This is a genomic window from Streptomyces sp. NPDC031064 (genome assembly GCF_055570965.1).
This window is the reverse complement of the sequence record NZ_JBVIGF010000009.1, coordinates 221737-277572: the sequence shown is the minus strand read 5'-3', so window position 1 is coordinate 277572 and position 55836 is coordinate 221737. Positions and strand designations below refer to the sequence as shown.

Here is a 55836-nt window from a genome sequence, read left to right as displayed (position 1 = left end):
CGCGCCAGGCGGTGCGGCCCGCGGCGAGCAGCGGGTTCAGGCTCGGCCGGGCCAGCAGCGCCGCGTACGGCGAGCCCAGCGCGTGCGCCGCCGCCCCGGCGTCCAGGACGTGGTCGCCGATGCGGACGCCGAGCCGGCGGCGGCCGGGCTCGTCGGCGGTGCTGAAGACGCCGTACGGAAGGTTGTGCGGGCCGAAGGGGTCGCCCTCGGTCAGGTCGAGCGGGCTCTGCTCGGGCATCGGTGCTTGCCTCGCTTTCCACGTGTGTGGGGGACACGTTAGATCAGCCTGCCGTACGGGGGATGCGCCTCTCCCAGGTGTGATGGAAGACCGGTTCCGTGCCGTCCTTGCAGATCACCTCGTCGGACGTCAGGAAGTGGGTGGCGGTGCAGGTGATCTCGGAGCGGGTCTCGACGGTGACGTTCCAGGGCAGGTCGGGGCGATGCAGGCGGATCGTCCAGTCGGAGCGGGCGCGGGCCGAGAGCGGGTCCCCTTCGTTGATCGCGTAGGTCTCCAGCGCCTCCTCGGTGACCTCCAGACCGTCCGGGTGGACGCGGGCGCCGCCGTGGCGGGGGTCCACTTCCAGGCGCCATTCGCCCCGGGCGACATCGCGGACGACCAGCCGCTCGGGGCGGCGGGTCTCGGTGTCGTCGAGGGTGGTGGGGACGGTGACGCCCAGCGGCTCGGCCTGCTCGGGCTCCTCGAAGGCGAGGGCGAGGGCGTCGGTGGTCGGAGCGCGCACGGGAAGCAGGAGGGAGCAGGCGTCGGGGTCGAGCGTGAAGCCGGCGGCCCCGTCCGGGCGGGGCCAGATCCAGGGCCAGTACGCGGAGGAGACCGCGAGCCGGACACGGTGACCGGGCGGGAAGGTGTGCCCGGCGCCGTTCAGCTCGAAGACGTGGACCCCGGCGTCCTCGGTGTTCCCGGCCGCCGCCGCGAGGTTGAGGGCGCCACGCGTGACGAGCGTCGACGAACCGTCCGGAGCCACGTCGCAGAGGCGGGCGACGACCTGTCCGGCGGCCGTGCCGGGGTGGGGCGGGCCGGGGTGGGGCGGGATGGGGTCGGGTGGGCCTGGGTGGGGCGGGGTCGGGGGCGCCGTTTCGGGGCGTGGTGCGTCGGTACCGGGGGGCGGGGGGTGTGGTGGGCCGGCACCGGGGGGCCGGGGGTGTGGTGCGTCGGTGGCCGGGGTATCGGCGGTCGGCGCCGCGGCGCGCAGGGCGAGGGAGACGCGGGGGCGCCCGAGGATCTCGATGGGCGCGCCGTCCGGCGGGACGGGGAAGTCGAAGCAGGCCGAGTGGGCGTCCTCGGCGCGCTGGTCGGGCGGCAGGTCGGCGTCGTTGCCGGAGGGCAGGGGGTGGCCGGCGTCCAGGCCCGTGTGCTGAGGGGAGCGGACGAGGACGGGCGGGCCCTGGAGGGCGTACGTGACCGGTGTGACGTTCGGGGACGGCCAGGCGGCGTCGCCGGCCCAGCGGCCGGGGAGCTCCCGGTGGACGGTGGCGGGCCGGTACGAGGCGGTGATCCAGGAGCGGAGGAGGGGCTCGGACATGACACCGGTGGGCCGGCCCTTGAGGTGGTGGTCCCACCAGCGGAGCGTCTCCTGGAGGAAGCCGATCGCGGGGCCGGGCGGCAGCTCCCGGTCCGGGTACTGGTGCGGCCAGGGCCCGATGACGCCCCTGACCCGGTCGCCGGGCAGGTGCTCGACCAGCCGGAGCACGGTGTCGCGGTACGGGTCGTGCCAGCCACCCACCGCGAGGACCGCCGCCCGGACGGCGCCGTACTCCTCGCGGAGGCTGCCGCCCCGCCAGTAGTCGTCGCGGGTCTGGTGGGCGAGCCAGGTGTTCACGAGCGGCTCCAGCGCCTCCAGGCGCGTCAGCCACATGTCGCGCCAGGCATCACCGACGTAGAGGGGGTCGGGCGGGCGCGCGGCCGAGGCGAGCATGGCGGCCGCCCGGGAGTGCGTCCCGGCGGCGAGGACCGAGCCGCCCGCGTAGTGGAGGTCGCCGTCGTACCGGTCGTCGGCGCAGCAGACGGCGACGACCGCCTGGAGCGGCTCGGGGGCGCGGGCGGCGATCCGGAGCGCGGTGGTGCCGCCCCGGCCGATGCCGAACATGCCGACGCCGCCGTCGCACCACGGCCGGCCGGCGAGCCAGTCGATCACGTGCACGCCGTCGGCGAGCTCGGCCTCGCGGTACGCGTCGCCCGGGAGCCCCTCGCTGTTGCCGTACCCGCGCACGTCAACCCGTACCGAGGCGTAGCCGTGACCGGCGTACCAGGGATGGCGTTGCCAGTCGCGGGCGGCGGTCCCGTCGGTCAGCCGGTGCGGCAGGTACTCCAGCAGGGCGGGGACGGGCTCGCCGGTCAAGGGGCGCCAGACGCGGGCGTAGAGCCTCGTTCCGTCCGGAAGGGGGATGCGGACGTCCTCGTGGGCCGTCTCGTACGGGAAGGAGGTGCGGATCTTCATGGGGACCTCGGGCCCGGGCGGAGGGGCTGGGGACAAGCGGAGGGGCGGTGGACAAAAGCGCTGATTTTGGACGTATGAGCTGTTCTTGAACATACCGGGGGAGGGTGGAAGGCGCCCACGGTGATCGAAAGACGACCGGATACGCTGACTTGAGTGAATCCAGCGACACATCGACAATCCGTGTGATCGTCAGCAGACAGGAGACCCCCTCGTGACCGCAGTCGGGCCGTTCGGGCTGAGCGTGCGGGACCAGGCTCTTGAGGCCGATGTCCAGACCGGATTGGCGGCCGTCGAGGCAGGGCTCCTCGATGCCACCAAGAGCGACGTGCCGTTCATCACGGAGGCGGCGCAGCACCTGGTACGGGCCGGGGGCAAGCGCTTCCGCCCGCTGCTGGTGATGCTCGCCGCGCAGTTCGGCGACCCGCATGCCCCGGGTGTGGTGCCCTCGGCCGTGGTCGTCGAGCTCACGCACCTGGCGACGCTCTACCACGACGACGTCATGGACGAGGCCGACGTGCGCCGGGGCGTGGACAGCGCCAACGCCCGCTGGGGCAACTCGGTGGCTGTCCTGACGGGTGACTTTCTCTTCGCGCGCGCCTCGCACATCCTGGCGGACCTCGGCCCCGAGGCGGTACGCATCCAGGCGGAGGCCTTCGAACGCCTGGTCACCGGCCAGATCCTGGAGACGGCCGGCCCGCGCGACGGGCGTGACCCGGTCGAGCACTACCTGGACGTCATCGCCGGCAAGACCGGCTCGCTGATCGCCGTCTCGGGCCGCTTCGGCGCGATGATGTCGGGCGCCGACGAGAGGGTCGTGGACATCCTCACGCAGTACGGCGAGCGGCTCGGCGTCGCCTTCCAGCTCGCCGACGACGTCCTGGACATCGCCTCCGACTCCCACGAGTCGGGCAAGACGCCCGGCACCGACCTGCGCGAGGGCATCCCCACGCTGCCGGTGCTGCACCTGCGCGCGCAGGCCGCGGCCGGCGGGGCGGCGGAGGACCTGGAGCTGGTCGAGCTGCTGGACAGCGACCTCACGGACGACGCCCGCCACGCGGAGGCGCTGCGGCGGCTGCGGGTCCACCCGGCGCTGGAGCGGGCGCGGCGGGACACCGTGCGGTACGCGCAGGACGCCCGCGCGACGCTGGCTCCGCTGCCGGACTGCTACGCGAAGGCGGCGCTGGAGGAGCTGTGCGACCTGGTGGTGCACCGGGCGGGCTGACCTCGCGGGGTCGCTTCGCGGGGTAGCTGCGGCGGGTCGCCTTTGCGGGTCACCCCTGCGGGTAGCTGCGGCGGGTCGTCTCTGCGGGTCGCTGCGGCGGGTCGCCTCTGCGGGTCGTCTGTGCGGGTCGCCTCGCGGCGTAGGGGTCTCGGGGTTCGTGTCATCCCTCAGCAGTACGGAAGTTGAGCCCGCGGGCTGACGCCCCCGGGGGTGTCCCCTTGGTCAGATTGATGCAGATGGCTTGATGCCAGATGGCTCGCTGACCACGGAGGTAGGCACACATGGCACCGATGGCACCGAACGACAGCGCCGGGCGCCGGAGGACGGCGCGGTACGCGGTCCCGGTCGCGGTGGCGGGGGTGGCGGCGGCGACGATCGGGCTCGTCCCGGCGCTCGCGGCATCCGGGGACCCCGATCTGCCGGAGATCACGGCACAGCAACTGGTGGAGAAGATCGCCGCGTCGGACGTCCAGCAGCTCTCCGGCACGGTGAAGGTGACGACCGACCTCGGCCTGCCGTCGCTGGCGGGGCTGGGCGGCGACCTCGGGGGCGGCAAGGGCGGCGCGGGCGGCGCGGGCGACGGCGCGGGCGTAGGCAAGCTGATGGAGCTGGCCTCGGGCACGCACACCTTCCGGGTGGCGGCGGACGGCCCCGACAAGCAGCGGCTGACGGTCGTGGACGACGCCTCGGCCGAGTACAGCCTGGTGCGCAACGGGAAAGACGTGTGGGCCTACGACGGCGCGTCGAAGGAGGCGGTCCACTCCACCGAGGAGCGGGGCGCGGAAGCCCCGGAACCTGAGCTTCCGACGACCCCGAAGGACCTGGCCGACCAAGCCCTGAAGGCCGTGGACGACACCACCTCGGTGACGGTCGACGGTACGGCGCGGATCGCCGGGCGCGACGCGTACCAGCTCGTGATCAAGCCGAAGCAGAGCGGCTCGACGATCGAGTCGATCAAGGTCGCGGTGGACGCGGGCAACGGCGTCCCGCTGAAGTTCACGCTCACACCGCGCGGGGGCGGCAAGGCCGCGATCGACGCGGGGTTCACGAAGGTGGACTTCGCCAAGCCGGCCGCCTCGACGTTCGACTTCACGCCGCCGAAGGGCACGAAGGTGACGGAGGAGCCTGGCCCGGGCGAGGCTCCCGGGCACGAGCGGCCGGCCGGTCCGGAGGAGTTCGAGGGCCTTGAGGGCCTGAACGTCATCGGTGAGGGCTGGACGTCCATCGCGCAGCTCGCGGGTCCGGCGGGCGGCGTTCCGTCCGACCTGCCGTCCGAGGCTCCGGCGGAGGCTCCGGCCGAGGCGCAGAAGTTCCTGGACGCGCTCGGCGACAAGGTGAGCGGCAAGTTCGGCTCGGGCACCGTCTTCAAGACCCGCCTGGTCAACGCCCTGTTGACCGACGACGGCAAGGTCTACGTGGGCGCGGTGACCCCCGAGGCCCTGGTGGACGCGGCCAACGGCAAGAAGTAATCGGCAAAACGTAAGCGGTAAGACGTAAGCGGTCAGACGTAACGGACGAGGTGCGAGGTGCCCCGCCCGGAGAGTCCTCGGACTCTCCGGGCGGGGCACCGGCACGCTCGCTCAGAACGTGAGGCGGAACGCGTTGATGTAGCCGGTGTCCTGGGCGGCCACGTCCTGGACGCGTAGCTTCCAGGCTCCGTTGGCCGCCTCGCTCGACGCGTCGACCGTGTACGTGGTCTGGACGTTGTCGGCGGAATCGTTACTGCTTGAGCTCTTGAGGCGGTACGCCGTCCCGTCGGGCGCGACCAGGTCGACGACCAGGTCGCCGCGCCAGGTGTGGACGATGTCGACGCCCACCTTCAGGGCGGCCGGGGCGTTGCCGGTGCGGCCCGAGACGGTGACCGTGGACGTCACGGCCGTGCCGTTGTCGGGGATGGCGACATCGGCGGTGTTCTCGTACGTGTCGCCGGTCGGCGGCTCGGTCGTACCGGTGGACAGCGTCCAGATGGCGTGCGCGACCGCGTCGCTGTTCCGGTCGAGCGCGGTGTCGTTGATGTTGGACGTCGTGTCGCACGAGGAGTGGTAGCAGCGGTCGAAGGCCTGGCCGGCCGTACCGCCCCACTTCTGCGCCTGGGCGCTGGTCTTCGTACGGCTGGCGCCGGTGAACAGGCCGCCGACCGGGATGCCGACGTTCTTGAACGAGGCGTGGTCGGAGCGGCCGTCGCCCTCGGTCTCGATCTCGGTCGGGACGCCGAGGCCGGCGAAGTAGTCCTTGAAGGTCTTCTCGATCGTCGGGTCGTCGTCGTAGACGAAGTAGCCGGGGTTCGGCGAGCCGATCATGTCGAAGTTGAGGTACCCGGAGACCTTCGCGCGCTCGGTGGCGGGGAGGTTGTTGACGTAGTACTTCGAGCCCACCAGGCCGAGTTCCTCGGCGCCCCACCAGGCGAAGCGGAGGTGCTTGGCGGGCTTGAACTGGGCGCGGGAGACGGCGAGAGCGGTCTCCAGTACGGCGGCGGAGCCGGAGCCGTTGTCGTTGATGCCGGCGCCGGAGGAGACCGAGTCGAGGTGGGCGCCCGCCATGAGGACCTGGTTGGTGTCACCGCCGGGCCAGTCGGCGATCAGGTTGTAGCCGGTGGTGCCGTTGTACGTGAACTGCTGGACGGTGGTGGTGAACCCGGCCGCGTCCAGTTTGGCCTTCACGTAGTCGATCGAGGCCTTGTAGCCGGGGCGGCCGTGGGCGCGGTTGCCGCCGTTGGCGCCGGCTATGGACTGGAGTTGGGTGAGGTGCGCCTTGACGTTGGCGATGGGTATGTCGGGTGCGGCGGCGGCGGTGGTGGCGGTAGTGGTGGTGACGGGCGCGGCCGGGGCTGGTGCGGCGGTGGCGGCTGTGGCGGCCGGGGCGGCCGTGGCCAGGAGGCCGGCGAGGGCGAGTGCGGCGGCTGCGGCCGTGCGTCTGGGTATGCGGTGGTGCGCGGAGTGGTTCATGTGGGGGCTCCGGGTTCCGTACGGGGATGGGAACGGAAACGTGCGAGACGCCCCGTGGCCTTGTGGCCCGGGGCGTTGGAGCTGGTGGCGCTTCTGGTGCGATGTGCGTGCTGAATGTTCAGGGAGAGTTTGACTTAGCGTCAAGGGCGGAATCCGGTCACAGGCGTTCGTATATCGGACCGATTGCTACGCGAAGTGGTCGCGGAATGCCCGCTCGCCCCGCCAGGGGCCGGGGGAGCGGTCGTGAACCTCGACTCGTTCCTCTTCCCCCGGCCGTCCGAGGAGGACGAGGAGGACGAGAGGACGTGGGCCTCAGGGGCTTCCGCTGGGAAAGGGGCGACGAGCCGCACCCGGGAGCGCTGCGACCGCCGCCGTTGGTGCCGCTACTGCACGCAGAACTCGTTGCCCTCCGGGTCCGCCATGACGGTCCACTCGCCGCCCGGCTCCTTGACGTGGCGCAGCACGGTCGCGCCCAGCCCCTCCAGCCGTGCCACCTCCGCGTCCCGCTGACCGGGGGCGGCGTGCAGGTCGAGGTGGAGGCGGTTCTTGACCGTCTTCGGCTCCGGTACGCGCTGGAAGAGCAGCCGCCTGCCGAGCCCGATGCCGGTCTCCTCCTCGTACGGATCGTCCGGATGCCGGACGGCGATGAGATCTCGCCACGCACGGCGGCCGTGCGCTTCCACGGTCTGCTCCTCCGTCACGTGCCCGAGGCCGAGCAGTCGCTCGATCAGGTCGCTGTTGTCCTCGACCAGGTAGCCCAGGACGTCGGCCCAGAAGTCGGCCTGGGAGTGCGGGTCCGCCGCGTCGATCACAAGCTTCCAGTGGAGTGCGGTCATGTAACCACTTATATTGGTTACGTGAGTGAGTCCGCAATAGGTCTGCCCCTGCGCACGCCGGAGGGCCGGACGTTCCGCTTCGATCCGGGTGCGCTGTGCCTGGAGCTGCTGCCCACGGGCGGCCCGGGGCGCCTCGCCCGGTACGAGGTGCTCGACACCCCCGCCGGGCTGCTCGACTGGGTGGCGGCCGCCCGCCTCACGCCGCCCGGCCTCCGGCTGCCGCCCATCGGTGAGCGCGACCTCGCGGCGGTACGGGAACTGCGCGACGCCCTGCACGGGATCGCCGCCGCCCACGCGCACGGCCGCGCGCTCGCGCCCGCCGACCTCACGGTGGTGAACGCGGCGGCGGCCGGACCGCCGCTGGCCGTGCGCATGACGGTGGCCGGGCAGCGGGAGTGGGCGCCCGGCGCGAGCGTGGCCGGGCTGGTGTCGACGATCGCCCGGGACGCGATCGACCTGTTCACCGGCCCCCACGCGGCGGCGGGCCGCATCCGCGAGTGCGGCGCCCACGACTGCTACCTGCTCTTCGTCGACACCTCCCGCCCCGGCCGCCGCCGCTGGTGCGCGATGGAACGGTGCGGCAACCGCCACAAAGTCCGGTCCCACCGGGCCCGTACCCGGACCGAAGGAGAAGCGTCATGCCCACAGGACTGACCCGCGACGCCGGCTGGGAGATCGGCGTGTCGAAGACCCTGCCGCTGCCGGCCGACGCCGTCTGGGACTTCATCACGAGCCCGGAGGGCGTCACGCTCTGGCTCGGCCGTATGAAGGGCGGGCTGCCGAAGGAGAAGGGCGCGGCGTACGAGACGCTCGACGGCGTCACCGGCGAAGTGCGCGGCTACCGGCCGGGCGACAGGGTGCGTCTCACCTACGGCGGTACGACCGTCCAGGTGGCCGTCTCCGCGTCCGGCCCCGGAAAGGCGGTACTCCGCTTCCACCAGGAGCACCTCGCGAGCGCGGACGAACGCGAGCGGCGCCGTACGCACTGGCAGGGAGTCATGACCCGGGTGGCGGAGGCGCTGCGAGCCTGAGGTGTGCGCGCGACGGCGGCTCGCCGCCGTCCCGGGCCCGCCTCCCTGCCCGGGCCCGCCTCCCTGCCCGGGCCCGCCTCCCCGCCCGGGCCCGCCGCCGTCCCGGGCCCGCCGCCGTCCCGGGCCCGCCTCCCCGCCCGGGTGAGTGCTACGCGCTGTGGCCCTGGACCTTCGGGGCGTCGCCCTCGCGGGGGCGGTCCGCCGGCTGGGCCGGGAGGGCGGACGCGGCCGCCGCCAGCCGCAGGGCCGCCGCCTCCGCCCTCGTACGCCGGGACGTCCGCAGCGCGTCCCAGGTCAGGAGCGTCAGGGCCAGCCAGACGAGCGAGAAGCCCGCCCAGCGCTCGGGCGGCATCGCCTCGTGGAAGTAGACGACACCGAGCAGGAACTGGAACACCGGGGCCAGGTACTGCAACAGCCCCAGCGTGGACAGCGGCACCCGGATCGCCGCCGCCCCGAAGCACACCAGAGGCACGGCGGTGACCACCCCGGTCGCGGCGAGCAGCGCCGCGTGGCCCGCGCCCATCGTGCCGAAGTGGCCCGAGCCCTGCGAGCCCAGCCACAACAGGTACGCGAGCGCCGGCAGGAACTGGACGGCGGTCTCCGCCGCCAGCGACTCCACGCCCCCGATGTTGACCTTCTTCTTCACCAGGCCGTAGATGGCGAAGGAGAAGGCGAGGGCCAGGGAGATCCACGGCGGCCTCCCGTACCCCACGGCCAGGACCACCACCGCCGCGAAGCCGGTGCCGACGGCCGCCCACTGTGCGGGCCGCAGCCGTTCCTGGAGCAGCAGCACCCCCATGGCGATGGTGACCAGCGGGTTGATGAAGTAACCGAGGGACGCCTCCACGACCTGGCCGGAGTTGACGGCCCAGATGTACAGACCCCAGTTGACGGTGATCACGGCGGCGGCGACCGCGATCAGGCCGAGCTTGCGAGGCTGCCGCAGCAGCTCGCCCATCCAGCTCCAGCGGCGCAGCACGATGAGCGCGACTCCGACGAAGGCCAGCGACCAGACCATGCGGTGGGCCAGGATCTCGACGGACCCGGCGGGCTTCAGCAACGGCCAGAAGAGGGGCACGAGGCCCCACATGCCATAGGCGCCCACGCCGTACAGGAGTCCCGCCCGCTGCTCTCCGCCGCTCTTCGCCGCCACTGGCCGCCGCCTTTCCGCCCGCCCTGCGCTGTGCCCTGCGGACGAAGGTAGCGCCGGGCGGGCCGGGCTGTCATGCCCGTACCGCAATACGGTCATGACGCATGCGTCACAGCCGGCGTCACCGCTGCCGGAGCGCCTCCGCCACCGTGTCGGCGAGCGGGGTCGTCGGGCGGCCGATCAGCCGGGCCAGGTCGCCGCTCGTGCGGGCCAGCAGGCCGCGCTCGATCGCCTTGTCCACGTCGACGAGGATCGCGGCGAACGCCTCCGGGACGCCCGCGCCGGTCAGGATGGCCAGGTGCGTCTCGGCGGGCACGTTGTTGTACACGACCGGCTTGCCGGACTGCCGGGCGATCTCCGCCGCGTACTCGGCGAACGACCACGCGGTGTCGCCGCTCAGTTCGTAGACCTTGCCGAGGTGGCCGTCCTGCGTGAGTACGGCGGCGGCCGCGGCCGCGTAGTCGGCGCGGGTGGCGGAGGCGACCCGGCCCTCGCCCGCGTTGGCGACGACGGCGCCGTGCTCCAGGACCGGGGCGAGGTGCTCGGTGTAGTTCTCGGTGTACCAGCCGTTGCGCAGCAGCGTGTACGGCAGGCCCGAGTCGAGGATCAGCCGCTCGGTCGCCTTGTGCTCGGCGGCCAGCTCGAAGTCGGCGTCCGGCCCGCCGAGGATGCCGGTGTACGCGAGCTGCGCCACGCCCGCCGCCTTCGCCGCGCTGATCACCGCCGTGTGCTGCGGCACGCGCCGTCCGACCTCGCTGCCCGAGACCAGCAGGACGCGGTCGCCCGGCTCGAACGCCTCCGCCAGGGTCTCGGGGTGGTCGTAGTCGGCGACGCGCAGCTCGACGCCGCGCTCCGCGAGGCCGGCGGCCTTCTGCTTGTCACGGACGACGGCCGCGATGCCGTGCGCCGGAACGCCGTCGGCCAGCAGGGCGTCGATGACGAGGCGGCCGAGGTGGCCGGTGGCTCCGGTGACGACGATGCTCATGGGGTGCCTTTCCGAGGAGGGGGCGGTTCGGCACACCAACCTACGGAGTGCGCTAACTTTCGGAAAGTACCCACTTTGAAGTAAGGTACTGGTGTGAGCGTAAGTAACCCGAGCCCGCCGGTGCCCGACGTCAACGACGCGATGTGCCCCTCCCGTCTCGTCCTCGAACACGTCACCAGCCGCTGGGGCGTGCTCGTCCTCGCCGCCCTGCTGGAGCGCTCGTACCGGTTCAGCGAACTGCGCCGCTCCATCGGTGGCGTCAGCGAGAAGATGCTCGCCCAGACCCTCCAGACCCTGGAACGGGACGGCTTCGTCCACCGCGACGCCAAACCCGTCATCCCGCCCCGGGTCGACTATTCGCTCACCGCGCTCGGGAGGGAGGCCGCCGAACAGGTGTGGGCACTCGCGCGGTGGACCGAGCGGCACGTGGACGCCGTACAGCGGGCGCGGGACGCCTACGACGAGGCCCGGGCCTCCTGACGGAGACCCGGGCCTTCGTACCTACCGTCCGCACCGGCGGCCGGCCGCGCCGCACGTCAGGCGATGACCGTCCAGGTGTCGTTGCCCGCGAGCAGCGCGGCGAGGTCGCCCTTGCCGTTCTGCTCGACGGCCGCGTCGAGCTGGTCGGCCATCTGCGTGTCGTAGACGGGCCGTTCGACGGACCGGAACACACCGATGGGCGTGTTGTGCAGCGTGTCCGGGTCCGCGAGCCGGGACAGGGCGAACGCCGTGGTCGGGCTCGCGCTGTGGGCGTCGTGGACCAGGACCTGGCTCTCGTTCTCCGGGGTCACCGGGACCACCTTCAGATCGCCGGTCGCCGCGTCCCGCACGACACCCTTGCCGCCGCCCGGGCCGAAGCGGATCGGCTGACCGTGCTCCAGGCGGATCACGGCCTCCTCCGCCTGGTCCTTGTCCTTCAGGACGTCGAAGGCCCCGTCGTTGAAGATGTTGCAGTTCTGGTAGATCTCCACCAGCGCCGTGCCGGAGTGGTCGGCCGCCTGGCGCAGCACCTCGGTGAGGTGCTTGCGGTCGGAGTCCACCGTCCGGGCCACGAACGACGCCTCAGCGCCAAGGGCGAGGGACACCGGGTTGAACGGCGCGTCGAGCGAGCCCATCGGCGTCGACTTGGTGATCTTGCCGACCTCGGAGGTCGGGGAGTACTGCCCCTTGGTCAGGCCGTAGATCCGGTTGTTGAACAGCAGGATCTTGAGGTTGACGTTGCGCCGCAGCGCGTGGATGAGGTGGTTGCCGCCGATCGACAGCGCGTCGCCGTCACCGGTGACGACCCACACGGACAGGTCCGTGCGCGACGAGGCCAGGCCGGTCGCGATCGCGGGGGCACGCCCGTGGATCGAGTGCATCCCGTAGGTGTTCATGTAGTACGGGAAGCGGGAGGAGCAGCCGATACCCGAGACGAAGACGATGTTCTCCTTCGCCAGGCCGAGCTCGGGCATGAAGCCCTGCACGGCGGCGAGGATCGCGTAGTCGCCGCAACCGGGGCACCAGCGCACTTCCTGGTCGGACTTGAAGTCCTTCATGGACTGCTTGGCCTCGGCCTTGGGCACCAGCTTCAGCGCCTCAGTCATGGATGGCCTCCTTGAGAGCCGTGGCGAGCTGCTCGGCCTTGAACGGCATGCCGTTCACCTGGTTGTAGCTGTGCGCGTCGACCAGATATTTCGCCCGGATGAGGGTGGCGAGCTGGCCCAGGTTCATCTCCGGCACGACGACCTTGTCGTACCGCTTCAGCACATCGCCGAGGTTCTTCGGGAAGGGGTTGAGGTGGCGCAGGTGCGCCTGGGCGATGGACTCGCCCGCCCCGCGCAGCCGCCGCACGGCGGCCGTGATCGGCCCGTACGTCGAGCCCCAGCCCAGCACCAGGGTGCGGGCGCCGCTCGGGTCGTCGACCTCCAGGTCGGGGACGTCGATGCCGTCGATCTTGGCCTGGCGGGTGCGGACCATGAAGTCGTGGTTGGCCGGGTCGTAGGAGATGTTCCCCGTGCCGTCCTGCTTCTCGATGCCGCCGATACGGTGCTCCAGCCCCGGCGTACCGGGCAGGGCCCACGGCCGGGCCAGGGTCTTCGGGTCGCGCTTGTACGGCCAGAAGACCTCGGTGCCGTCGTCCAGGGTGTGGTTCGGGCCGGTGGCGAAGGTGACGCCCAGGTCGGGCAGCTCGTCCAGGTCCGGGATGCGCCACGGCTCGGAACCGTTGGCCAGGTACCCGTCCGAGAGCAGGAACACCGGGGTGCGGTAGGTCAGCGCGATGCGCGCCGCCTCCAGTGCCGCGTCGAAGCAGTCCGCCGGGGTCCTCGGCGCCACGACGGGCACCGGGGCCTCGCCGTTGCGCCCGTACATCGCCTGGAGCAGGTCGGCCTGCTCGGTCTTGGTCGGCAGGCCCGTCGACGGGCCACCGCGCTGGATGTCGACGATCAGCAGCGGCAGCTCCAGCGACACCGCGAGCCCGATCGTCTCCGACTTCAGCGCCACACCGGGGCCCGAGGTGGTGGTGACCGCCAGCGAACCGCCGAACGCCGCGCCCAGGGCGGCGCCGATACCGGCGATCTCGTCCTCGGCCTGGAAGGTCCGCACACCGAAGTTCTTGTGCTTGGACAGCTCGTGCAGGATGTCGGACGCCGGGGTGATCGGGTACGAACCCAGGTACAGCGGCAGGTCCGCCTGCCGGGAGGCGGCGATCAGACCGTAGGCGAGGGCCAGGTTCCCGGAGATGTTGCGGTACGTGCCGGTCGGGAACGCCTTCGTGGCGGGGGCGACCTCGTAGGAGACGGCGAAGTCCTCCGTGGTCTCGCCGAAGTTCCACCCCGCCCGGAACGCCGCCACATTGGCCTCGGCGATCTCCGGCTTCCTGGCGAACTTCTGCCGCAGGAACTTCTCCGTGCCCTCGGTCGGCCGGTGGTACATCCAGCTCAGCAGCCCGAGCGCGAACATGTTCTTGGAACGCTCGGCCTCCTTGCGGGACAGGCCGAAGTCCTTGAGCGCCTCGATCGTCAGCGTCGTCAGCGGCACCGGGTGGACGCGGTACCCGTCCAGGGAGCCGTCCTCCAGCGGCGAGGTCTCGTAGCCCACCTTCGCCATGGCCCGCTTGGCGAACTCATCGGTGTTGACGATGATCTCGCTGCCACGCGGGACGTCGCCGATGTTCGCCTTCAGAGCGGCGGGATTCATCGCGACCAGCACGTTCGGCGCGTCGCCCGGCGTGAGGATGTCGTGGTCGGCGAAGTGGAGCTGGAACGACGACACACCGGGCAGGGTGCCGGCGGGGGCCCGGATCTCGGCCGGGAAGTTCGGCAGGGTCGACAGGTCGTTGCCGAACGACGCGGTCTCCGACGTGAAACGGTCCCCCGTGAGCTGCATACCGTCGCCCGAGTCACCCGCGAAGCGGATGATCACCCGGTCCAGACGGCGTACTTCCTTCTCCGCGCCACGCTGTCCGGGGCCGCCACGCTGCTCCCCGACGACAGCCTCATTGGCCTGGCGGGTCTCGTCTGACCCGTCGGCCTGATCGGCTGGGCTGCTGACCTGGCTGGTCACTGAACTGGACCTCCCTCGAGACAAGGGGCCTCCCCGCCGTCGGCGGGGGAACGCTCGGGAGACAGCCGGCCCACCGGCCGTCCCAAGGCCCACCCTACGTCCGTAAGGGTCGCCTTCCCTGGACCGCTCGTATGATGGACGCCTTTTTGGAACGTCCGTACGCCCTCGATCATCATGCTGTGTCTCCCCCCACGTCGTTCGGTAACGACGCTCCCGACTCATCCATTGGTTCTAGGCCGTGCGACGGGCACGGCGGCCGGCCGTGCCGGCCCGGCGAGCACCGCACGTCAGCCGTTCAGATAGGTCAGCACGGCGAGTACCCGTCGATGATCCCCATCACTCGGTGACAGCCCGAGCTTCAGGAAGATGTTGCTCACGTGCTTCTCCACCGCGCCCTCGCTCACCATCAACTGCCGGGCGATCGCCGAGTTCGTCCTGCCCTCCGCCATCAGCCCCAGGACCTCGCGCTCGCGGGGCGTCAGCGCCGCCAGCACGTCCTGCTTGCGGCTGCGGCCGAGCAACTGGGCCACCACCTCCGGGTCCAGCGCGGTGCCGCCCCGGGCGACCCGCACCACCGCCTCCACGAATTCCCGGACCTCGGCGACCCGGTCCTTCAGCAGATAGCCCACTCCCCGGCTGTTTCCGGCCAGCAGCTCGGTGGCGTACCGCTCCTCCACGTACTGCGACAGCACCAGCACCCCGATGCCGGGGTACTCCTTGCGGAGCCGCACCGCCGCCCGTACTCCCTCGTCCGTGTGCGTCGGCGGCATCCGTACGTCGGCGACCACCACATCGGGCAGCGCGCCGTCGTCCGCCAGCTCGCCCACCGTCCTGACCAGCGCCTCGCCGTCCCCGACACCGGCGACGACGTCGTGCCCCCGGTCGGTCAGCAGCCGCGTCAGACCCTCCCGGAGCAGGACGGAATCCTCGGCGATGACCACGCGCACCCTGTCCTCCACCACGAACCGCATCCCCCATGAATCGATGTGCACGACGCGATTCCCGCGTCTGCGGTCCAGCATCCCAGCATCCGGACGGCGGTGGACCGGCCTGTGGATAACTCGCCGGCCGAGGCCCGTCGGGCAGGGATCGGGGTGGGATTCCGGGTGGTGCTCCGAGAGGGGACGGGGGAGGGGATGCGGGCGGGGATGCGGCCCGGCCGCTGGGCCGGGGCGCGGGTGGCGGACGGAGGCGCCGGGGGTCAGCCCCGCCAGGGCAGCTCGGCGGTTATCGCCGTCGGGCCGCCCTCCGGCGAATGCACGGCGAGGATGCCGTCCACGGCGTCCAGCCGTTCGGTCAGCCCGGCCAGGCCGCTGCCCCTGGTGATGTCCGCGCCGCCACGGCCGTCGTCCGTCACCTGCAGCATCAGCCTGTCGTCCACTCGCCATACGTCGACCGTCGCACGGGTCGCTCGGGAGTGCCTCGAGACGTTCTGGAGCAGCTCCGAGACGGTGAAGTAGGCGATGCCCTCGATCGCCGGAGCCGGCCGAGCTGGCAGATCCACCTCCACCCTGACGGGCACGGTGCAGCGGGAGGCGACGGCGGACAGGGCGGCGTCCAGGCCCCGGTCGGTGAGGACGGCGGGATGGATGCCGCGCGCCAGGTCCCGCAGCTCTTGGAGGGCGAGTTTCACCTCGCCGTGGGCCTCGTCGACCATGGCGGCGGCCGCCTCCGGGTCCTCCAGCAGCTTCTCCTTCGCCAACCCCAGGTCCATGGCGAGGGCGACCAGGCGGGCCTGGGCTCCGTCGTGCAGGTCGCGTTCGATGCGGCGCAGGTCGGCGGCGGCGGTGTCGACGACCACGCCCCGGTCCGACTCCAGCTCCGAGACGCGGGTCGCCAGCCGGGACGGGCTGAGCAGGCCGGTTATCAGCAGCCGGTCCACCGCCGTCAGCGCCCGGATCACCCACGGGGTGACCAGCACGAAGAACAGGCCGAACAGGCTGGTGACGGCCACCTCCACCGGCGAGTCCAGGTAGAAGTTGTGCGTACCGTCCCCGTACAACTGCAACCCGTCCGCCCCCGCGTACACCGGGAAGACCCACCGCCACAGCGGATACGTCAGCAGTCCCCAGCCGTACGCCCAGAAGACCACCGCGACGGTGAAGGCGAAGATGGCCCACGGCATGTGCACCAACGAGTAGAGCAAGTGCCGCCAGGACTCCCCGCTCTTGAGAACGCCGCCCACCCAGCCCATCAGCCCGCCCCCGGACCGGCTCCGCACCGGCGACGGATCGGCCACGTCCATCCCCAGCAGGCCCCGCGCCCGCACCCGCTCCACCGTGCCGAAACCGCGGCACATGGCGAGGGCGGCGGCGAGGACCGGAATGCCGAGGAAGGTCACGACCAGGCCGGCGCCGAGCGACACCATGGCTATGGACAGGCTGAAGTAGAGGATGCTCAGCGGCAGACCGATCAGCAGGAAGCCGAACTCGCGCCAGGTGCGGGCCTCGAACGGCGCCCGCAGCGCCACGGGAAGGCGGGGGTGCCGGATCTCCGGTCCATGAGCCAGGGCCATCGGGTCATCCGTCCGTTTCTCGTCGTCGCTGCGATGCGGCTGTCGGGTGCGTCATGACGCCGTCCGTAGAGACGCGGTCTGTCGAGACGCGGTCTGTCGAGACGCGGTCTGTCATGACGCGGTCTGTGGAGACGCGGTACGTCACAACGTGGTCTGTCACAACGCGGTACGTCGTGACTTGGTACGTCGCGACGCCGTACATCAAGAGTGCTGGTCCTGGCGGGTGCGCACCATGAGGCTCGTATCCGTCTTGAACGGGGGGTTATCCCCACCCCGGGGCTCTACCGGGAAGGGACCCGGCGGCGCCAGGGCAGCTCTGCGGTGACCGTCGTCGGCCCGCCTGCCGGCGATTCCAGGAGGAACAGGCCGTCCACCGCCCCCAACCGCTCGGCCAGGCCGGCCAAGCCCGTGCCCCCGTCGAGCCGGGCGCCCCCACGCCCGTCGTCGGTGACCTGGATCAGCATCCGGTCGTCCGCCCGCCACACCTCCACCGCCGCGCTGCGGGCCCGGGAGTGCTTCGAGACGTTCTGGAGCAGCTCCGAGACGGTGAAGTAGGCGATGCCCTCGATCGCCTCGGCCGGCCGCTCCGCCAGGTCGACGGTCACCTTGACCGGGACGGTGCATCGGGTGGCGACGGCGGACAGGGCGGCGTCCAGGCCTCGGTCGGTGAGCACGGCGGGGTGGATGCCGCGCGCCAGGTCCCGCAGCTCTTGCAGCGCGAGTTTCACCTCGCCGTGGGCCTCGTCGACCATGGCCGCGGCCGCCTCCGGGTCCTCCAGCAACTTCTCCTTGGCCAGCCCGAGGCCCATGGCGAGGGCGACCAGACGGGCCTGGGCTCCGTCGTGCAGGTCGCGTTCGATGCGGCGCAGGTCGGCGGCGGCGGTGTCGACGACCACGCCCCGGTCCGACTCCAGCTCCGCGATCCGCCGCTCCAGCTCGTCGGAGGGCGACAGCAGACCGCGCACCATCGCCCGGTCGGCGTTGGCCAGCGCCCGCACCAGGTACGGCAGCACCGGCCACAGGACGATCAGGCCCACCAGGGTCACGGTGAACGTCAGCACGCCCCACGGCAGGCGTATGAACCCGTACAGCGCCGTCCGCCAGGCCACCGGGTCCTTCAGTACCGCCCACAGCCACGGGAGGGGACTCTCGCGCGGCCGCTGCGGCAGCGGGCTCGGCTCCTCGACGCGTATGCCGAGCAGCAGCCTTGCCCTCGCCCGCTCCGCCCTGCCCAGCAGCCGCGTCCCCACCAGGCCGGCCGCCAGCAGCGGAAGACCGACGACGGTCACCGACAGTCCCGCACCGACGGCCACCATGAACACCACGTAAACAAAGCTGATCAGGGCGATAGGAAGGTTGGCCAGAAGGTGGGCGATTTCCTTCCAGACAAGCCGGTCGAATGCGATGCGTGCGGTCATGCGGCCCAGCCTGCCGGGCCCGACCGGCGCACGCCATGGGGTTCGTGGGTGCAGGAGAAGTAGGGATAACCCCACCTGAAGTGCGGCACGGCTGATTACCGGCGCTATGCCAGGGCCTAGACTCCCGTGCGTACAGATCGCATAAGTATCGCCGCGAGGGCAGGGAGCGAGGGACACGGACGTGCCGGAACCGACCGTACGGACCGCACCGACCGTACTCGCCGTCGACTATTTCCAGAGCTATTCGGTCGTCGGCCTACTCGCCGTGATCGGCGTGCTGTTCGTCGCGGTCGCCTTCGCGGCCGGGCGGCTGCTGCGGCCCGTCGTGCCGACGCCGGAGAAGCTGCTGACGTACGAATGCGGCGTCGACCCGGTGGGGGAGGGCTGGGCCCACACCCAGGTCCGCTACTACGTCTACGCTTTTCTGTACGTCATCTTCGCGGTGGACTCGATCTTCCTCTTCCCCTGGGCGACCGTCTTCGCCGCACCCGGTTACGGCGCCACGACGCTGGTCGAGATGTTCATCTTCCTCGGCTTCCTGGCCGTGGGACTGCTCTACGCGTACAAGAAGGGCGTCCTGACATGGACGTGACCCCTGTCGATCTTCCCGAGCCGAAGCGGCTCGGAGCCCTCGCCCGGCTCGCCCCCGAGCCGATGAAGGTGGTCCTGAACTGGGGCCGCCGCTACAGCCTGTGGGTCTTCAACTTCGGCCTCGCCTGCTGTGCGATCGAGTTCATCGCCGCGTCGATGGCCCGCCACGACTTCATCCGGCTCGGCGTGATCCCGTTCGCGCCCGGGCCGCGCCAGGCGGACCTCATGGTCGTGTCCGGCACGGTCACGGACAAGATGGCGCCCGCGGTGAAGCGGCTGTACGAGCAGATGCCCGAGCCCAAGTACGTCATCTCCTTCGGCGCCTGCTCCAACTGCGGCGGCCCCTACTGGGACTCCTACTCCGTGACCAAGGGCGTCGATCAGATCATCCCGGTCGACGTGTACGTACCGGGCTGCCCGCCCCGTCCCGAAGCGCTGCTCCAGGGCATCCTCAAGCTTCAGGAGAAGATCGCTCGAGAGTCGCTGGGCGAGCGCTACGGCCACGGGCGCGCGTCATCGGTCGGCCAGCTCCGCAGCGGCCTGGTGCCCCCTCCGGGAGGCACGGCGTGAACGCCTACGACCGACTCCCCGAAGCCGTCGCCGAGATCTTCGGCGAGGGCGCCGTGGCCGACCAGGCGTACGAGCTGCTCACGGTCGACGTCCCCGCCGAGTCCTGGATCACCGCGCTGGAGACCGCCCGCGACGAGCTGGGCTGCACCTACTTCGACTGGCTGAGCGCGGTCGACGAGCCCGGCACCGGCTTCCGCGTCTGCGCCCACGTCGTCGCGCTGGACGGCGGCCGGGTGCGGCGGCTCCTGCTGCGCACGACCGTGCCGCACGAGGCCCCCGCTCTGCCCAGCGCCGTCGGCGTCTACGCGGGCGCCGGCTGGCACGAGCGCGAGACGTACGAGATGTTCGGCGTCCGCTTCGAGAACCACCCGAACCTGGTCCACCTTCTGCTCCCCGAGAACTTCGAGGGCAACCCGCTGCGTAAGGACTTCGTCCTGGCCGCTCGCGTGGCCAAGGCGTGGCCGGGCGCCAAGGAACCGGGCGAGTCCGAGCACGGCGGGCCCAAGCGGCGCCAGATGCTGCCGCCGGGCGTCCCCGACCCGAACGACTGGGGCCCCCTGAAGGGCCAGCTCCCCCCTGCCCCGGCCCGCCCGGCCCGCGCCGCGCGCCCCGCCGGCGACCGCCCGGTCCGCCGCACGCGCACGGCGGGCGAGGGGTCGGCCAGCCAGGCAGCGCCGGAGGCGCCGGAGGCGCCGGAGCGCCGCACGCGCACGGCCTCGGAGGGCTCGGCGAGCCGGCCGGCCGCCCCGGCGGGCCCCCGCCGCACGCGCAGCGCGAGCGCGGGCTCGGCCAGCCAGCGCACGGAACCCGCCACGGAGACGTCCCCGACGCCACCGCCCCGCACGCGCAGCACGGACGCCCCCTGGAACAACCCGCGCCCGGCCTTCGACGACGACTCCGCCCCCGCCCCCGAGTCGCCCCAAGCACCGGCCCCCGAACCCCAGGCGGCCCCCGCGCCCGAGCCACAGGCGGCCCCGGAGCCGGACGCGGCCCCCGCGCCCGCCCCGGAAGCCGTACCGGAACCCGACTCGGCCCCGGCGCCCGAGCCGAAGGCCGTACCCGGACCCGAGGCCGCTCCCGCGCCCGGGACGGAAGCCGTCCCGGAACCGGACGCGGCCCCGGCGCCCGAGCCGAAGGCCGTACCCGGACCCGAGGCCGCTCCCGCGCCCGGGACGGAAGCCGTACCCGAGCCGCAGCCGGCCCCCGAGCCGCAGCCGGCCCCTGCGCCCGCCCCGGAAGACGCACCCGAGCCGCAGGCGGCCCCCGGGCCGGTGCCCGACGCCGAACCGGAACCGGACGCCGGCCCTCGCGGAGGCGCGGGCGAAGGCGAAGGCGAAGACGGTGCCGCCGCTTCCGGGACCGACGACAGCGCAACACGACGAACGAACGAAGGAGACGCGTGAACGACGTACTCGACGTCGCCTTCCGGCTGCTCGTCGTCTTCGCGGTATTTCTGGTCCTGCCCCTGGTGATCGGTCAGACCGAGCACAAGGTCATGGCGCACATGCAGGGCCGCCTCGGCCCCATGTACGCCGGTGGGTTCCACGGCTGGGCCCAGCTCGTCGCCGACGGCGTGAAGTTCGCGCAGAAGGAGGACGTGGTACCGGCCAACGCCGACCGCCGCATCTTCCAGCTCGCCCCGGCCGTCGCCCTCCTGCCGTACCTCCTCGTCCTGGTCGCCATCCCGATCGGCCCCAGCGAAGGCGCCGTCGGCGAGGTCGTCGACGCGGGCATCTTCTTCGTGCTGGCCGTCATGGGCGTCGGCGTCCTCGGCTCGCTCATGGCCGGCTGGGCGTCCGCCAACAAGTTCTCCCTCCTCGGCGGCCTGCGCACCGCCGCCCAGCTCCTCGCCTACGAACTGCCCATGCTGCTCACCGCCGCCTCCGTGGCGATGGCGGCGGGCACGGTCTCCCTCCCCGGCATCGTCAACGCCTTCGAGTGGTGGTGGCTGCCCTGGCAGATCGTCGGCGCGCTGGTCTTCTTCGTCGCGGGCCTCGCCGAGCTCCAGCGGCCTCCGTTCGACATGCCGGTCGCCGACTCCGAGATCATCTTCGGCGCGTACACCGAGTACACCGGGCTGCGCTTCGCGCTGTTCCTGCTCGCCGAGTACGCCGGCATCGTCGTCCTGTGCGGTCTGACCACCGTCCTCTTCCTCGGCGGCTGGCACGGCCCGTTCGGGGCCGAGGGCCTCGGCTGGGTGTGGACCCTGCTCAAGACGGCCGTCCTCGCCTTCATCGTGATCTGGCTGCGCGTGAGCTACCCGCGGCTGCGCGAGGACCAGCTCCAGAAGCTCGCCTGGACCACGCTCGTCCCGCTCGCCCTCGCCCAGATCGCCCTCACCGGCATCGTCAAGGTGGTGATCCAGTAATGGCTCCGATTCCCGGATCCGGCCTTGCCAAGGGCCTGGCCGTCACCCTCCGCACGATGACGAAGAAGAGCCACACCGCGCAGTACCCCGACGCCCAGCCCGAACTCCCGCCCCGCACCCGTGGCGTGATCGGCCTGTTCGAGGAGAACTGCACGGTCTGCATGCTCTGCGCCCGCGAGTGCCCCGACTGGTGCATCTACATCGACTCCCACAAGGAGACGATCCCCGCCGCCACCCCCGGCGGCCGTGAGCGCAGCCGCAACGTCCTCGACCGGTTCGCCATCGACTTCGCCCTGTGCATGTACTGCGGTATCTGCATCGAGGTCTGTCCTTTCGACGCGCTGTTCTGGTCGCCCGAGTTCGAGTACGCGGAGACGGACATCCACGACCTCACCCACGAGCGGGACAAGCTCCGCGAGTGGATGTGGACGGTTCCCGAACCGCCCGCCCTCGACCCCGGTGCCGAGGAGCCCAAGGAGATCTCCGCCGCCCGCAAGGCCGCGGAGAAGCTCGCCGCCGCCCAAGCCGCCCAGGCGACCGAAGCCGCCCCGGCCACCGAGCCGGACGCGCCCCACACGCCGGACGCGTCCGACGCGGCCGGCATCGACCAGCCGCAGCGTCCGGCCGAGGGAGGCACCGAGTGAGCCTGGCCGCCGCCCACGGTTTCCTGTCGCCCACCGGCGTCGAGATCGCCTTCCTCCTCGTCGGCATCGTCACGCTCGGCGCCGCCGTCATAACGGTCACCACCAAGCAGCTCGTGCACGCCGCCCTGTGGCTGGTCGTGGCACTCGGCGGGCTGGCCGTCGAGTACCTCCTCCTCACCGCGGAGTTCGTCGCCTGGGTCCAGGTGCTGATCTACGTCGGTTCCGTCGTCGTCCTCCTCCTCTTCGGTCTGATGCTCACCAAGGCACCCATCGGCCGCTCGCCCGACGCCGACTCGGGCAACCGCCCGGCCGCCCTCGCGGTCGCCGTCGCCGCCGCGGCCGCCCTGATCTGGGTGGTCGTGGACGCGTTCCGCGCCACCTGGATCGACCTCGACGGGCCCGCCCAGGGCTCCACCAAGGTCTCGGGCGAGATCCTCTTCCGGCACTGGGTGCTGCCCTTCGAGGCGCTCTCCGTCCTCCTCCTGGCCGCGCTCGTCGGCGCCATCGTCCTGTCCCGCCGCGACCGGGAGCGGGAGGGCAACCACTGATGCACCTCGCCTATCCGGCGGTCCTCGCCGTCCTGCTGTTCTGCACCGGCCTGTACGGGGTGCTCGCCCGCCGCAACGCGATCCTGGTCCTGATGTCCGTCGAGCTGATGCTCAACGCCGTCAACCTCAACCTGGTCGCCTTCGACGTCTGGCTCCGCGACACCCTGCACGCCGGCCAGGCGCTGACCCTCTTCACCATCGCCATCGCCGCCGCCGAGATCGGCATCGGCCTGGCGATCGTCCTGATGGTCTACCGCAACCGCGGCACCTCGGACATCGACAAGCTCCGCGACAACGCCGAGACCGCGGGCCCCGACGAAACCGTCGGCGCCGACGAGACCGCGGGCCCCGACGAGAAGGCAGAGGCCACCGCGTGACCACCACGACCTTCGCCGTCCTCGTCCCCCTTCTTCCGTTCCTCGGCGCCGCCGCCGGACTGCTGCTGGGCCGCACCGCTCCCGGGTTCGTGCGCCCCCTGGCCGTCCTGCCGACGCTCGCCGCCCTCGTACTCGCCGTCCTCGTCGCCGTACGCCAGGGTGGCGGCAAGGCGATCGACGCGGCGACGCAGCTCACCCCGACCGGCTCGGTGGCGATCGACCTCGCCCTGCACCTGGACGGCTTCGCCGTCCTGACCGCCGTCCTCGTGGGCGTGGTCGCCACCTGCGTGCAGCTCTACTCGACGGGCTACCTCCGCGACGATCCGCGCTACCCCTCGTACGCGGCGCTCGTCTCCCTGTTCACCTCCGCCATGCTGCTCGTCGTCTACTCCGGCGACCTGATGGTGCTGCTGGTCGGCTGGGAGATCATGGGCATCTGCTCGTACTTCCTCGTCGGCCACTACTGGGAGACGCCCGAGGCACGGGCCGCCTCCCTCAAGGCCTTCCTGGTCACCAAGCTCGGCGACGTCCCCTTCCTGATCGGTCTCTTCGCCCTCGCCGCCGACGCCGGCACGTTCCGGATCACCGGGATCCTCGGCGCTGTCACCGCCGGAGGCATCGACCACCCCACCCTGGTGGCGCTGCTCCTGCTCGCGGGCGTCGCGGGCAAGTCCGCGCAGTTCCCGCTGCACACCTGGCTCCCGGACGCCATGGCGGGCCCGACGCCGGTCTCCGCGCTGATCCACGCCGCGACGATGGTCGCCGCCGGTGTCTACTTCGTGGCCCGGCTCCTTCCCGTCTTCGCGGCCTCCGCCGCCGCCATGACCGTGCTCGCCGTGATGGCCGCGGTCACGATGGTCGGCTCCGGACTCGCCGCCCTCGCGCAGGACGACATCAAGCGCGTCCTCGCCTACTCGACCATCGGCCAGCTCGGCTACATGTCGGGCGCCCTGGCCGTCGGTGACCGTGGCGCCGCGGTCTTCCACCTCCTGTCGCACGGCGCCTTCAAGGCGCTGCTGTTCCTCGCCGCCGGCGTGATCATCCACGCCGCCGGAACGAACTCGCTGGCCGCCATGTCCCGGATGCGGGGCCTCACCGCCCGCATCCCCGACGCGTACTGGACGATGACGGTCGCCCTGCTCGCGCTGGCCGCGATTCCGCCGTTCGCCGGCTTCTTCTCCAAGGAAGCCGTCCTCGTGGCCGCCGAGCACACCGCCCTGGGCGACCGGACGGTCGCCCCCGCCGGGGCGGGCTGGATCGTCCTGGTCTCGGGTCTGCTCACCGCCCTCCTCACCGCCGCCTACGCGACGCGGCTGTGGCTGCTGGCCTTCCGTGGCCGGGGCGCCGAGGCCCCCGCCCACGGACGACAGCCCATCGCCATGAACGCCGTCCTGTGGGTGCTCGCCGTGCCCTCCCTCGCCTTCGGCCTGACCGCCGGCGTACTCGGCGACTGGTTCGACGGCCACGCGCTGACGCCGACCCTCACCACGGCGGTCCTCGGCACGGGCATCGCCCTCGTCGGCGGGCTCGTCACCTACGGCGCCTGGCGGCACACCACCGCCCTCGCCGCCCGCCACCCGATCGGCGCGGTCGCCGCCCACCCCGAGGCCGAACCCGCCGTCTCCGAGGCGGAGGCGATCGCGACGCACACCCCCGCCTACGGCGACATCGCGGCGGCCCCGGATCCCGCCGACCCCGGACACCTGCTGCTCGGCCCGCTGCACCGCCACGCCGCCGCCGGCTTCCACCTCGACGCCGTCTACTCCGCCCTCTTCGTACGCCCCGTCAGGGCGGCGGCCCAACTGGTCAGCTTCCTCGACCGCGAGGTCGTCGAGACGTACGTACGCGGAGCGGGCAGCGGTACGAACCTGCTCGGATGGGCCGTCCGGCGCGCCCAGACGGGCAACGTGCAGACCTACCTCAGTGCCCTGCTCGCCGGCTCCGTCGTCCTGGCGATCGCCGCCGTCCTCGTCGCCGCCGGAGCGTGAGCCGTGATCGATATCAGCGAATCCGTGATGCAGTTCCTTCTCGCGTTCATCGTCGTCGGCCCGCTCATCGGTGCCGCGGCCGCCCTCCTCCCGGCCCCGCCCGGGCTGAAGGGGAAGTCCCCCGACCAGGCCGTGCTCCGCCACGGGGTGACCGTCACCGGCGCGATCCTCGCCGCCGCGATCGTCCTGGCGCTCGGCTTCCACCACGACCAGCCGTCGAAGATGCAGGCCACGACGGACATCAGTTGGATCCCCGCACTCGACGTGCGCATCCACCTCGGTGTCGACGGCATCTCCCTCCCCCTCCTGGTCATGACCGCGCTGCTGACCTTCCTGTGCGCGCTCTACAGCTACTTCAAGATGCCCGCGGGCCCGTCCCCCCGGGCGTTCGTCGCGCTGCTGCTCGTCCTCGAGTCCGGCATGCTGGCGACCTTCGCCGTCCTCGACCTGCTGCTGTTCTTCCTGGCCTTCGAGATGGTGCTCATCCCGATGTACTTCCTCATCGCCCGCTGGGGCGGCGAGGGACGCCAGCCGGCCGCCTGGCGGTTCATCCTCTACACGCTGCTCGGTTCGGTCGTCATGCTGCTCGGCCTGCTCCTCGTCGGGCTGAAGGCCGGCACCTTCGACATGGTGGCACTCGCCACTGACAACGGCCGCGACATCACCACATCCGTGCAGGTCATCGCTGTTCTGGCGATCGGGATCGGCCTCGCGGTGAAGACTCCGATGTGGCCGCTGCACAGTTGGCTTCCGGACGCCCACACCGCCGCGCCGACCGTCGGCTCGGTCCTCCTCGCCGGTGTCCTGCTGAAGATGGGTACGTACGGATTCGTCCGGATCGCCCTGCCGATCACCCCTGACGGCATGCACATCCTCGCGCCCTACCTCGCCGCGTTCGCCGCCGCCGGCATCATCTACGGATCGCTCGCCTGCCTCTCCCTCGCCCGCACCGGCGCCAAGGGCGACCTCAAGCGCCTGATCGCGTACTCCTCCGTGGGCCACATGGGCTTCGTCCTCCTCGGCATCGCGACCATGACGCCCACCGGCGTCAACGGCGCACTCTTCGCCAACATCGCCCACGGCCTCATCACCGGCCTGCTGTTCTTCCTGGTCGGTGCCATCAAGGACCGGTACGGCACGGCCGACCTCGACACCCTCTCCGGGGCCACCGGAGCCGCGCTCTACGGCCGCGCGCCCCGCCTCGGTGGCCTCCTCGCGTTCGCCGCCGTCGCCTCGCTCGGACTGCCCGGCCTCGCCGGATTCTGGGGCGAGATGCTCGCGCTGTTCGGCGCGTTCCAGCCCGCCGAGGGCCTCAGCCGCCCCGCGTTCCTCACCTTCATGGCCATCGGCGCGTTCGGCACGCTGCTCACCGCCGCGTACCTCCTGGTCGTCGTCCGGCGCGTCTGCATGGGCGCCCGGCCCGCCGCCGAGCAGCCGCCGCTCGACGACATCCAGACGTACGAATTCGCCGCCTGGTCACCGCTGGTCGTCCTCACCGTCGTCGCCGGCCTCTGGCCCGCGGTCCTCCTCGGCCTGACCGACCCGGCCGTTCAGAAGCTCCTCGCAGGAGGCAAGTCGTGACCCTCGCCGCCACGAGCGCTCCGAACGCTCCGAGCGCGGGCGACCTCGTCCAGTCCGTCGACTGGGCCGCCATCGCGCCGCCGACGATCGCCGCCGTGGTCGGCATGATCGTGCTCGTCGCCGACCTGTTCGTCCCGAAGGAACGCAAGCAGCTCCTCGGCTGGGTCGCCATCGCCGGACTCGTCGCCGCGATCGTCACGCTCCTGCCGCTGCGCAAGGGCGACCGGACCACTTTCTGCCTGACCACCGACGCCGACGCGTGCAGCTACACCGCCGACCACTTCACGCTGGTCATCCAGTTCCTGGTGCTGGGAGGGGCGCTCCTGACGGCCCTGCTGTCGCTCCACGACACCAAGGAGAAGCTCCCGGCGGGGGAGTTCTGGTTCCTGCTGCTCTCCTCGGCCGCCGGTGCCGCTCTGCTGCCCGCCTCCCGGGACCTGGCGACCCTCATCGTGGCCCTGGAGGTCGCCTCGCTGCCCGCCTTCGCGCTCGTCGGCCTCAAGCGCGGTGACCGCATGTCCGGCGAGGCGGCGCTGAAGTTCTTCCTCTCCTCCGTCGCGGCCACCGCCGTGACGCTGCTCGGCGTCAGTTTCGTGTACGCCTCGACCGGCAGCCTCCACCTCACCGAGATCGCCCAGGGCCTGGACGACGTCCCGGCGCAGATGGAGACCCTCGCCAAGGCGGGTGTCGCGCTCACCCTTGTCGGCTTCGCGTTCAAGACCGCCGCCGTGCCGTTCCACTTCTGGGTGCCCGACACCTACGTCGGGGCGCCGCTGCCCGTCGCCGCCTACCTCTCGGTCGTCGGCAAAGCGGTCGGCTTCACCGGCCTGGTCCTGGTGACCGTCATCGCCTTCCCGACGTACGCGGACGTGTGGGGCCCGGCGCTCTCGGTCCTCGCCGCGCTCACCATGACCGTCGGCAACGTGGCCGCCCTCCGGCAGGTCGCCACGCGCGCGTGGAGCGCGGTACGGCTGCTGGCCTGGTCCTCGGTGGCGCAGGCGGGCTACCTGCTGGTGCCGATCGCGGCCGCCGCCTACTCCGGCGACGACCAGATCGGCGCCACCGTCGCGTACGCCCTCATGTACGCCGTCGTGAACCTCGGCGCCTTCGCGGTCGCCGCCCTGGTCGCCCGTACGCACCCGCTGAACCGGATCTCGGACTACCGGGGCCTGTACGCCACCCGGCCCGGCGCCGCGCTCGTCATGGGGTTCTTCCTGCTGTGCCTGGCCGGTCTGCCGCCGGGCATCATCGGCCTCTTCGCCAAGGTCACCGTCTTCTCGGCGGCCGTCGACGCGGGCCTGGGCTGGCTCGCCGTCGTCATGGGCGTCAACGTCGTCATCGCCCTCTACTACTACCTGCAGTGGACGGCGGTGCTGTTCCGCGCGCCCGAGGGCGCCCCCGTGAGGCATGCCGTGCCCGCGCCCGTCACCGTGGCCATCGCCGTGACGGCCGTCGCCGGCGTGGTGCTGTCGGGCTACCCCGAGCTGGTGCTGCGCTTCGCCACGGACAGCCTCTTCTGACTCTTCCGCCCCCCCACACACAGCCCTACGCACTACCTAGGAGCACGGCCGTGCTGAACGGTTTCAAGGACTTCCTCCTCCGTGGAAACGTCATCTCCATGGCGATCGGCCTGGCCGTCGGCGCGGCCTTCACGGCCGTCGTCACCGCGTTCAGCAACGCCTTCATCACCCCGCTCATCGGTCTGGCGACGGGCACCGTCGGAGACTTCAGCCACTCCTACTTCACGATCAGGGACGCCAAGTTCCCCTACGGCCTGTTCATCAGCGCCGCACTGGCATTCGTGATCACCGCGGCCGTGCTCTACTTCTGTGTCGTCCTGCCGATGATGAAGATCCAGACCCGCTTCAAGCGCGACGAGCCCTTCGACATCAAGGCGGCGGTACGCGACTGCCCGCGCTGCTTCACCGAGATCCCCGCCGTCGCCAGCCGCTGCGCCCACTGCACCAGCGAGGTCGAGCCGGTGGCCGAGGCCCTCCAGAAGGCCGGGCTGCCCGCCCCGCGCTGAGTCACCCGGACGGCCCACACACCGCCCCCGGCGCACAAGGGAACCCGCCATGCCCGCCTGGCGTTGACCAGTACGGGAGGGTCCACTGATGAGTGGACCAGCACCAGGCAAAGGGTTCCCCTGCCGCACCATTTGGAGGGCGTACCGTGCACCGCCGGCACAACGGGCTGAAGACCGCCGTACTCCTCGGGGGACTGTCCGCAACCATCATCCTGATCGGCAGCTTCTTCGGCCGTACAGGTCTCGTCGTCGCGCTCCTCGTAGCCCTCGGCACCAACGCGTACGCGTACTGGAACAGCGACAAGCTGGCACTGCGCGCCATGCGGGCCCGCCCGGTGAGCGAATTCCAGGCGCCCCAGCTCTACCGGATGGTCCGGGAGCTCTCCACCCAGGCCCGTCAGCCGATGCCCCGCCTGTACATCTCGCCGACCCAGGCCCCCAATGCCTTCGCGACCGGCCGCAACCCGCGCAACGCGGCGGTCTGCTGCACCGAGGGGATCCTCCAGATCCTCGACGAGCGTGAGCTGCGCGGGGTCATCGGTCACGAGCTGAGCCACGTCTACAACCGGGACATCCTGATCTCGTCGGTCGCCGGAGCCCTCGCCTCGGTGATCATGTTCCTGGTGAACTTCGCCTGGCTGATCCCGGTCGGCCGCTCCGATGACGACGACGGTCCCGGGCTGGTCGGCATGCTGCTGATCATGCTGCTGGGCCCGCTCGCCGCGTCGGTGATCCAGCTCGCCATCAGCCGCTCCCGGGAGTACGAGGCGGACGCCTCCGGCGCCCAGCTCACCGGGGACCCGCTCGCCCTGGCCAGCGCTCTGCGGAAGCTGGAGGCGGGCACCAAGAGGCTCCCGCTGCCGCCGGAGCCCAGGATCGAGACCGCGAGCCACATGATGATCGCGAACCCGTTCCGTCCCGGTCAGGGGTTCGCCAAGATGTTCTCGACACACCCGCCGATGGCGGAACGCATCGCCCGACTCGAACAGATGGCAGGTCGCCGCCCATGAAGGCAATCCTCAACGTCATATGGCTCATCTTCGGCGGCTTCTGGCTGTTCGTCGGCTACATGGTCGCCGGCCTGCTGCTCTGCATCACGGTCATCGGCATCCCCTTCGGCCTGGCCGCCTTCCGCATCGGCCTCTACGCGCTGTGGCCCTTCGGCCAGACCGTCGTGGACCGCCGTGACGCGGGCGCCGCGTCCTGCATCGGCAACGTGCTGTGGCTGGTCCTCGCCGGCTGGTGGCTGGCGCTCTCGCACGTCCTCACCGGCATCGCCCTGTGCGTCACGATCATCGGCATCCCGCTGGGCATCGCGAACTTCAAGCTCCTCCCCGTCTCCCTGCTGCCGCTGGGCAAGGAGATCGTGCCGAGCGACCGCCCCTTCGCCACTCGGTGAGGCAGGGCCCGAGGACCGGCACGCCGCCGACGCGGCCCGGCGAGGGCATCGAGGTCGTCCTCGCGTGATTGTCAGTGGCGTGGTGCACCATGAACACATGACCGAGGACGAGCAGTTGCCGGCCCGGGGCGTGGCCGAGGCGCGCGCCCGAATATGAGGCATGCGGTGCGTCAGTTCCGGCGCACCGCGTACATCACCGCGCCCGCCGCCAGGACCGCCGTGCCCGCCAGGACGGACGACAGGGGCAGGGCGAACGCGAGCGCCAGGCAGCCCGCCAGCCCGGCGGCCGCGAGGACGCGCCCCGAACCGAGCGTCCACGCCGACGCGTTGGCGATCGCGTAGTACACCAGCACCCCGAACGACGAGAAGCCGATCGCCCCGCGCACGTCCGCCGTCGCCGCCACCACCGCGACGACCAGCCCCACCGCGAGTTCCGCGTGGTGCGGCACCTGGAAGCGAGGGTGCACGGCGGCGAGCGTGCGCGGCAGGTGACCGTCGCGCGCCATCGCCAGCGTCGTACGGGACACCCCGAGGATCAGCGCCAGCAGCGAACCCAGCGCGGCCACCGCTGCGCCCACGCTCACCACCGGTACCAGCCAGTCCGCACCCGCCGCCCGCGCCGCGTCCGCGAGCGGCGCCACCGAGTCGCCCAACTCCCGTGCGCCCAGCACCGACAGGACGGAGACCGCCACGCCCACGTACACGACCAGCGCGATCCCCAGCGCCAGCGGGACCGCCCGCGGAATGGTCCGTGCCGGATCACGCACCTCCTCGCCGAGCGTGGCGATCCGTGCGTACCCGGCGAACGCGAAGAACAGCAGGCCCGCCGCCTGGAGCACCCCGCCCGCCGACGCGTCCCCACCCAGCGCCAGCCGCCCGAAGTCCGCCCCACCCGACCCGAGACAGGAGACGACCACCGCCACCAGGACCGCCAGCACAGTCGCCACGATGGCGCGCGTGAGGAGCGCGGACTTCTGAACGCCCCCGTAGTTCACGGCGGTCAGCGCCACGACCGCCGCCACCGCCACCGCGTGTGCCTGCTCCGGCCACACGTACGACCCGACAGCGAGCGCCATCGCCGCGCACGAGGCGGTCTTGCCGACCACGAAGGCCCAGCCCGCGAGGTAACCCCAGAAAGGACCCAGCCGTTCACGCCCGTACACATACGTCCCGCCGGACGCCGGATAGCGGGCGGCCAGCCGCGCCGACGCCATCGCGTTGCAGTACGCGACGGCCCCCGCCAGCGCGAGCCCCAGCAACAAGCCGCTCCCGGCGGCCCCGGCGGCCGGACCGAGCGCCACGAAGATCCCGGCCCCGACCATCGAACCCAGCCCGATGACGACCGCGTCGAAGACGCCCAGCGACCGGCGTAGCTCCTGTGTCATGTGCCGCACCCTACTGACCTCCGCAACCACCCACCGGACCCCCGGCGTCCTCCCGGGCAACACCGCACGAAAGGCAGGTTCACCGCATGGACATCCTGAGTTGGATCATCCTGGGGCTGCTGGCCGGCGTCATAGCCAAGGTGCTGCTGCCCGGCCGTGACCCCGGCGGGCTGATCGGGACGACGCTCATCGGCATCGCGGGCGCCTTCGTCGGCGGCTGGATATCGGCACGCTTCCTGGACCGGCCGATCAGCAACCAGTTCTACGACGGGCCCACCTGGCTCGCGGCCATCGGCGGCTCGCTGGTGCTGCTGATCGCGTACCGCATCCTGTTCGGCCACTCCCGCTCACGCTGACCGCTCACTGACCGTTCACGCTGAGCGCTCGGGCGGCGCGGCGCCGACCGGTGGGCGCTGACGGGGGAGCCCTGTCTCCCGCAGCGTGATGTTCAGCCGGCCCGAGCTCAGCCCCACGGCCGGGTCGGCCGTGCCCGGGCAGACCTTCGGCACCCCGTGGTACGCGAACCGCGACGGGCCGCCGAAGACGAACAGGTCGCCGGACTCCAGCTCCACGTCCGTGTACGGGCGGCCCCGCGTCTCGGTGTTCCCGAACCGGAAGACGCAGCGGTCGCCGATGCTCAGCGACACCACTGGAGCACCGGACCGCTCCTCCTTGTCCTGGTGCATGCCCATCCGGGCACCGGGTCCGTAGAAGTTGATCAGCGCCGTGTCCGGGGCGTAAGCCGTGTCGTCGCCCTGCCCGTACGCGGCGACCAGCGCCGCCCGGCCCAGGTCCGCCAGCCAGCCGGGGAAGGGGGCCACCCTGGCACCGTTCACGTCGCCGGCCGTACGGGTGTACCGGTACGGCTGCCAGTGCCAGCCCAGGCACACCGTCCGCACCGACATCACGCCACCGCCCGGCAGCACCGTGTGGCGCATCGGCACCGGCCCCCGTGCCCACTCCCGGCACGCCGCGACCAGCTCCCGTTGCCGCTCCACCGGCAGCCACCCCGGGACGTGCACCGCGCCGGGGGCGATCTCCGCCCGCTCGCGCTCCAGCGCGAACAGCCCATCCCCGCCGGTCACCCCGCCGGTCACCCCACCCGTCACCTTGCCGATCACCCCGCCGTCGCCTCGCCGGTCACCCCGCCGTCGCCCCGCCGGTCACCCCACCCGTCCCCCCGCCGTCGCCCCGCCCGTCACGCCGGTCACCTCGCCGATCACCCCGCCGTCGCCCCGCCGGTCGCCCCGCCCGTCACCCCACCCGTCATCCTGCCGGTCACCCCGCCGGTCACCCCACCCGTCACCGTACGAGCGCGCCTTCCAGCCCGAGCAGGCGCTCCTTGCGCTCCAGTCCGCCCGCGTATCCCCGCAGCGCACCGTCGGCTCCGATCACCCGGTGGCAGGGGCGCACCACCAGCAGCGGGTTGCGCCCGATGGCGGTTCCCACCGCGCGTACCCCGGCACCCGGGGAGCCGACCCGTGCGGCGATCTGCCCGTACGTCACGGTCGTGCCGTACGGGATGTCCTCCAGCGCCCGCCACACCCGCCGCTGGAAGTCGGTGCCGCCGTCGGCGTACGCGATGTCGAAGCGCGTCAAACGGCCCGCGAAGTAGGCCCGCAACTGTGCCGCGATGCCCTCGAACGCCTCCGGGGCGTGCCGCCACCCGTCCTGGACGACCACCCCGCCCTTCTGGCCCGGCAGGGAGAGCGAGGCGAGTGCGGTGCGGCCGTCCGCGGACTCCTCGCCGACCAGCAGCATCTCGCCCAGCGGGCCGTCGACGTGCGCGTACACCGTCATGATCCGTTCCCTTCCTCGGTCCCCACCAGTCTGTGGCCGCCCGGCCCCCGGGGCTGGCGGTTTTCGGACACGACGGTCGCCGGCAGGGCCCGGCGCGCGGGTACAGGGCGGGGGCGGACCGGCCAAGCCGTGTCCGCCCCCGATTCGCCCGGTGCGCCGGCTGCTGCCGGTGCGCGGCCTACCGGCCCACCGGTCTACCGGTAGTTCACGAACTGAAGGGCGAAGTCGAAGTCCTGCCCCTTCAGCAGCGCGATCACGGCCTGGAGGTCGTCGCGGCTCTTCGAGCTGACCCGCAGCTCGTCGCCCTGCACCTGCGCCTTGACGCCCTTGGGGCCCTGGTCGCGGATGATCTTCGCCACCTTCTTGGCGTTCTCCTGGGAGATGCCCTCCTCGATGGAGGCGAAGATCTTGTACTCCTTGCCGGAGAGCTGCGGCTCACCGGCGTCCAGCGCCTTCAGCGAGATGCCGCGCTTGATCAGCTTGGACTGGAACACGTCGAGGATGGCGTTGACCCGCTCCTCGGAGTTCGCCTGCATCAGGATCTTCTCGCCGGACCAGGCGATGGAGGCCCCGACGTTCTTGAAGTCGTAGCGCTGCGAGATCTCCTTCGCCGCCTGGTTGAGGGCGTTGTCGACCTCCTGCCGCTCGACCTTCGAGACGATGTCGAAACTGGAGTCGGCCATGTCCTGTGGCTCCTTGGGTCGCGTGCGTAGAGGTTGCCTAGAGGTACGGCCGGGCTCCCCCGGCCGCCACGGCAAAGCCTAGCCATCCCACTCGCCACGAGTGCTGATCAATCCGGTGGCGAAGCACCCCCGGACATCAGGTATCGTTTACGTCGTTGCCGGGGAGCACCGCCGAAAAGCGGTCACCCTCTCGGCGACATCCCATGGCGGTGTGCCCGAGTGGCCAATGGGAGCGGACTGTAAATCCGTCGGCTTAGCCTACCCAGGTTCGAATCCTGGCGCCGCCACGCGATGAACGGCCCCTGATCTGCGGAAACGCGGATCAGGGGCCGTTTTCGTACGAGGGTCGAGCTCAGGGGCGGCGGGCTCAGTCGGCCAGGCGGAAGGCCAGTTCCGTCTCCCACCGGGACGGGTCCGGCTCCACGCGGGGGTCGGTGCGGTACGACTCGATGCGGCAGCCCCACCGCTCGACGCCGTCCACCTCCCGCATGTCCCACTCCAGGCCCCGGTCGTCCGCCCACTGCCGCAGTTCGGCCGCCGCCGCGAGCAGCCGGTCCGGGTGGCCGACATGGGTGAGCGTGGCGTAGCGGCCGGCCGGCAGCAGCGCCACGCCGATGTCGCCCTCCGGCTCAGGGAGGGACGGGGGCGGCGAGGCGATCGGAACGCCCGCCTCCACCTCCGACTCGCCCTTCATGTCCACGGTGTTGAACCGGAAGAACGGCGCGTCCGCGACCTCGATGCCCCGCGCCGCCAGCCACCCCACCAGCTCGGGCAGCCGGTCGGCGATCTCCGCGAAACGGTCCATCGTCACGGAGCGGCGCATGAAGACGTACGGCCGCTCCGGGCGTTCCACCACGACCGGTTCGGGGAAGGAGCGCATCACTCGCCCGCCACGGCCTTCACCGCGACCGCCACCGGCACGGAGCCGCTGATCAGCTCCAGCGTCAGCCCCGCCGTCGCCGGCGTCTCCACCAACTCGGCGAGCACCGCCGCCACGTCGTCGCGCGGCACCGGCCCGCGCCCGGTCGACACCTCCAGCCGTACGAGCCCGGTCCCGGCGTCGTTCGTCAGCATGCCGGGCTTGAGGATCGTCCAGTCCAGGCCGGGCTTGGCCCGTACGTAGTCGTCCGCGGCACCCTTCGCCCGCAGGTACGCGTCGAACACCTCGTCCCCCGGGCGGTCCGGATCGGCGCCCATCGACGACACGACGATGTAGCGCCGCACACCCGCCCGCTCCGCCGCGTCCGCGCACAGCACCGCCGCGCCACGGTCCACCGTGGCCTTGCGCTCGGCGCCGCTGCCCGGGCCCGCGCCCGCCGCGAAGACCACCACGTCCGCCCCCGTCAGCGCGGCCGCCACCATCTCCACGGACGCCGACTCCAGGTCCATCACGACCGGTTCGGCACCCGCTTCGCGCAGCGCGTCCGCCTGTTCCGGATTGCGGATGACGCCCGCGACCTCGTGCCCTCCCGCCGAGAGCAGCCGCTCCAGCCGCAGGGCGATCTGACCGTGTCCTCCAGCGATGACAATGCGCATGCTCTCGACCGTACGACCCAAACGGCGAAAGCGCTCACGGACGCGCGTCCGGCCGCCCCTGGCGCGGCAGTTCGAGCGCCGCCGCCGAGTCGCAGTACTCCCGCACCGCGCTCGTCCGCGCCACCACCCGACCGCGGTGCACCACGATTCTGCTGTACGCCAGTGACAGCACGCCCGACAGCCGCTCCCCGCGCACCGCCAGCAGCTCCGCCGGGAACCCCGCCTCCACCCGCACGGCGGGTAGCCCCATCGCCTCCCGCGCCGCCCCGCTCACCGCCCCGTACGCCTCCACCGGCCGCAGCCCGCCCTGGGAGGCCAGCAGGTACGCCGCCTCCAGCGGATCGCCCCGCCCCACCGGGTTGGCCACGTCGCGCAGCGCCCCGCTCCCGGCCGCGACCCGCACCCCCGCCGCCCGCAGCAGCCGCACGGGCGCGACGTCCCGTACCTCCGTGCCGCCGCAACTGCCCTGCGGCAGGCACACGACCGTCACCCCGGCCGCGGCGAGCTGGTCGGCCGCCCGCCCCGCCACGTCCTCCGGGAGCCGCCCCAGCGCCCCGCACGGTCCGATGGTGACCCCGGGCCGCAGCCCGCCCGCCATGGCCGCCAGCCGGGCGAGCCGCGCCGGGTCGTCACCGTCGGTGTGCAGGTCCACCGGGCAGCCGTGTTCGGCGGCCACCTCCAGCACGGCCTCCGCGTACCCGGCCGGGTCCGGGTCCAGGTCCGGGCAGCCGCCCACCACACCGGCGCCCATCTTGACCGCGTCGCGCAGCATCGCGAGGCCGTCCGCGCCGGCCACGCCGGTCAGGAGGCGCGGCACGGCGACCGTCGTCAGGTCGGCCAGCCCGCGCAGCGAGCGCCGGGCCTGGAGGACCGCCTCCAGGGGGCCCAGTCCCTGGACGTCGCCGATGCGGACGTGGGCGCGCAGCGCGGTGGCGCCGTGCCCGAGCTGGAGCAGGGCGGCCTCGGTGGCGCGGCGCTGGACCTCCTCGGTGGCGTACGAGACCGGGCCGGGGCAGTCGGAGCTGAGCGCGGTGTCGGCGTGGCCGTGCGGTTCGGCGGGGGCGGGCAGCAGCAGGTAGCCGGCGAGGTCGACGCGGGCGCCGTGGGTGGGCAGGCTGCCCGCGGTGCCCACGGCTTCGATGCGCCCGCCGCTGAGCCGTACGTCGACGGTCCGGCCGTCGGTGAGGCGGGCGCCGCACAGCAGCAGCGTCGTGGTGTCGGCGGTGGCGCCCTCGGGTGGCTGTGGCTGCTGGCTGTCGGAGGACATCGGGCTCCTGGCGGCTCGGGGGCTCGGTGGCTCGGGGCGTGATCCGTGGCGGGGGTCGTCGTGCGTACGGGCGGCCCGTACGTACGGGCGGGCCGTGCGTGGGGCTGCCGTGCGTCGGCGGCCGTGCGTGGGGCTGCCGTGGGTACGGACGTACGGGCAAGATCACGCAGCGTGAGGCGAGCCTAGGGGCCGTCCGACCGGCCTTCGAGGAGGTGCGCAATAGTCGTACTGGCGTGGGACACGAGTGGCCTACGGGGCGCGGGAGTCGGTGCCGGATCAGGGGTCCGGGGAGTGGCCGGCCGGTGGCGGGGTAGCCGCCGGGAATCGGATTTGGGCGAACGGCGGCCGACCGTGTAATGTCTTCATCGCTCGCCCCAATAGCTCAGTCGGCAGAGCGTCTCCATGGTAAGGAGAAGGTCTACGGTTCGATTCCGTATTGGGGCTCTGATGTTCGGTGATCCTCGCCTTCGGGCGAGGGGATCCAGCATCGCAGCGGTGTAGCTCAGTCGGTAGAGCAAGCGGCTCATAATCGCTGTGTCACCGGTTCAAGTCCGGTCACCGCTACTTACTGACAGTAGCCGATTGCAGGGTCGGTCCTTCGATCGGCTACTCTTTCTTGCGTTCATCCGTCCATCCGTCCGTCATAGGAGCACTCACGTGGCTGCCACCGACGTCCGCCCGAAGATCACGCTGGCCTGCGTGGAGTGCAAGGAGCGGAACTACATCACCAAGAAGAACCGGCGTAACAACCCGGACCGTCTTGAGATGAAGAAGCACTGCCCGCGCTGCAACGCGCACACTGCGCACCGCGAAACGCGCTGAATCAGGCTCGTACACGAGGCCGTCCCCTGTCGGGGGCGGCCTCGTGTCGTTTGTTCGACGACAGACCCAGGAGGTAGCGAGTTCATGGCGCTCGATCAGTCCTTCGTGGGGCGGACCTATCCGCCCACCGCGCCGTACGAGGTCGGCCGGGAAAAGATCCGCGAATTCGCCGAGGCGGTCGGGGACGCGAATCCGGCCTACACCGACACGGAGGCCGCCAAGGCGCTCGGCCACTCGGATGTGATCGCGCCGCCGACCTTTGTGTTCGCCATCACGTTCAAGGCCGCGGGTGACGTGATCGCCGACCCGCAGCTCGGGCTGGACTACAGCCGCGTGGTGCACGGTGACCAGAAATTCGCGTACACCCGGCCGGTACGGGCGGGGGACCGGCTGACGGTCACCTCGACCATCGAGGCGATCAAGTCGCTCGCTGGGAACGACATTCTCGATATCCGCGGTGAGGTCCACGACGAGGCCGGTGAGCACGTGGTGACCGCGTGGACGAAGCTCGTGGCCCGTGCGGCGGCAGAGGAGGCGTGAGGCGATGACCGCGAAGATCGCATTCGACGAGGTCGAGGTCGGCACCGAGCTGCCGGCACAGAGCTTTCCCGTGACGCGCGCCACGCTGGTGCGGTACGCGGGCGCCTCGGGGGACTTCAACCCGATCCACTGGAACGAGAAGTTCGCCAAGGAGGTCGGACTGCCCGACGTCATCGCGCACGGCATGTTCACGATGGCCGAGGCGATCCGCGTGGTGACCGACTGGGCCGGCGACCCCGGCGCGGTCGTGGAGTACGGGGTGCGGTTCACCAAGCCGGTCGTCGTGCCGAACGACGAGGCGGGCGCCCTGATCGAGGTCAGCGGCAAGGTCGCCGCGAAGCTGGACGACAACCGCGTACGCGTGGACCTGACCGCCATGAGCGGTGGCCAGAAGGTCCTGGGCATGTCCCGCGCCGTGGTGCGGCTCGCGTAACGGCGCGCAGGCTCGCGTAACGGCGCGCAGCGCCGACGGGGCGCCGTGGGGGTCGGGACCATCCGCCCGCGCGGCGCCCCCGCGAGCGCCGCACGGGCCTCGGCGGGCGCCCCTGCGGCCGGGCCGGGTTCGCGGGAGGGGCCGCGCCCCGCAGGAAGGCCACCTGGGCGGCGGGCGGCGGGCCGCGCCGGGCACTGCGGCCTGCGCCGCGGACATGTCCCCCACGCGGGCGCCCCGCGACGTCCGCCCCCACCCCTGATCCGCCCCCACTCCCGTGACCTTCGCCACGCGGCCGACGTCCGCCACCTCGCCCGCCGTGGCCCGGGCCGTGGCCCGCGCGTTCCGGTCCTGGCGGGGGTGTCGGAGGGGCACCGTAGTCTTGGGCGCGTGCAGGAAATCCATGACGCTCCCCTCGCCCCGCTGACCACCTTCCGGCTCGGTGGCCCCGCCACCCGGCTCGTCACGGCCACGACCGACGACGAGGTCGTGGCCGCCGTGCGGGAGGCGGACGAGACCGGGACGCCGCTGCTGGTCATCGGTGGCGGGTCCAACCTGGTGATCGGGGACAAGGGCTTCGACGGCACCGCCCTGCGCATCGCCACCCGGGGCTTTGCCCTGGAGGGCACCCGGCTGGAGCTCGCGGCGGGCGAGGTGTGGACGGACGCCGTGGCCCGCACGGTCGAGGCGGGCCTCGCGGGCATCGAGTGCCTGGCCGGTATCCCCGGCTCGGCGGGCGCCACGCCCATCCAGAACGTGGGGGCGTACGGCCAGGAGGTCTCGGCCACCATCACGGAGGTCGTGGCGTACGACCGCCGCGCGGGCGAGACGGTGACGATCCCGAACGCCGAGTGCGACTTCTCGTACCGCCACAGCCGCTTCAAGGCCGACCCCGACCGGTTCGTCGTGCTGCGCGTCCGCTTCGAGCTGGAGGACGCGGGGGGCCTGAGCGCGCCCATCAGGTACGCCGAGACGGCCCGCGTGCTCGGCGTCGAGCCCGGCGACCGCGTTCCGGCCGCCACCGCGCGCGAGACGGTGCTGAAGCTGCGGGCGGGCAAGGGCATGGTCCTGGACCCGGAGGACCACGACACCTGGTCGGCCGGCTCGTTCTTCACCAACCCGATCCTGGAGCGGGAGCAGTACGAGGAGTTCCTCGGCCGCGTCCGTGACCGCCTCGGGCCGGACGTCACCCCGCCCGCCTTCCCGGCCGGCGACGACGGCCGGGTGAAGACCTCGGCGGCCTGGCTGATCGACAAGGCGGGCTTCACCAAGGGGTACGGCACCGGGCCCGCCCGTATCTCCACCAAGCACACCCTCGCCCTCACCAACCGGGGCGAGGCCACCACCGAGGACCTGCTGGCCCTGGCCCGCGAGGTCGTCGCGGGCGTCCAGGACGCCTTCGGCGTCACGCTGGTCAACGAGCCCGTGACGGTCGGCGTCAGCCTCTGACCACCGGCGCGGGCGGTCAGTACGCGACCGCCACCGGCTGCTTCACGGTCGCCGGGTCGTCGATCATCGCCAGCATCGCGTGCGCCACGTCGGCCCGCGCGATCCTGGCGCCGCCCCGCAGACCGGTGCCGACCGCCGTGCGGTACCGGCCGGTCAGCGGTGCGTCGAGGAGCTGCGGCGGCCGCACCGACGTCCAGTCCGTCGCGCTGCGGCGCATCTCGTCCTCCATGACCCGCAGGTCGTCGTAGTGGGCCCGCAGCACGCGCGAGACGATCGGGGTGGCGATGCGCAGGAAGAGCGTCTCGTCCGCCGGTACGGGGCCGAGCGGCGCCGCGCTCACCGCGAGGAACCGCCGCGTGCCCTCCGCCTCCAGCGCCCTCAGGACCGGGCGCGTCAGGGCCGAGGCGATACCGACGTGCTTACGGGTACGCGGGCCCAGCCCGGACAGCACCGCGTCCCGCCCCGCGACCGCCGGCCGCAGTGACTCCGGGTCCTCGAACCGGGCGGCGGCGACCACCTTCAGGCGCTCGCCCGTCACCGCGAGCCGCGCCGGGTCGCGCACCACCGCCGTGACGTGGTGACCCGCCGCCAGGCCCTGCCTGACGATCTCCTGCCCGATGCCCCCGGTCGCCCCGAACACGGTCAGCTCCATAACGCCCCTCCAAGGTGGGTGAGTGCTCACTCACCACTAGGGTGGGTGGGTGACCACTCACCCGTCAAGCGCCAAACCCGCCCGGGAACGCATCCTCGACGCCGCCCACGAGCTGTGGCTCAGCGTCGGCCTGGCCCGTACCACCACCAAGGAGATCGCCAAGGCGGCCCAGTGCTCCGAGGCGGCGCTGTACAAGTACTACGGCAGCAAGGAAGAGCTGTTCATCGGCGTCCTCCGCGAGCGCCTGCCCCGCCTCGCGCCGCTGCTGCACAGCCTCACCACCGACCCCGGCGAGCACACCGTCGAGGAGAACCTCACCGAGATCGCCCGCCGGGCCGCGCACTTCTACGCCGAGAGCTTCCCGATCGCCGCATCCCTCTACGCCGAGACCCGGCTCAAGGCCCGCCACGACGCCGCCATGCGCGACCTCGGCACCGGACCGCACATGCCCATCGAGGCCCTGGACGCCTACCTGCGGGCCGAACGCGACGCCGGCCGCATCCGCGCCGACGCCGACACCTTCGCGGCGGCCTCCCTGCTCCTCGGCGCCTGCGCGCAGCGCGCCTTCGCGTACGACGCGGTGGTCGGCAAGAAGCCCCCGCAGGACGTGGACGCCTTCGCCGCGGCCCTCGCCCGCACGCTGCTCGCCGGGATCGCCTGAAGTCCTATCCGGCGAGCCAGTCGTCGACGCCCGCCAGCAGCTTCGCCCTGACGTCCTCGGGGGCCGCCGAGCCGCGCACCGACTGGCGGGCCAGTTCCGCCAGCTCCTCGTCGGTGAAACCGTGGTGCACGCGCGCGATCTCGTACTGCGCCGCCAGCCGCGAGCCGAACAGCAGCGGGTCGTCCGCGCCGAGCGCCATCGGCACCCCGGCCTCGTACAGCGTCCGCAGCGGCACGTCCTCGGGCTTCTCGTACACGCCCAGCGCCACGTTCGACGCGGGGCACACCTCGCACGTCACGCCCTTCTCGGCCAGCCGTCGCAGCAGCCGCGGGTCCTCCGCCGCCCGCACCCCGTGCCCGATGCGCGCCGCCCGCAGGTCGTCCAGGCAGTCCCGTACGGAGGCGGGGCCGGTCAGCTCGCCCCCGTGCGGCGCCGCCAGCAGCCCGCCCTCCCGCGCGATCGCGAACGCCCGGTCGAAGTCGCGTGCCATGCCGCGCCGCTCGTCGTTCGACAGCCCGAAGCCGACCACGCCCCGGTCCGCGTACCGGACCGCGAGCCGGGCGAGCGTACGGGCGTCCAGGGGGTGCTTCATGCGGTTCGCCGCCACCAGCACCCGCATCCCGAGCCCGGTCTCCCGCGAGGCGCTCTCCACCGCGTCCAGGATGATCTCCAGCGCCGGGATCAGCCCTCCCAGCCGGGGCGCGTACGACGTCGGGTCGACCTGGATCTCCAGCCACCCCGACCCGTCGCGCACGTCCTCCTCGGCCGTCTCGCGCACCAGCCGCTGGATGTCCTCCGGCGCGCGCAGACAGGACCGGGCGATGTCGTACAGCCGCTGGAAGCGGAACCAGCCCCGCTCGTCGGTCGCCCGCAGCTTCGGAGGCTCACCCCCGGTCAGCGCCTCGGGCAGATGGACGCCGTACTTGTCGGCGAGCTCCAGCAAGGTCGCGGGCCGCATCGACCCGGTGAAGTGCAGGTGCAGATGGGCCTTGGGCAGCAGCCGCAGATCTCGTACGTTCGGGGGGCTCGGGGGGTGTCCCCCTGAAAAGTGCAGCATCCCGGGATCTTGCCAAAACCCCCGGCCGGGCGGCAGCCCCTTTCACCGATCGGGTGTTTGCGGGAACGGAAAAGCGGGCCCCGCCGGGGCCCGCTCCTCACCTACGGAAATCCGTATGTGGTGTCAGTCGCGCGCTTCCGCCAGCAGCTTCTGCATCCGCGACACGCCCTCGACCAGGTCCTCGTCGCCCAGGGCGTACGACAGCCGCAGGTAGCCCGGCGTACCGAACGCCTCGCCCGGGACGACCGCCACCTCGGCCTCGTCCAGGATCAGCGCCGCCAGCTCCACGGAGGTCTGCGGGCGCTTGCCGCGGATCTCCTTGCCCAGCAGGCCCTTCACCGAGGGGTACGCGTAGAAGGCGCCCTCGGGCGTCGGGCAGTACACGCCCTCGATCTCGTTGAGCATCCGCACGATCGTCTGACGGCGGCGGTCGAAGGCGCCGCGCATCTCCGCGACCGCGTCCAGGCTGCCGGAGACGGCGGCCAGCGCGGCGACCTGTGCGACGTTCGACACGTTCGACGTGGCGTGCGACTGGAGGTTGGTCGCGGCCTTCACCACGTCCTTGGGGCCGACGATCCACCCCACGCGCCAGCCGGTCATGGCGTACGTCTTGGCCACGCCGTTGACGACGATGCACTTGTCGCGCAGCTCGGGCACGATCGCCGGGAGCGAGGTGAACTTCGCGTCGCCGTAGACGAGGTGCTCGTAGATCTCGTCCGTCAGCACCCACAGGCCGTGCTCGACGGCCCAGCGGCCGATCGCCTCGGCGTCGGCCTCGCTGTAGACGGCGCCGGTCGGGTTGGACGGGGAGACGAAGAGGACCACCTTGGTCCGCTCAGTGCGGGCCGCCTCGAGCTGCTCGACGGAGACCCGGTAGCCGGTGGTCTCGTCGGCGACGACCTCCACCGGCACACCGCCGGCGAGCCGGATCGACTCCGGGTACGTCGTCCAGTACGGAGCCGGGACGATGACCTCGTCGCCCGGGTCCAGGATCGCGGCGAACGCCTCGTAGATCGCCTGCTTGCCGCCGTTGGTCACCAGGACCTGGGAGGCGTCGACCTCGTAACCGGAGTCCCGCAGCGTCTTCGCGGCGATGGCGGCCTTCAGCTCGGGCAGGCCGCCGGCCGGCGTGTAGCGGTGGTACTTCGGGTTGCGGCAGGCCTCGATCGCGGCCTCGACGATGTAGTCGGGAGTCGGGAAGTCCGGCTCACCCGCGCCGAAGCCGATCACCGGACGCCCGGCGGCCTTGAGGGCCTTGGCCTTGGCGTCGACGGCGAGGGTCGCGGACTCGGAGATCGCGCCGATTCGGGCGGAGACCCGGCGCTCGGTGGGAGGGGTTGCAGCGCTCATGCGGCCCATCGTCCCAGACCCCGAAAGGGCGCGGCACACAGGTTTCGCTGTACGGACAGCGGGGCGGAGGGCGGACGGACGGCGGACGGACGGCGGGGTGCGCGGGCCGTGTCAGGAGCTATCTGTTCGACGCGGGGCCGCTGACCACGTACACTCTCTGCTCGTTGGCCCTCACCGACCACCATCATGGATGCGGTAGGTTGGGGGAGAACCACAAAGGGTCGTAGCTCAATTGGTAGAGCACCGGTCTCCAAAACCGGCGGTTGGGGGTTCAAGTCCCTCCGGCCCTGCTACACACACCGCCAGGTTGTGTGCGCAGGTATGTACTTCATTGCACCGCCGTGCGGCTCCACCCGGGCGCGGCACGGCCGACCCGGAATCAGGTGAGAGACGTGACGGACGCCGTAGGCTCCATCGACATGCCTGATGCCGAGGACGCGCAGGAGTCGAAGAAGAAGGGCCGTAAGGGCGGCAAGCGCGGAAAGAAGGGCCCGCTGGGCCGTCTCGCGCTCTTCTACCGTCAGATCGTCGCCGAGCTGCGCAAGGTCGTCTGGCCGACGCGCAGCCAGCTCACGACGTACACGACGGTCGTTATCGTCTTCGTCGTCATCATGATCGGTCTGGTGACCGTGATTGATCTCGGCTTCCAGGAAGCAGTCAAGTACGTCTTCGGCTGATTCCCGCGGAGGGCGCCCACCCCGGCGCCCCTTTTCGCATGTTCCACCCCATCTGTATCCAGGAAGAAGCAGCCACCGTGTCTGACCCGAACCTGAACGAGTCCGCCCAGGACGAGCTCGACGTCGTCGAGGCGGCCGACGAGGACCAGGCGGAAGCTGCGGACGCCGCTGTCGGCGAGGCCGCCGAAGAGGACGCGCTCCACGTCGAGGACGAGGCCGCGGACGACGAGGCCGTAGAGGCCGGGGCCGACGAGACCGCCGAGGTCGAGGGCGCCGACGAGGAGACCGCCGAGGCCGCCGACGAGGCCGAGGCCGAGGAGGAGCCCGAGGCTCCGGTCGACCCGATCGCCGCGCTCCGCGACGAGCTGCGCGGTCTGCCCGGCGAGTGGTACGTCATCCACACCTACGCGGGCTACGAGAAGCGCGTGAAGGCCAACCTGGAGCAGCGTGCCGTCTCGCTGAACGTCGAGGACTTCATCTACCAGGCCGAGGTGCCCGAGGAAGAGATCGTCCAGATCAAGAACGGCGAGCGCAAGAACGTCCGGCAGAACAAGCTGCCCGGTTACGTTCTGGTCCGCATGGATCTGACGAACGAGTCCTGGGGCGTCGTCCGCAACACCCCCGGCGTCACCGGCTTCGTGGGCAACGCCTACGACCCGTACCCGCTGACCCTGGACGAGATCGTCAAGATGCTCGCCCCGGAGGCCGAGGAGAAGGCCGCCCGCGAGGCCGCCGAGGCCGAGGGCAAGCCGGCTCCGGCCCGCAAGGTCGAGGTCCAGGTGCTGGACTTCGAGGTCGGCGACTCGGTCACCGTCACCGACGGTCCGTTCGCCACGCTCCAGGCCACGATCAACGAGATCAACGCCGACTCGAAGAAGGTCAAGGGCCTCGTCGAGATCTTCGGCCGCGAGACCCCGGTCGAGCTGAGCTTCGACCAGATCCAGAAGAACTGATCGCATACACGCTTCCGAACAGGTCAGACCGGGTTTCGCGCCCGTTCTGACCTGCTCGGTTTTTGGCCGCGCGGCTATACCCGTTATCGTTGTGCGGTATGCCTCCATCCGGATGATGTCGGATGGCGGCTGAAAACTCTCACTAGGACCCGGAGAGAGCAATGCCTCCCAAGAAGAAGAAGGTCACGGGGCTTATCAAGCTCCAGATCCAGGCCGGTGCGGCCAACCCGGCTCCGCCGGTCGGCCCCGCCCTGGGTCAGCACGGCGTCAACATCATGGAGTTCTGCAAGGCCTACAACGCCGCGACCGAGTCGCAGCGTGGCATGGTCGTGCCGGTGGAGATCACGGTCTACGAGGACCGTTCCTTCACCTTCATCACCAAGACTCCGCCGGCCGCCAAGCTGATCCTCAAGGCCGCGGGTGTGGACAAGGGCTCCGGCGAGCCGCACAAGACCAAGGTCGCCAAGCTCACGAGCGCCCAGGTCCGCGAGATCGCCTCGGTCAAGCTGCCCGACCTGAACGCCAACGACCTGGACGCCGCCGAAAAGATCATCGCCGGCACCGCCCGCTCCATGGGCATCACGGTCGAGGGCTGAGCAGCCCCGTCTGACCTGTGGGAGGGCCACGCGCTGGCCCGGACCACAACTCCACACCTGAACCACACCAGGAGAAGCAGTGAAGCGCAGCAAGGCACTCCGCGGCGCGGACGCCAAGGTCGACCGGGAGCGTAACTACGCCCCCCTCGAGGCCGTCCGTCTCGCCAAGGACACCGCCACCACCAAGTTCGACGGCACCGTCGAGGTCGCCTTCCGCCTGGGCGTTGACCCGCGCAAGGCCGACCAGATGGTCCGTGGCACCGTGAACCTTCCGCACGGCACCGGTAAGACCGCCCGGGTCCTGGTCTTCGCGACCGGTGACCGTGCTGCGGCCGCGGAAGCCGCGGGCGCCGACATCGTCGGCTCCGACGAACTGATCGACGAGATCTCCAAGGGCAACCGCCTGAACGAGTTCGACGCGGTCGTCGCCACCCCGGACCTCATGGGCAAGGTCGGCCGCCTCGGCCGCGTCCTCGGCCCGCGTGGTCTGATGCCGAACCCGAAGACCGGCACCGTCACCATGGATGTCGCCAAGGCTGTCAACGACATCAAGGGCGGCAAGATCGAGTTCCGCGTCGACAAGCACTCGAACCTCCACTTCATCATCGGCAAGGTTTCCTTCGACGAGACGAAGCTGGTCGAGAACTACGCGGCGGCGCTGGAGGAGATCCTCCGTCTGAAGCCGTCCGCCGCGAAGGGCCGCTACATCAAGAAGGCGACCCTCACCACCACGATGGGCCCCGGCATCCCGCTGGACCCGAACCGCACCCGCAACCTCCTCGTCGAGGAGGACCCGGCCGCCGTCTGATCCTGACGGCAGTCGCGGTCGCGTAGCGCGTACTGAAGCGGCCCCCGCAGCTCTCCGGAGCAGCGGGGGCCGTTTTTTCGCGTGCCCGGCCCGTTACTCGCCAGTAGGGTTCAGGGGAATTGGATCATGTGTTCTTTCTGGGGGGAATGTGAAGGCGAAGTACCGCGGCGCCGCCGGGGCCGTCCTGGCCGGTGCCCTGCTGTGCGGAACGACCGCGTGCCAGAGCGACGGGGGCGGCGACGGGCGGCCGGAGGCCCGTAGCACCCCTTCCCGGTCCGCCACCGCTGACGTGGGGCCGGACCACGCGGCGCAGACGGCCGTCAACAAGGCCGTGGAGCGCAGCGAGGAGATCAACTCCGTCACGTACCGCATGACGGGGGAGATGCCCGGCCGGCAGCGCATCGAGATGGACGCGAAGTTCAGCAAGAAGCCGCTCGCCATGTCGATGACCCAGCGCTTCTCGGACCAGCCGGGCCAGGGGATGGAGATGCGCCTCACCGGCGGCGTCATGTACATGGGCGGCCCGCTCGCCGAAGCGGCCGGCAAGGGCAAGAAGTGGTTCAAGCTCGACATGTCGAAGCTCACCGAGAAGGGTGGCGGCTTCGAGGGCCTGTCCGGCCAGGGCGGCGACAGCGATCCGTCGGCCCAGATCAACTTCCTGAGCGGCTCCAAGGACCTGAAGCGGGTCGGTGAGGAGACGGTCGACGGCAAGCGGACCGCGCACTACGCCGGCACGGTCACGCTGGGGCAGATGCGCGACAGCCTCAAGGGCAAGGACCCGGCGGTCAAGGCGCGCAAGCAGAAGAGCCTGGAGCGCTTCGAGAAGCTCGGCATCGACCGGATGACCATGGACATCTGGATCGGCGAGGACGACCGCACGACCCAGTTCCGGGTCCGGGCCGGCACCGACTCCGGGAAGATGGACATGCTGACCAAGTTCCTGGAGGTCAACAAGGCCGTCACGGTCGAGGCGCCGCCCGCCGCCGACGTGTACGACCCGGCGACGGAGGCCGGCCGGGGCGCCTGAGGCCCCCCGCTTGGTCCCGATTTGCTTGACGTCGGGGCGGTCCCGTACTCTTCCACAGAAGCCAAAGACCGCTGGTCGTTGCTGCGCTCGTCAGAGTCGCGGCGGCCGAAGGATCCGCTAGCTGCGGACGACCCGCGTAGGTGACAGTGGATGTACTCCCGGATTCCGATCCGGTTGAGTCACGCCCCGTGCGCCTGCGCCGGGGCGTTTCGTTTTGCCCAGTCTCCTTCCTTCAGCCCACGCGGTCCGAATCACCCGGAAGGAGGCCGAGGCTCATGGCGAGGCCCGACAAGTCTGCTGCGGTTGCCGAGCTGACGGACAAGTTCCGCAGCTCGAACGCCGCCGTGCTGACCGAGTACCGCGGTCTCACCGTGGCACAGCTCAAGACGCTGCGCCGTTCGCTCGGTGAGAACGCCCAGTACGCCGTGGTGAAGAACACGCTGACCAAGATTGCGGCCAACGAGGCCGGGATCACGACGCTCGACGACCAGTTCACTGGTCCGACGGCTGTCGCCTTCATCACCGGTGACCCGGTGGAGTCGGCGAAGGGTCTTCGTGACTTCGCCAAGGAGAACCCGAACCTGATCATCAAGGGCGGTGTCCTTGAGGGTAAGGCGCTCTCCGCCGATGAGATCAAGAAGCTTGCGGACCTCGAGTCCCGCGAGGTTCTGCTCGCCAAGCTGGCGGGCGCCATGAAGGGCAAGCAGTCCCAGACTGCCGCGCTCTTCCAGGCGCTTCCCTCGAAGTTCATCCGCACCGCGGAGGCGCTTCGTGCCAAGCAGGCCGAGCAGGGCGGTGCCGAGTAATTCGGCTCGCGCATTGACCGTGGCCCGCTAGGGCGGCGGTCGCAGCGGGCCCAACGTACGCCCGCCTCACATGTACACCCGGCACCAGCCGATTTAGTGGAAGGACCGCCATCATGGCGAAGCTGTCTCAGGAAGACCTGCTCGCGCAGTTCGAGGAGATGACCCTCATCGAGCTCTCCGAGTTCGTGAAGGCGTTCGAGGAGAAGTTCGACGTCACCGCTGCCGCCCCGGTCGCCGTTGCCGCCGCTGCCCAGGGTGGTGGCGAGGGTGCCGCCGCCGTCGAGGAGAAGGACGAGTTCGACGTCATCCTCACCGGCGCCGGCGACAAGAAGATCCAGGTCATCAAGGTCGTGCGCGAGCTGACCTCCCTGGGTCTGAAGGAGGCCAAGGACCTCGTCGACGGCACCCCGAAGCCGGTCCTCGAGAAGGTCGCCAAGGACGCTGCCGACAAGGCCAAGGAGGCCCTCGAGGGCGCCGGCGCCTCCGTCGAGGTCAAGTGACCTTGCGAGTCTCCTGACTCACGTATGACGCCCTCACAGGGCGTTTCGAAGGGCGATCACCCATCCGGGTGGTCGCCCTTCGGCGTTGCCGTGACGCCTGCCTTGCGCTGAGCCCAGCGCGGAGTATGGTGATCTTCGCCGTGCGCCCCACATGGCCCCACACGGCTGGGGGCCTTGACGAACCGCACGCCGCGCGCAATTCTCAGGACGCGCCGTCACAACGATCCGGATCCGAGGCATGGATCGACGGCCGAACGGGCAGTATCGATGTGCGCCAACGGCGCGAGGTGCCGCGGAGTTGAGAACAACGAGGGTCGCGATTTACTCGCCCTGGACATCAGTGGGCCAAGTGGCTACACTGACCCTTTGCGCTGCCTGTTAGCTGCCCCCTGCCCGTCACCAGGGGCATCCCCTCGCAAGAGCACAGTTGACCGAATGCCCTGACCAGGCCTTTTGGCTGAAATCAGGAAGTCTGTCTCCGTGTCCGGCGTGGGACCGGTACGCGCGTAGTGAGTCCGAGCCCTCGGAAGGACCCCCTCTTGGCCGCCTCGCGCAACGCCTCGACCGCGAATACGAACAACGGCGCAAGCACCGCCCCGCTGCGCATCTCCTTTGCAAAGATCAAGGAGCCCCTCGAGGTTCCGAACCTCCTCGCGCTGCAGACCGAGAGCTTTGACTGGCTGCTCGGCAACGCCGCGTGGAAGGCTCGTGTCGAGGCGGCTCTGGAGTCCGGACAGGACGTCCCCACCAAGTCCGGTCTGGAGGAGATCTTCGAGGAGATCTCTCCGATCGAGGACTTCTCCGGGTCGATGTCGCTGACCTTCCGCGACCACCGCTTCGAGCCCCCGAAGAACTCGATCGACGAGTGCAAGGAGCGCGACTTCACGTACGCCGCGCCGCTCTTCGTCACGGCCGAGTTCACCAACAACGAGACCGGCGAGATCAAGTCCCAGACGGTCTTCATGGGCGACTTCCCGCTCATGACCAACAAGGGAACGTTCGTCATCAACGGCACCGAGCGTGTCGTGGTGTCGCAGCTCGTCCGCTCGCCGGGTGTGTACTTCGACTCCTCCATCGACAAGACGTCCGACAAGGACATCTTCTCCGCCAAGATCATCCCGTCCCGGGGTGCCTGGCTGGAGATGGAGATCGACAAGCGCGACATGGTCGGTGTCCGCATCGACCGCAAGCGCAAGCAGTCCGTGACCGTCCTCCTCAAGGCGCTCGGCTGGACCACCGAGCAGATCCTCCAGGAGTTCGGCGAGTACGAGTCCATGCGCGCCACCCTGGAGAAGGACCACACCCAGGGCCAGGACGACGCGCTGCTCGACATCTACCGCAAGCTGCGCCCGGGCGAGCCGCCGACGCGCGAGGCCGCTCAGACGCTGCTCGAGAACCTCTACTTCAACCCCAAGCGCTACGACCTCGCCAAGGTCGGCCGCTACAAGGTGAACAAGAAGCTCGGCGCCGACGAGCCGCTGGACGCCGGTGTGCTCACCACCGACGACATCATCGCCACGATCAAGTACCTGGTGAAGCTCCACGCGGGCGAGACCGAGACGATCGGCGAGAACGGCACGCAGATCGTCGTCGAGACCGACGACATCGACCACTTCGGCAACCGTCGTCTGCGCAATGTCGGCGAGCTCATCCAGAACCAGGTCCGTACGGGTCTGGCTCGTATGGAGCGCGTCGTGCGCGAGCGCATGACGACCCAGGACGTCGAGGCGATCACGCCGCAGACCCTGATCAACATCCGGCCGGTCGTCGCCTCCATCAAGGAGTTCTTCGGCACCAGCCAGCTCTCGCAGTTCATGGACCAGAACAACCCGCTGTCGGGTCTCACCCACAAGCGCCGTCTGTCGGCGCTTGGCCCGGGTGGTCTCTCCCGTGAGCGGGCCGGCTTCGAGGTCCGTGACGTGCACCCGTCTCACTACGGCCGTATGTGCCCGATCGAGACCCCCGAAGGCCCGAACATCGGTCTGATCGGTTCGCTCGCCTCGTACGGACGCGTCAACGCGTTCGGTTTCGTCGAGACGCCGTACCGCAAGGTCGTCGACGGCCAGGTCACCGACGAGGTCGACTACCTGACCGCCGACGAAGAGGACCGCTTCGTCATCGCCCAGGCCAACGCGCCGCTGACCGAGGAGCTCCGGTTCGCCGAGAACCGCGTCCTGGTCCGCCGTCGCGGTGGTGAGGTCGACTACGTCGCGCCCGACGACGTGGACTACATGGACGTCTCGCCGCGCCAGATGGTGTCGGTCGCGACCGCCATGATCCCGTTCCTCGAGCACGACGACGCCAACCGTGCCCTCATGGGCGCGAACATGATGCGCCAGGCCGTTCCGCTCATCAAGGCGGAGGCGCCGCTGGTCGGTACCGGCATGGAGTACCGCTGTGCCACCGACGCCGGCGACGTCATCAAGGCCGAGAAGGACGGTGTGATCCAGGAGGTTTCGGCCGACTACATCACCGTCGCCAACGACGACGGCACGTACACCACGTACCGCGTCGCCAAGTTCTCGCGCTCCAACCAGGGCACCTCGGTCAACCAGAAGGTCATCGTCTCCGAGGGTGACCGCGTGATCGAGGGCCAGGTCCTCGCCGACGGCCCCGCCACCGAGAACGGTGAGATGGCGCTCGGCAAGAACCTGCTGGTCGCGTTCATGCCGTGGGAGGGTCACAACTACGAGGACGCGATCATCCTGTCGCAGCGCCTCGTGCAGGACGACGTCCTCTCCTCGATCCACATCGAGGAGCACGAGGTCGACGCCCGTGACACCAAGCTCGGCCCGGAGGAGATCACCCGGGACATCCCGAACGTCTCCGAGGAGGTCCTCGCCGACCTCGACGAGCGCGGCATCATCCGGATCGGTGCCGAGGTCGTCGCCGGTGACATCCTCGTCGGCAAGGTCACGCCCAAGGGTGAGACCGAGCTGACCCCGGAGGAGCGCCTGCTCCGCGCGATCTTCGGTGAGAAGGCCCGTGAGGTCCGTGACACCTCGCTGAAGGTGCCGCACGGCGAGACCGGCAAGGTCATCGGCGTCCGCGTCTTCGACCGCGAGGAGGGCGACGAGCTTCCCCCCGGTGTGAACCAGCTCGTGCGCGTGTACGTCGCGCAGAAGCGCAAGATCACCGACGGTGACAAGCTCGCCGGCCGTCACGGCAACAAGGGTGTCATCTCCAAGATCCTGCCGATCGAGGACATGCCGTTCCTGGAGGACGGCACCCCGGTCGACATCATCCTCAACCCGCTGGGTGTCCCGTCCCGAATGAACCCGGGACAGGTCCTGGAGATCCACCTCGGCTGGCTCGCCAGCCGTGGCTGGGACGTCTCCGGTCTCGCGGACGAGTGGGCGCAGCGCCTCCAGGCCATCGGCGCCGACCAGGTCGAGCCCGGCACCAACGTCGCCACCCCCGTCTTCGACGGTGCGCGTGAGGATGAGCTGGCCGGTCTGCTGCAGCACACCATCCCGAACCGCGACGGCGAGCGCATGGTGCTCCCGTCCGGCAAGGCCCGGCTGTTCGACGGCCGCTCCGGCGAGCCGTTCCCGGACCCGATCTCGGTCGGGTACATGTACATCCTCAAGCTCCACCACCTGGTCGACGACAAGCTGCACGCCCGTTCGACCGGTCCGTACTCGATGATCACCCAGCAGCCGCTGGGTGGTAAGGCTCAGTTCGGTGGCCAGCGCTTCGGTGAGATGGAGGTGTGGGCGCTGGAGGCTTACGGCGCCGCGTACGCCCTCCAGGAGCTGCTGACCATCAAGTCCGACGACGTCACCGGCCGCGTGAAGGTCTACGAGGCCATCGTCAAGGGCGAGAACATCCCCGAGCCCGGCATCCCCGAGTCCTTCAAGGTGCTCATCAAGGAGATGCAGTCCCTGTGCCTCAACGTGGAGGTGCTGTCCTCGGACGGCATGTCCATCGAGATGCGCGACACCGACGAGGACGTCTTCCGCGCTGCGGAGGAGCTCGGCATCGACCTGTCCCGGCGCGAGCCGAGCAGCGTCGAAGAGGTCTGACGGGTCTGGCCGGGGCTCGGTAACCCTGAGCCCCGGCCCCTCCCCGGACCCCGTACAGACCATGATTGAGACACGACCCTGAGAGGGATTGACGCATAGTGCTCGACGTCAACTTCTTCGACGAGCTGCGGATCGGCCTGGCCACCGCTGACGACATCCGTCAGTGGTCCCACGGCGAGGTCAAGAAGCCCGAGACCATCAACTACCGCACCCTCAAGCCCGAGAAGGACGGACTCTTCTGCGAGAAGATCTTCGGTCCGACCCGGGACTGGGAGTGCTACTGCGGCAAGTACAAGCGCGTCCGCTTCAAGGGCATCATCTGTGAGCGGTGTGGCGTCGAGGTCACCCGCGCCAAGGTGCGCCGTGAGCGGATGGGCCACATCGAGCTGGCCGCCCCGGTCACCCACATCTGGTACTTCAAGGGCGTCCCGTCCCGGCTGGGCTACCTGCTGGACCTCGCCCCGAAGGACCTGGAGAAGGTCATCTACTTCGCGGCGTACATGATCACGTACGTCGACGAGGAGCGCCGCACCCGCGACCTGCCGTCGCTGGAGGCCCACGTCTCCGTCGAGCGCCAGCAGATCGAGAACCGCCGCGACGCCGACCTCGAGGCCCGCGCCAAGAAGCTCGAGACCGACCTGGCCGAGCTGGAGGCCGAGGGCGCCAAGGCCGACGTGCGCCGCAAGGTGCGCGAGGGTGCCGAGCGCGAGATGAAGCAGCTCCGCGACCGCGCCCAGCGCGAGATCGACCGCCTCGACGAGGTGTGGAACCGCTTCAAGAACCTCAAGGTCCAGGACCTGGAGGGCGACGAGCTGCTCTACCGCGAGCTGCGTGACCGCTTCGGCACGTACTTCGACGGTTCGATGGGTGCCGCGGCGCTGCAGAAGCGCCTGGAGTCCTTCGACCTGGAGGAGGAGGCCGAGAAGCTCCGCGAGATCATCCGTACCGGCAAGGGCCAGAAGAAGACCCGTGCGCTCAAGCGCCTCAAGGTCGTCTCCGCGTTCCTCCAGACCAGCAACAGCCCCAAGGGCATGGTGCTGGACTGCGTCCCGGTGATCCCGCCGGACCTGCGTCCGATGGTGCAGCTCGACGGTGGCCGCTTCGCGACCTCCGACCTCAACGACCTGTACCGCCGTGTGATCAACCGGAACAACCGCCTCAAGCGTCTCCTTGACCTCGGTGCCCCCGAGATCATCGTGAACAACGAGAAGCGGATGCTCCAGGAGGCCGTCGACGCGCTGTTCGACAACGGCCGCCGCGGTCGCCCGGTCACCGGTCCCGGTAACCGCCCGCTGAAGTCCCTCAGCGACATGCTGAAGGGTAAGCAGGGTCGCTTCCGCCAGAACCTGCTCGGTAAGCGAGTCGACTACTCGGCGCGTTCCGTCATCGTCGTCGGCCCGCAGCTCAAGCTGCACCAGTGCGGCCTGCCCAAGGCCATGGCGCTGGAGCTCTTCAAGCCGTTCGTGATGAAGCGCCTGGTCGACCTGAACCACGCGCAGAACATCAAGTCGGCCAAGCGCATGGTCGAGCGCGGCCGCACCGTCGTGTACGACGTCCTCGAAGAGGTCATCGCCGAGCACCCGGTGCTGCTGAACCGTGCGCCCACGCTGCACCGCCTCGGCATCCAGGCCTTCGAGCCGCAGCTCGTCGAGGGCAAGGCCATCCAGATCCACCCGCTCGTCTGCACCGCGTTCAACGCGGACTTCGACGGTGACCAGATGGCCGTGCACCTGCCGCTGTCCGCGGAGGCGCAGGCCGAGGCCCGCATCCTGATGCTGTCCTCGAACAACATCCTCAAGCCGGCCGACGGCCGTCCCGTCACCATGCCGACCCAGGACATGGTGCTGGGCCTCTTCTTCCTCACCACGGACGAGGAGGAGCGCGAGGTGCGCGGCGAGGGCCGTGCGTTCAACTCCACCGCCGAGGCGATCATGGCCTTCGACGCCCGGGAGCTCTCGCTCCAGGCGAAGGTCGACATCCGCTTCCCGATCGGCACCGTCCCGCCGCGTGGCTGGACCCCGCCGGTCGCCGAAGAGGGCGAGCCGGAGTGGCAGCAGGGTGACTCGTTCCGTCTGCGGACGACCCTGGGCCGCGCGCTCTTCAACGAGCTGCTGCCCGAGGACTACCCGTTCGTCGACTACTCGGTCGGCAAGAAGCAGCTCTCCGAGATCGTCAACGACCTCGCCGAGCGCTACCCCAAGGTCATCGTGGCGGCGACGCTCGACAACCTGAAGGCGGCCGGCTTCTACTGGGCGACCCGTTCCGGTGTCACCGTGGCCATCTCCGACGTCGTCGTTCCCGAGGCGAAGAAGGAGATCGTCCGTTCGTACGAGGCTCAGGACGAGAAGGTCCAGAAGCAGTACGAGCGCGGTCTGATCACCAAGGACGAGCGCACGCAGGAGCTCATCGCGATCTGGACCAAGGCGACCAACGAGGTCGCCGAGGCGATGAACGACAACTTCCCGAAGACCAACCCGATCTTCATGATGGTGAACTCGGGTGCCCGAGGCAACATGATGCAGATGCGTCAGATTGCCGGTATGCGTGGTCTGGTGTCGAACGCCAAGAACGAGACGATCCCGCGTCCCATCAAGGCGTCCTTCCGCGAGGGTCTGT

General features: G+C 70.8%; 54 protein-coding genes and 4 tRNA genes (2 of these 58 cut by a window edge). 37 read left to right on the top strand and 21 right to left on the bottom strand.

Annotation, left to right across the window (positions count from 1 at the left end; genetic code table 11):
• Positions 1-238, bottom strand: the 5' portion of a protein-coding gene (gene fahA, locus ACZ46W_RS30075) for a fumarylacetoacetase (protein ID WP_468344104.1). It extends 989 nt beyond the left edge of the window; the window shows 238 of its 1227 coding nt (coding positions 1-238); its start codon is at positions 236-238; the stop codon falls past the left edge of the window.
• 43 nt (positions 239-281) lie between these two features.
• The gene (locus tag ACZ46W_RS30070) at positions 282-2456 is read right to left on the bottom strand and encodes a CocE/NonD family hydrolase (protein WP_468344101.1); all 2175 of its coding nucleotides are present in this window, start codon (positions 2454-2456) and stop codon (positions 282-284) included.
• 211 nt (positions 2457-2667) lie between these two features.
• Here ACZ46W_RS30070 and ACZ46W_RS30065 point away from each other — a divergent pair, with 211 nt between their 5' ends.
• Together ACZ46W_RS30065 and ACZ46W_RS30060 are read left to right on the top strand one after the other, a co-directional pair.
• Complete coding sequence (locus ACZ46W_RS30065; protein ID WP_468344098.1) at positions 2668-3678, top strand: polyprenyl synthetase family protein; 1011 nt, start codon at positions 2668-2670, stop codon at positions 3676-3678.
• A gap of 290 nt (positions 3679-3968) precedes the next feature.
• Complete coding sequence (locus ACZ46W_RS30060; protein WP_468344386.1) at positions 3969-5147, top strand: LolA family protein; 1179 nt, start codon at positions 3969-3971, stop codon at positions 5145-5147.
• Positions 5148-5258: 111 nt separating this feature from the next.
• On the opposite strand, the gene ACZ46W_RS30055 is transcribed toward ACZ46W_RS30060, so the two are convergent.
• Together ACZ46W_RS30055 and ACZ46W_RS30050 are read right to left on the bottom strand one after the other, a co-directional pair.
• The gene (locus ACZ46W_RS30055) at positions 5259-6623 is read right to left on the bottom strand and encodes a M28 family peptidase (RefSeq protein ID WP_468344095.1); all 1365 of its coding nucleotides are present in this window, start codon (positions 6621-6623) and stop codon (positions 5259-5261) included.
• A gap of 383 nt (positions 6624-7006) precedes the next feature.
• Positions 7007-7459, bottom strand: a complete 453-nt coding sequence (locus tag ACZ46W_RS30050) for a VOC family protein (protein ID WP_468344092.1) — start codon at positions 7457-7459, stop codon at positions 7007-7009.
• 21 nt (positions 7460-7480) lie between these two features.
• Between ACZ46W_RS30050 and ACZ46W_RS30045 the strand changes: the two genes are divergently transcribed.
• Together ACZ46W_RS30045 and ACZ46W_RS30040 are read left to right on the top strand one after the other, a co-directional pair.
• Entirely contained in the window at positions 7481-8113 is a 633-nt protein-coding gene (locus tag ACZ46W_RS30045) for a CGNR zinc finger domain-containing protein (protein ID WP_468344089.1), read from the top strand.
• Complete coding sequence (locus ACZ46W_RS30040; RefSeq protein WP_468344086.1) at positions 8098-8490, top strand: SRPBCC family protein; 393 nt, start codon at positions 8098-8100, stop codon at positions 8488-8490. The genes ACZ46W_RS30045 and ACZ46W_RS30040 overlap by 16 nt, the downstream gene beginning before the upstream one ends.
• 148 nt (positions 8491-8638) lie before the next feature.
• On the opposite strand, the gene rarD is transcribed toward ACZ46W_RS30040, so the two are convergent.
• Together rarD and ACZ46W_RS30030 are read right to left on the bottom strand one after the other, a co-directional pair.
• Positions 8639-9580 carry an EamA family transporter RarD gene (gene rarD / locus ACZ46W_RS30035; protein WP_468344383.1) on the bottom strand — a complete coding sequence of 314 codons (942 nt, stop codon included), beginning with the start codon at positions 9578-9580 and terminating at the stop codon, positions 8639-8641.
• A gap of 181 nt (positions 9581-9761) precedes the next feature.
• Positions 9762-10625: an SDR family oxidoreductase gene (locus tag ACZ46W_RS30030; RefSeq protein WP_468344083.1), complete on the bottom strand. Its 864-nt coding sequence runs from the start codon at positions 10623-10625 to the stop codon at positions 9762-9764.
• Between the two features lie 141 nt (positions 10626-10766).
• Here ACZ46W_RS30030 and ACZ46W_RS30025 point away from each other — a divergent pair, with 141 nt between their 5' ends.
• Positions 10767-11105, top strand: a complete 339-nt coding sequence (locus tag ACZ46W_RS30025) for a winged helix-turn-helix transcriptional regulator (protein ID WP_366130581.1) — start codon at positions 10767-10769, stop codon at positions 11103-11105.
• A gap of 56 nt (positions 11106-11161) precedes the next feature.
• On the opposite strand, the gene ACZ46W_RS30020 is transcribed toward ACZ46W_RS30025, so the two are convergent.
• From ACZ46W_RS30020 to ACZ46W_RS30000, 5 genes are all read right to left on the bottom strand, one after another.
• Entirely contained in the window at positions 11162-12211 is a 1050-nt protein-coding gene (locus tag ACZ46W_RS30020) for a 2-oxoacid:ferredoxin oxidoreductase subunit beta (protein WP_468344080.1), read from the bottom strand.
• Positions 12204-14171: a 2-oxoacid:acceptor oxidoreductase subunit alpha gene (locus ACZ46W_RS30015; RefSeq protein WP_468344077.1), complete on the bottom strand. Its 1968-nt coding sequence runs from the start codon at positions 14169-14171 to the stop codon at positions 12204-12206. The genes ACZ46W_RS30020 and ACZ46W_RS30015 overlap by 8 nt, the downstream gene beginning before the upstream one ends.
• Before the next feature lie 287 nt (positions 14172-14458).
• Positions 14459-15118, bottom strand: coding sequence for a LuxR C-terminal-related transcriptional regulator (locus ACZ46W_RS30010; RefSeq protein ID WP_468344380.1), 660 nt, complete (start codon positions 15116-15118; stop codon positions 14459-14461).
• 254 nt (positions 15119-15372) lie between these two features.
• Entirely contained in the window at positions 15373-16686 is a 1314-nt protein-coding gene (locus tag ACZ46W_RS30005) for a sensor histidine kinase (protein WP_468344074.1), read from the bottom strand.
• A gap of 281 nt (positions 16687-16967) precedes the next feature.
• Entirely contained in the window at positions 16968-18104 is a 1137-nt protein-coding gene (locus ACZ46W_RS30000) for a sensor histidine kinase (RefSeq protein WP_468344071.1), read from the bottom strand.
• 181 nt (positions 18105-18285) lie between these two features.
• Between ACZ46W_RS30000 and ACZ46W_RS29995 the strand changes: the two genes are divergently transcribed.
• From ACZ46W_RS29995 to ACZ46W_RS29935, 13 genes are all read left to right on the top strand, one after another.
• On the top strand, positions 18286-18696 hold the full coding sequence (locus ACZ46W_RS29995) for an NADH-quinone oxidoreductase subunit A (protein WP_468344068.1): 411 nt from the start codon (positions 18286-18288) through the stop codon (positions 18694-18696).
• Positions 18687-19265 (top strand): NADH-quinone oxidoreductase subunit B, encoded by a 579-nt coding sequence (locus ACZ46W_RS29990; RefSeq protein WP_468344065.1) that lies wholly within the window; start codon positions 18687-18689, stop codon positions 19263-19265. Before ACZ46W_RS29995 ends, ACZ46W_RS29990 begins: the two co-directional genes overlap by 10 nt.
• Positions 19262-20668 (top strand): NADH-quinone oxidoreductase subunit C, encoded by a 1407-nt coding sequence (locus tag ACZ46W_RS29985; RefSeq protein WP_468344062.1) that lies wholly within the window; start codon positions 19262-19264, stop codon positions 20666-20668. Before ACZ46W_RS29990 ends, ACZ46W_RS29985 begins: the two co-directional genes overlap by 4 nt.
• A complete protein-coding gene (locus ACZ46W_RS29980; RefSeq protein ID WP_468344059.1) occupies positions 20665-21633 on the top strand; it encodes a complex I subunit 1/NuoH family protein in 969 nt (322 codons plus the stop codon). The genes ACZ46W_RS29985 and ACZ46W_RS29980 overlap by 4 nt, the downstream gene beginning before the upstream one ends.
• Entirely contained in the window at positions 21633-22277 is a 645-nt protein-coding gene (locus ACZ46W_RS29975; RefSeq protein WP_468344056.1) for a NuoI/complex I 23 kDa subunit family protein, read from the top strand. The genes ACZ46W_RS29980 and ACZ46W_RS29975 overlap by 1 nt, the downstream gene beginning before the upstream one ends.
• Positions 22274-22825 carry an NADH-quinone oxidoreductase subunit J family protein gene (locus tag ACZ46W_RS29970; RefSeq protein WP_468344053.1) on the top strand — a complete coding sequence of 184 codons (552 nt, stop codon included), beginning with the start codon at positions 22274-22276 and terminating at the stop codon, positions 22823-22825. The genes ACZ46W_RS29975 and ACZ46W_RS29970 overlap by 4 nt, the downstream gene beginning before the upstream one ends.
• Positions 22825-23202: an NADH-quinone oxidoreductase subunit NuoK gene (gene nuoK, locus ACZ46W_RS29965; protein ID WP_468344050.1), complete on the top strand. Its 378-nt coding sequence runs from the start codon at positions 22825-22827 to the stop codon at positions 23200-23202. The genes ACZ46W_RS29970 and nuoK overlap by 1 nt, the downstream gene beginning before the upstream one ends.
• Positions 23199-25190 (top strand): NADH-quinone oxidoreductase subunit 5 family protein, encoded by a 1992-nt coding sequence (locus ACZ46W_RS29960; RefSeq protein WP_468344047.1) that lies wholly within the window; start codon positions 23199-23201, stop codon positions 25188-25190. Before nuoK ends, ACZ46W_RS29960 begins: the two co-directional genes overlap by 4 nt.
• A 3-nt stretch (positions 25191-25193) precedes the next feature.
• Positions 25194-26771, top strand: a complete 1578-nt coding sequence (locus ACZ46W_RS29955; RefSeq protein WP_468344044.1) for an NADH-quinone oxidoreductase subunit M — start codon at positions 25194-25196, stop codon at positions 26769-26771.
• Positions 26768-28291 (top strand): NADH-quinone oxidoreductase subunit N, encoded by a 1524-nt coding sequence (locus ACZ46W_RS29950; RefSeq protein ID WP_468344041.1) that lies wholly within the window; start codon positions 26768-26770, stop codon positions 28289-28291. Before ACZ46W_RS29955 ends, ACZ46W_RS29950 begins: the two co-directional genes overlap by 4 nt.
• Positions 28292-28341: 50 nt before the next feature.
• Positions 28342-28797, top strand: coding sequence for a large conductance mechanosensitive channel protein MscL (gene mscL / locus ACZ46W_RS29945; protein ID WP_468344039.1), 456 nt, complete (start codon positions 28342-28344; stop codon positions 28795-28797).
• A gap of 146 nt (positions 28798-28943) precedes the next feature.
• The gene (htpX, locus tag ACZ46W_RS29940; RefSeq protein WP_468344036.1) at positions 28944-29807 is read left to right on the top strand and encodes a zinc metalloprotease HtpX; all 864 of its coding nucleotides are present in this window, start codon (positions 28944-28946) and stop codon (positions 29805-29807) included.
• The gene (locus tag ACZ46W_RS29935) at positions 29804-30196 is read left to right on the top strand and encodes a YccF domain-containing protein (RefSeq protein ID WP_468344033.1); all 393 of its coding nucleotides are present in this window, start codon (positions 29804-29806) and stop codon (positions 30194-30196) included. Before htpX ends, ACZ46W_RS29935 begins: the two co-directional genes overlap by 4 nt.
• A 170-nt stretch (positions 30197-30366) precedes the next feature.
• Here ACZ46W_RS29935 and ACZ46W_RS29930 read toward each other — a convergent pair whose 3' ends face one another.
• Complete coding sequence (locus ACZ46W_RS29930; RefSeq protein WP_468344030.1) at positions 30367-31581, bottom strand: APC family permease; 1215 nt, start codon at positions 31579-31581, stop codon at positions 30367-30369.
• A gap of 86 nt (positions 31582-31667) precedes the next feature.
• Here ACZ46W_RS29930 and ACZ46W_RS29925 point away from each other — a divergent pair, with 86 nt between their 5' ends.
• Complete coding sequence (locus ACZ46W_RS29925) at positions 31668-31937, top strand: GlsB/YeaQ/YmgE family stress response membrane protein (RefSeq protein WP_366130382.1); 270 nt, start codon at positions 31668-31670, stop codon at positions 31935-31937.
• A 15-nt stretch (positions 31938-31952) separates the two neighbouring features.
• Here ACZ46W_RS29925 and ACZ46W_RS29920 read toward each other — a convergent pair whose 3' ends face one another.
• From ACZ46W_RS29920 to ACZ46W_RS29910, 3 genes are all read right to left on the bottom strand, one after another.
• The gene (locus ACZ46W_RS29920) at positions 31953-32678 is read right to left on the bottom strand and encodes an alpha-ketoglutarate-dependent dioxygenase AlkB family protein (protein WP_468344026.1); all 726 of its coding nucleotides are present in this window, start codon (positions 32676-32678) and stop codon (positions 31953-31955) included.
• Positions 32679-32883: 205 nt separating this feature from the next.
• A complete protein-coding gene (locus ACZ46W_RS29915; protein ID WP_468344023.1) occupies positions 32884-33381 on the bottom strand; it encodes a methylated-DNA--[protein]-cysteine S-methyltransferase in 498 nt (165 codons plus the stop codon).
• Positions 33382-33575: 194 nt separating this feature from the next.
• Positions 33576-34064: a YajQ family cyclic di-GMP-binding protein gene (locus tag ACZ46W_RS29910; protein WP_468344020.1), complete on the bottom strand. Its 489-nt coding sequence runs from the start codon at positions 34062-34064 to the stop codon at positions 33576-33578.
• A gap of 205 nt (positions 34065-34269) precedes the next feature.
• Between ACZ46W_RS29910 and ACZ46W_RS29905 the strand changes: the two genes are divergently transcribed.
• Positions 34270-34351 (top strand) — tRNA-Tyr (locus ACZ46W_RS29905).
• 80 nt (positions 34352-34431) lie between these two features.
• Here ACZ46W_RS29905 and ACZ46W_RS29900 read toward each other — a convergent pair.
• From ACZ46W_RS29900 to ACZ46W_RS29890, 3 genes are read right to left on the bottom strand one after another with little or no spacing between them, the layout of a single operon-like run.
• Positions 34432-34944 (bottom strand): GyrI-like domain-containing protein, encoded by a 513-nt coding sequence (locus ACZ46W_RS29900; RefSeq protein ID WP_468344017.1) that lies wholly within the window; start codon positions 34942-34944, stop codon positions 34432-34434.
• Positions 34944-35600 carry an SDR family oxidoreductase gene (locus ACZ46W_RS29895; protein ID WP_468344015.1) on the bottom strand — a complete coding sequence of 219 codons (657 nt, stop codon included), beginning with the start codon at positions 35598-35600 and terminating at the stop codon, positions 34944-34946. Before ACZ46W_RS29895 ends, ACZ46W_RS29900 begins: the two co-directional genes overlap by 1 nt.
• 34 nt (positions 35601-35634) lie before the next feature.
• Complete coding sequence (locus ACZ46W_RS29890) at positions 35635-36867, bottom strand: amidohydrolase family protein (RefSeq protein WP_366130387.1); 1233 nt, start codon at positions 36865-36867, stop codon at positions 35635-35637.
• A 371-nt stretch (positions 36868-37238) separates the two neighbouring features.
• On the opposite strand from ACZ46W_RS29890, the gene ACZ46W_RS29885 reads away from it, so the two are divergent.
• The 6 genes from ACZ46W_RS29885 (at position 37239) to ACZ46W_RS29860 (ending at position 40108) form a co-directional block, all read left to right on the top strand.
• A tRNA-Thr gene (locus ACZ46W_RS29885) sits at positions 37239-37311 on the top strand.
• Between the two features lie 47 nt (positions 37312-37358).
• Positions 37359-37431: transfer RNA gene (locus tag ACZ46W_RS29880), tRNA-Met, on the top strand.
• A 93-nt stretch (positions 37432-37524) separates the two neighbouring features.
• The gene (gene rpmG / locus ACZ46W_RS29875; RefSeq protein ID WP_003948671.1) at positions 37525-37689 is read left to right on the top strand and encodes a 50S ribosomal protein L33; all 165 of its coding nucleotides are present in this window, start codon (positions 37525-37527) and stop codon (positions 37687-37689) included.
• Between the two features lie 84 nt (positions 37690-37773).
• Positions 37774-38229 carry an FAS1-like dehydratase domain-containing protein gene (locus ACZ46W_RS29870; protein ID WP_468344011.1) on the top strand — a complete coding sequence of 152 codons (456 nt, stop codon included), beginning with the start codon at positions 37774-37776 and terminating at the stop codon, positions 38227-38229.
• Positions 38230-38233: 4 nt separating this feature from the next.
• Positions 38234-38662, top strand: a complete 429-nt coding sequence (locus ACZ46W_RS29865; protein ID WP_468344008.1) for a MaoC family dehydratase — start codon at positions 38234-38236, stop codon at positions 38660-38662.
• Positions 38663-39049: 387 nt separating this feature from the next.
• Positions 39050-40108 carry a UDP-N-acetylmuramate dehydrogenase gene (locus tag ACZ46W_RS29860; RefSeq protein WP_468344005.1) on the top strand — a complete coding sequence of 353 codons (1059 nt, stop codon included), beginning with the start codon at positions 39050-39052 and terminating at the stop codon, positions 40106-40108.
• A 16-nt stretch (positions 40109-40124) separates the two neighbouring features.
• On the opposite strand, the gene ACZ46W_RS29855 is transcribed toward ACZ46W_RS29860, so the two are convergent.
• On the bottom strand, positions 40125-40760 hold the full coding sequence (locus ACZ46W_RS29855; RefSeq protein WP_468344002.1) for an NAD(P)-dependent oxidoreductase: 636 nt from the start codon (positions 40758-40760) through the stop codon (positions 40125-40127).
• 49 nt (positions 40761-40809) lie between these two features.
• Here ACZ46W_RS29855 and ACZ46W_RS29850 point away from each other — a divergent pair, with 49 nt between their 5' ends.
• A complete protein-coding gene (locus ACZ46W_RS29850; protein WP_468343999.1) occupies positions 40810-41421 on the top strand; it encodes a TetR/AcrR family transcriptional regulator in 612 nt (203 codons plus the stop codon).
• 4 nt (positions 41422-41425) lie between these two features.
• On the opposite strand, the gene ACZ46W_RS29845 is transcribed toward ACZ46W_RS29850, so the two are convergent.
• Positions 41426-42478 (bottom strand): adenosine deaminase, encoded by a 1053-nt coding sequence (locus tag ACZ46W_RS29845; protein ID WP_468343996.1) that lies wholly within the window; start codon positions 42476-42478, stop codon positions 41426-41428.
• A gap of 123 nt (positions 42479-42601) precedes the next feature.
• Complete coding sequence (locus ACZ46W_RS29840; RefSeq protein ID WP_468343993.1) at positions 42602-43828, bottom strand: pyridoxal phosphate-dependent aminotransferase; 1227 nt, start codon at positions 43826-43828, stop codon at positions 42602-42604.
• 217 nt (positions 43829-44045) lie between these two features.
• Between ACZ46W_RS29840 and ACZ46W_RS29835 the strand changes: the two genes are divergently transcribed.
• The 10 genes from ACZ46W_RS29835 to ACZ46W_RS29790 form a co-directional block, all read left to right on the top strand.
• Positions 44046-44118: transfer RNA gene (locus ACZ46W_RS29835), tRNA-Trp, on the top strand.
• A 102-nt stretch (positions 44119-44220) separates the two neighbouring features.
• On the top strand, positions 44221-44505 hold the full coding sequence (gene secE / locus ACZ46W_RS29830; RefSeq protein ID WP_126885176.1) for a preprotein translocase subunit SecE: 285 nt from the start codon (positions 44221-44223) through the stop codon (positions 44503-44505).
• 77 nt (positions 44506-44582) lie between these two features.
• Positions 44583-45458 carry a transcription termination/antitermination protein NusG gene (nusG, locus tag ACZ46W_RS29825; RefSeq protein WP_468343989.1) on the top strand — a complete coding sequence of 292 codons (876 nt, stop codon included), beginning with the start codon at positions 44583-44585 and terminating at the stop codon, positions 45456-45458.
• 161 nt (positions 45459-45619) lie between these two features.
• Positions 45620-46054, top strand: coding sequence for a 50S ribosomal protein L11 (gene rplK / locus ACZ46W_RS29820; protein ID WP_064069966.1), 435 nt, complete (start codon positions 45620-45622; stop codon positions 46052-46054).
• A 79-nt stretch (positions 46055-46133) separates the two neighbouring features.
• Entirely contained in the window at positions 46134-46862 is a 729-nt protein-coding gene (rplA, locus tag ACZ46W_RS29815; protein ID WP_468343985.1) for a 50S ribosomal protein L1, read from the top strand.
• Between the two features lie 148 nt (positions 46863-47010).
• On the top strand, positions 47011-47889 hold the full coding sequence (locus tag ACZ46W_RS29810) for an SCO4651 family lipoprotein (RefSeq protein ID WP_468343982.1): 879 nt from the start codon (positions 47011-47013) through the stop codon (positions 47887-47889).
• 275 nt (positions 47890-48164) lie between these two features.
• The gene (rplJ, locus tag ACZ46W_RS29805; protein ID WP_468343979.1) at positions 48165-48695 is read left to right on the top strand and encodes a 50S ribosomal protein L10; all 531 of its coding nucleotides are present in this window, start codon (positions 48165-48167) and stop codon (positions 48693-48695) included.
• A gap of 113 nt (positions 48696-48808) precedes the next feature.
• Complete coding sequence (gene rplL, locus ACZ46W_RS29800; RefSeq protein ID WP_468343976.1) at positions 48809-49195, top strand: 50S ribosomal protein L7/L12; 387 nt, start codon at positions 48809-48811, stop codon at positions 49193-49195.
• A gap of 539 nt (positions 49196-49734) precedes the next feature.
• Positions 49735-53220, top strand: a complete 3486-nt coding sequence (gene rpoB / locus ACZ46W_RS29795) for a DNA-directed RNA polymerase subunit beta (protein ID WP_366130399.1) — start codon at positions 49735-49737, stop codon at positions 53218-53220.
• A 98-nt stretch (positions 53221-53318) separates the two neighbouring features.
• Positions 53319-55836: the 5' portion of a DNA-directed RNA polymerase subunit beta' gene (locus ACZ46W_RS29790; RefSeq protein WP_366130400.1), read on the top strand. The gene runs 1382 nt beyond the window's last position; 2518 of the gene's 3900 nt are visible here — the first part of the coding sequence; it begins with the start codon at positions 53319-53321; its stop codon lies off the right edge, out of view.

Excerpts from the sequence above, each read along its gene's own strand:
- nuoK (WP_468344050.1), top strand. The coding sequence starts at position 22,825 with ATGCACCTCGCCTATCCGGCGGTCCTCGCCGTCCTGCTGTTCTGCACC.
- ACZ46W_RS29845 (WP_468343996.1), bottom strand. The coding sequence starts at position 42,478 with ATGCTGCACTTTTCAGGGGGACACCCCCCGAGCCCCCCGAACGTACGA.
- rplL (WP_468343976.1), top strand. The coding sequence starts at position 48,809 with ATGGCGAAGCTGTCTCAGGAAGACCTGCTCGCGCAGTTCGAGGAGATG.
- ACZ46W_RS29895 (WP_468344015.1), bottom strand. The coding sequence starts at position 35,600 with ATGCGCATTGTCATCGCTGGAGGACACGGTCAGATCGCCCTGCGGCTG.
- ACZ46W_RS30060 (WP_468344386.1), top strand. The coding sequence starts at position 3,969 with ATGGCACCGAACGACAGCGCCGGGCGCCGGAGGACGGCGCGGTACGCG.
- ACZ46W_RS29840 (WP_468343993.1), bottom strand. The coding sequence starts at position 43,828 with ATGAGCGCTGCAACCCCTCCCACCGAGCGCCGGGTCTCCGCCCGAATC.
- ACZ46W_RS30000 (WP_468344071.1), bottom strand. The coding sequence starts at position 18,104 with ATGACCGCACGCATCGCATTCGACCGGCTTGTCTGGAAGGAAATCGCC.
- ACZ46W_RS29975 (WP_468344056.1), top strand. The coding sequence starts at position 21,633 with ATGGCTCCGATTCCCGGATCCGGCCTTGCCAAGGGCCTGGCCGTCACC.
- ACZ46W_RS30005 (WP_468344074.1), bottom strand. The coding sequence starts at position 16,686 with ATGGCCCTGGCTCATGGACCGGAGATCCGGCACCCCCGCCTTCCCGTG.
- ACZ46W_RS30070 (WP_468344101.1), bottom strand. The coding sequence starts at position 2,456 with ATGAAGATCCGCACCTCCTTCCCGTACGAGACGGCCCACGAGGACGTC.
- rplJ (WP_468343979.1), top strand. The coding sequence starts at position 48,165 with ATGGCGAGGCCCGACAAGTCTGCTGCGGTTGCCGAGCTGACGGACAAG.
- ACZ46W_RS29915 (WP_468344023.1), bottom strand. The coding sequence starts at position 33,381 with ATGACGGTGTACGCGCACGTCGACGGCCCGCTGGGCGAGATGCTGCTG.
- ACZ46W_RS29855 (WP_468344002.1), bottom strand. The coding sequence starts at position 40,760 with ATGGAGCTGACCGTGTTCGGGGCGACCGGGGGCATCGGGCAGGAGATC.
- ACZ46W_RS29900 (WP_468344017.1), bottom strand. The coding sequence starts at position 34,944 with ATGCGCTCCTTCCCCGAACCGGTCGTGGTGGAACGCCCGGAGCGGCCG.
- ACZ46W_RS30025 (WP_366130581.1), top strand. The coding sequence starts at position 10,767 with ATGTGCCCCTCCCGTCTCGTCCTCGAACACGTCACCAGCCGCTGGGGC.
- ACZ46W_RS30050 (WP_468344092.1), bottom strand. The coding sequence starts at position 7,459 with ATGACCGCACTCCACTGGAAGCTTGTGATCGACGCGGCGGACCCGCAC.
- ACZ46W_RS30055 (WP_468344095.1), bottom strand. The coding sequence starts at position 6,623 with ATGAACCACTCCGCGCACCACCGCATACCCAGACGCACGGCCGCAGCC.
- ACZ46W_RS29990 (WP_468344065.1), top strand. The coding sequence starts at position 18,687 with ATGGACGTGACCCCTGTCGATCTTCCCGAGCCGAAGCGGCTCGGAGCC.
- ACZ46W_RS29930 (WP_468344030.1), bottom strand. The coding sequence starts at position 31,581 with ATGACACAGGAGCTACGCCGGTCGCTGGGCGTCTTCGACGCGGTCGTC.
- ACZ46W_RS29865 (WP_468344008.1), top strand. The coding sequence starts at position 38,234 with ATGACCGCGAAGATCGCATTCGACGAGGTCGAGGTCGGCACCGAGCTG.
- ACZ46W_RS29910 (WP_468344020.1), bottom strand. The coding sequence starts at position 34,064 with ATGGCCGACTCCAGTTTCGACATCGTCTCGAAGGTCGAGCGGCAGGAG.
- ACZ46W_RS29890 (WP_366130387.1), bottom strand. The coding sequence starts at position 36,867 with ATGTCCTCCGACAGCCAGCAGCCACAGCCACCCGAGGGCGCCACCGCC.
- ACZ46W_RS30030 (WP_468344083.1), bottom strand. The coding sequence starts at position 10,625 with ATGAGCATCGTCGTCACCGGAGCCACCGGCCACCTCGGCCGCCTCGTC.
- rarD (WP_468344383.1), bottom strand. The coding sequence starts at position 9,580 with ATGTGGGGCCTCGTGCCCCTCTTCTGGCCGTTGCTGAAGCCCGCCGGG.
- ACZ46W_RS29935 (WP_468344033.1), top strand. The coding sequence starts at position 29,804 with ATGAAGGCAATCCTCAACGTCATATGGCTCATCTTCGGCGGCTTCTGG.
- ACZ46W_RS29925 (WP_366130382.1), top strand. The coding sequence starts at position 31,668 with ATGGACATCCTGAGTTGGATCATCCTGGGGCTGCTGGCCGGCGTCATA.
- ACZ46W_RS30020 (WP_468344080.1), bottom strand. The coding sequence starts at position 12,211 with ATGACTGAGGCGCTGAAGCTGGTGCCCAAGGCCGAGGCCAAGCAGTCC.
- ACZ46W_RS30040 (WP_468344086.1), top strand. The coding sequence starts at position 8,098 with ATGCCCACAGGACTGACCCGCGACGCCGGCTGGGAGATCGGCGTGTCG.
- ACZ46W_RS29870 (WP_468344011.1), top strand. The coding sequence starts at position 37,774 with ATGGCGCTCGATCAGTCCTTCGTGGGGCGGACCTATCCGCCCACCGCG.
- rplK (WP_064069966.1), top strand. The coding sequence starts at position 45,620 with ATGCCTCCCAAGAAGAAGAAGGTCACGGGGCTTATCAAGCTCCAGATC.